Annotated in this window: 50 protein-coding genes and 1 riboswitch (2 of these 51 cut by a window edge); of the genes, 31 read left to right on the top strand and 19 right to left on the bottom strand. The window is 68.3% G+C overall.

Going from position 1 to position 57671, the window contains the following annotated elements:
- Both JS278_RS11125 and JS278_RS11120 read left to right on the top strand, forming a co-directional pair.
- Positions 1–568 carry the 3' portion of a CHAD domain-containing protein gene (locus JS278_RS11125; protein ID WP_114045250.1) on the top strand. It extends 230 nt beyond the left edge of the window, so only the last 568 of its 798 coding nucleotides appear in the window; its start codon lies off the left edge, out of view; it ends in the stop codon at positions 566–568.
- A 70-nt stretch (positions 569–638) separates the two neighbouring features.
- Positions 639–1028, top strand: coding sequence for a hypothetical protein (locus tag JS278_RS11120; RefSeq protein WP_114045249.1), 390 nt, complete (start codon positions 639–641; stop codon positions 1026–1028).
- Here the strand turns inward: JS278_RS11120 and JS278_RS11115 are convergent.
- Entirely contained in the window at positions 1021–1653 is a 633-nt protein-coding gene (locus JS278_RS11115; RefSeq protein ID WP_245935091.1) for an HAD-IA family hydrolase, read from the bottom strand. The two genes, JS278_RS11120 and JS278_RS11115, sit on opposite strands and share 8 nt — an antisense overlap.
- A 72-nt stretch (positions 1654–1725) precedes the next feature.
- Between JS278_RS11115 and JS278_RS11110 the strand changes: the two genes are divergently transcribed.
- From JS278_RS11110 to JS278_RS11080, 7 genes are all read left to right on the top strand, one after another.
- Positions 1726–2373 (top strand): aminoacyl-tRNA hydrolase, encoded by a 648-nt coding sequence (locus tag JS278_RS11110; protein WP_114046285.1) that lies wholly within the window; start codon positions 1726–1728, stop codon positions 2371–2373.
- 49 nt (positions 2374–2422) lie between these two features.
- Positions 2423–2941: a glycine cleavage system transcriptional repressor gene (locus tag JS278_RS11105; RefSeq protein WP_114045248.1), complete on the top strand. Its 519-nt coding sequence runs from the start codon at positions 2423–2425 to the stop codon at positions 2939–2941.
- Between the two features lie 51 nt (positions 2942–2992).
- Positions 2993–4192: a PQQ-dependent sugar dehydrogenase gene (locus JS278_RS11100; RefSeq protein WP_245935090.1), complete on the top strand. Its 1200-nt coding sequence runs from the start codon at positions 2993–2995 to the stop codon at positions 4190–4192.
- Between the two features lie 102 nt (positions 4193–4294).
- A complete protein-coding gene (locus tag JS278_RS11095) occupies positions 4295–5266 on the top strand; it encodes an aldo/keto reductase (RefSeq protein WP_114045246.1) in 972 nt (323 codons plus the stop codon).
- 102 nt (positions 5267–5368) lie between these two features.
- Positions 5369–5872, top strand: coding sequence for a thiol peroxidase (gene tpx, locus JS278_RS11090; protein WP_114045245.1), 504 nt, complete (start codon positions 5369–5371; stop codon positions 5870–5872).
- A 191-nt stretch (positions 5873–6063) separates the two neighbouring features.
- A complete protein-coding gene (locus JS278_RS11085; RefSeq protein ID WP_114046284.1) occupies positions 6064–7452 on the top strand; it encodes an amino acid permease in 1389 nt (462 codons plus the stop codon).
- 60 nt (positions 7453–7512) lie between these two features.
- A complete protein-coding gene (locus JS278_RS11080) occupies positions 7513–8763 on the top strand; it encodes an alpha-amylase family protein (protein ID WP_114046283.1) in 1251 nt (416 codons plus the stop codon).
- Positions 8764–8836: 73 nt separating this feature from the next.
- Here JS278_RS11080 and JS278_RS11075 read toward each other — a convergent pair whose 3' ends face one another.
- The gene (locus tag JS278_RS11075) at positions 8837–9967 is read right to left on the bottom strand and encodes a nucleotide sugar dehydrogenase (RefSeq protein WP_281269225.1); all 1131 of its coding nucleotides are present in this window, start codon (positions 9965–9967) and stop codon (positions 8837–8839) included.
- A gap of 145 nt (positions 9968–10112) precedes the next feature.
- Here JS278_RS11075 and JS278_RS11070 point away from each other — a divergent pair, with 145 nt between their 5' ends.
- The 4 genes from JS278_RS11070 (at position 10113) to meaB (ending at position 16742) form a co-directional block, all read left to right on the top strand.
- On the top strand, positions 10113–11078 hold the full coding sequence (locus JS278_RS11070; RefSeq protein WP_114045243.1) for an alpha/beta fold hydrolase: 966 nt from the start codon (positions 10113–10115) through the stop codon (positions 11076–11078).
- Positions 11079–11152: 74 nt separating this feature from the next.
- Positions 11153–11417: riboswitch (cobalamin riboswitch) on the top strand.
- Positions 11418–11498: 81 nt separating this feature from the next.
- Entirely contained in the window at positions 11499–13406 is a 1908-nt protein-coding gene (mutA, locus tag JS278_RS11065) for a methylmalonyl-CoA mutase small subunit (RefSeq protein WP_114045242.1), read from the top strand.
- Positions 13403–15589 (top strand): methylmalonyl-CoA mutase, encoded by a 2187-nt coding sequence (gene scpA / locus JS278_RS11060; RefSeq protein ID WP_114045241.1) that lies wholly within the window; start codon positions 13403–13405, stop codon positions 15587–15589. The genes mutA and scpA overlap by 4 nt, the downstream gene beginning before the upstream one ends.
- Before the next feature lie 124 nt (positions 15590–15713).
- Positions 15714–16742 (top strand): methylmalonyl Co-A mutase-associated GTPase MeaB, encoded by a 1029-nt coding sequence (meaB, locus tag JS278_RS11055; RefSeq protein ID WP_114045240.1) that lies wholly within the window; start codon positions 15714–15716, stop codon positions 16740–16742.
- 8 nt (positions 16743–16750) lie between these two features.
- Here meaB and JS278_RS11050 read toward each other — a convergent pair whose 3' ends face one another.
- The 15 genes from JS278_RS11050 to JS278_RS10980 form a co-directional block, all read right to left on the bottom strand.
- On the bottom strand, positions 16751–16969 hold the full coding sequence (locus JS278_RS11050; RefSeq protein WP_114045239.1) for an RNA-binding S4 domain-containing protein: 219 nt from the start codon (positions 16967–16969) through the stop codon (positions 16751–16753).
- A 73-nt stretch (positions 16970–17042) separates the two neighbouring features.
- Positions 17043–17249, bottom strand: a complete 207-nt coding sequence (locus JS278_RS11045) for a hypothetical protein (RefSeq protein WP_147243196.1) — start codon at positions 17247–17249, stop codon at positions 17043–17045.
- Positions 17250–17271: 22 nt separating this feature from the next.
- A complete protein-coding gene (locus JS278_RS15855; protein ID WP_147243195.1) occupies positions 17272–17739 on the bottom strand; it encodes a hypothetical protein in 468 nt (155 codons plus the stop codon).
- A gap of 285 nt (positions 17740–18024) precedes the next feature.
- On the bottom strand, positions 18025–18786 hold the full coding sequence (locus JS278_RS11035; protein ID WP_114046282.1) for an amino acid ABC transporter ATP-binding protein: 762 nt from the start codon (positions 18784–18786) through the stop codon (positions 18025–18027).
- 53 nt (positions 18787–18839) lie between these two features.
- Complete coding sequence (locus JS278_RS11030; RefSeq protein WP_232235918.1) at positions 18840–19517, bottom strand: amino acid ABC transporter permease; 678 nt, start codon at positions 19515–19517, stop codon at positions 18840–18842.
- Between the two features lie 269 nt (positions 19518–19786).
- On the bottom strand, positions 19787–20731 hold the full coding sequence (locus JS278_RS11025) for an ABC transporter substrate-binding protein (RefSeq protein ID WP_114045237.1): 945 nt from the start codon (positions 20729–20731) through the stop codon (positions 19787–19789).
- A gap of 61 nt (positions 20732–20792) precedes the next feature.
- Positions 20793–21725 (bottom strand): ABC transporter substrate-binding protein, encoded by a 933-nt coding sequence (locus tag JS278_RS11020; protein ID WP_114045236.1) that lies wholly within the window; start codon positions 21723–21725, stop codon positions 20793–20795.
- A gap of 75 nt (positions 21726–21800) precedes the next feature.
- Positions 21801–22739 (bottom strand): ABC transporter substrate-binding protein, encoded by a 939-nt coding sequence (locus JS278_RS11015; protein WP_114045235.1) that lies wholly within the window; start codon positions 22737–22739, stop codon positions 21801–21803.
- A 130-nt stretch (positions 22740–22869) separates the two neighbouring features.
- Entirely contained in the window at positions 22870–24273 is a 1404-nt protein-coding gene (locus tag JS278_RS11010; RefSeq protein ID WP_114045234.1) for a permease prefix domain 1-containing protein, read from the bottom strand.
- A gap of 16 nt (positions 24274–24289) precedes the next feature.
- Positions 24290–24649, bottom strand: coding sequence for a PadR family transcriptional regulator (locus JS278_RS11005; RefSeq protein WP_114045233.1), 360 nt, complete (start codon positions 24647–24649; stop codon positions 24290–24292).
- 73 nt (positions 24650–24722) lie between these two features.
- Positions 24723–25574, bottom strand: coding sequence for a metal ABC transporter permease (locus JS278_RS11000; protein WP_114046280.1), 852 nt, complete (start codon positions 25572–25574; stop codon positions 24723–24725).
- Positions 25570–26409, bottom strand: a complete 840-nt coding sequence (locus JS278_RS10995; RefSeq protein ID WP_114045232.1) for a metal ABC transporter ATP-binding protein — start codon at positions 26407–26409, stop codon at positions 25570–25572. Before JS278_RS10995 ends, JS278_RS11000 begins: the two co-directional genes overlap by 5 nt.
- Before the next feature lie 86 nt (positions 26410–26495).
- On the bottom strand, positions 26496–27416 hold the full coding sequence (locus JS278_RS10990) for a metal ABC transporter solute-binding protein, Zn/Mn family (protein ID WP_114045231.1): 921 nt from the start codon (positions 27414–27416) through the stop codon (positions 26496–26498).
- A gap of 129 nt (positions 27417–27545) precedes the next feature.
- Positions 27546–28103: a cysteine hydrolase family protein gene (locus JS278_RS10985; RefSeq protein ID WP_114045230.1), complete on the bottom strand. Its 558-nt coding sequence runs from the start codon at positions 28101–28103 to the stop codon at positions 27546–27548.
- Entirely contained in the window at positions 28096–29556 is a 1461-nt protein-coding gene (locus JS278_RS10980; protein WP_114045229.1) for a purine-cytosine permease family protein, read from the bottom strand. Before JS278_RS10980 ends, JS278_RS10985 begins: the two co-directional genes overlap by 8 nt.
- A gap of 207 nt (positions 29557–29763) precedes the next feature.
- On the opposite strand from JS278_RS10980, the gene JS278_RS10975 reads away from it, so the two are divergent.
- Positions 29764–33237: a bifunctional proline dehydrogenase/L-glutamate gamma-semialdehyde dehydrogenase gene (locus JS278_RS10975; RefSeq protein WP_114045228.1), complete on the top strand. Its 3474-nt coding sequence runs from the start codon at positions 29764–29766 to the stop codon at positions 33235–33237.
- Between the two features lie 28 nt (positions 33238–33265).
- On the opposite strand, the gene JS278_RS10970 is transcribed toward JS278_RS10975, so the two are convergent.
- Positions 33266–34333, bottom strand: a complete 1068-nt coding sequence (locus tag JS278_RS10970; protein WP_114045227.1) for an alcohol dehydrogenase catalytic domain-containing protein — start codon at positions 34331–34333, stop codon at positions 33266–33268.
- Between the two features lie 200 nt (positions 34334–34533).
- Here JS278_RS10970 and JS278_RS10965 point away from each other — a divergent pair, with 200 nt between their 5' ends.
- Positions 34534–36234 carry a dihydroxyacetone kinase family protein gene (locus tag JS278_RS10965; protein WP_114045226.1) on the top strand — a complete coding sequence of 567 codons (1701 nt, stop codon included), beginning with the start codon at positions 34534–34536 and terminating at the stop codon, positions 36232–36234.
- 42 nt (positions 36235–36276) lie between these two features.
- On the opposite strand, the gene JS278_RS10960 is transcribed toward JS278_RS10965, so the two are convergent.
- The gene (locus JS278_RS10960) at positions 36277–36780 is read right to left on the bottom strand and encodes a phosphoribosyltransferase (protein ID WP_114045225.1); all 504 of its coding nucleotides are present in this window, start codon (positions 36778–36780) and stop codon (positions 36277–36279) included.
- A gap of 118 nt (positions 36781–36898) precedes the next feature.
- Here JS278_RS10960 and JS278_RS10955 point away from each other — a divergent pair, with 118 nt between their 5' ends.
- The 16 genes from JS278_RS10955 to JS278_RS10880 all read left to right on the top strand — a co-directional run.
- Entirely contained in the window at positions 36899–37714 is an 816-nt protein-coding gene (locus tag JS278_RS10955; protein WP_114045224.1) for a DeoR/GlpR family DNA-binding transcription regulator, read from the top strand.
- 150 nt (positions 37715–37864) lie between these two features.
- Positions 37865–38356, top strand: coding sequence for an RpiB/LacA/LacB family sugar-phosphate isomerase (locus JS278_RS10950; protein ID WP_114045223.1), 492 nt, complete (start codon positions 37865–37867; stop codon positions 38354–38356).
- 237 nt (positions 38357–38593) lie between these two features.
- Positions 38594–39661 carry a DUF7973 family transport facilitator gene (locus JS278_RS10945; protein ID WP_114045222.1) on the top strand — a complete coding sequence of 356 codons (1068 nt, stop codon included), beginning with the start codon at positions 38594–38596 and terminating at the stop codon, positions 39659–39661.
- 38 nt (positions 39662–39699) lie between these two features.
- A complete protein-coding gene (locus tag JS278_RS10940) occupies positions 39700–40554 on the top strand; it encodes an HAD-IIA family hydrolase (RefSeq protein ID WP_114045221.1) in 855 nt (284 codons plus the stop codon).
- A gap of 53 nt (positions 40555–40607) precedes the next feature.
- A complete protein-coding gene (locus JS278_RS10935; RefSeq protein ID WP_114045220.1) occupies positions 40608–42170 on the top strand; it encodes an FGGY-family carbohydrate kinase in 1563 nt (520 codons plus the stop codon).
- An 81-nt stretch (positions 42171–42251) separates the two neighbouring features.
- Positions 42252–43613, top strand: coding sequence for a sn-glycerol-1-phosphate dehydrogenase (locus tag JS278_RS10930; RefSeq protein WP_114045219.1), 1362 nt, complete (start codon positions 42252–42254; stop codon positions 43611–43613).
- 116 nt (positions 43614–43729) lie between these two features.
- Complete coding sequence (locus tag JS278_RS10925) at positions 43730–45463, top strand: ribulokinase (protein WP_114045218.1); 1734 nt, start codon at positions 43730–43732, stop codon at positions 45461–45463.
- A 145-nt stretch (positions 45464–45608) separates the two neighbouring features.
- Positions 45609–47684 (top strand): transketolase, encoded by a 2076-nt coding sequence (gene tkt, locus JS278_RS10920; RefSeq protein ID WP_114045217.1) that lies wholly within the window; start codon positions 45609–45611, stop codon positions 47682–47684.
- A gap of 259 nt (positions 47685–47943) precedes the next feature.
- Positions 47944–49281, top strand: a complete 1338-nt coding sequence (locus tag JS278_RS10915; RefSeq protein WP_114045216.1) for a DUF222 domain-containing protein — start codon at positions 47944–47946, stop codon at positions 49279–49281.
- 109 nt (positions 49282–49390) lie between these two features.
- Positions 49391–50299, top strand: coding sequence for a hypothetical protein (locus JS278_RS10910; protein WP_147243193.1), 909 nt, complete (start codon positions 49391–49393; stop codon positions 50297–50299).
- Between the two features lie 76 nt (positions 50300–50375).
- Positions 50376–50849 (top strand): MarR family winged helix-turn-helix transcriptional regulator, encoded by a 474-nt coding sequence (locus tag JS278_RS10905; protein ID WP_220149960.1) that lies wholly within the window; start codon positions 50376–50378, stop codon positions 50847–50849.
- Positions 50846–52138 carry an MFS transporter gene (locus tag JS278_RS10900; RefSeq protein WP_114045214.1) on the top strand — a complete coding sequence of 431 codons (1293 nt, stop codon included), beginning with the start codon at positions 50846–50848 and terminating at the stop codon, positions 52136–52138. Before JS278_RS10905 ends, JS278_RS10900 begins: the two co-directional genes overlap by 4 nt.
- Before the next feature lie 77 nt (positions 52139–52215).
- Entirely contained in the window at positions 52216–53760 is a 1545-nt protein-coding gene (locus JS278_RS10895; RefSeq protein WP_114045213.1) for a Re/Si-specific NAD(P)(+) transhydrogenase subunit alpha, read from the top strand.
- 3 nt (positions 53761–53763) lie between these two features.
- Positions 53764–55197, top strand: coding sequence for an NAD(P)(+) transhydrogenase (Re/Si-specific) subunit beta (locus JS278_RS10890; RefSeq protein WP_114045212.1), 1434 nt, complete (start codon positions 53764–53766; stop codon positions 55195–55197).
- A 5-nt stretch (positions 55198–55202) separates the two neighbouring features.
- On the top strand, positions 55203–56468 hold the full coding sequence (locus JS278_RS10885) for a serine hydrolase (RefSeq protein ID WP_114045211.1): 1266 nt from the start codon (positions 55203–55205) through the stop codon (positions 56466–56468).
- 90 nt (positions 56469–56558) lie between these two features.
- Positions 56559–57671 carry the 5' portion of a VanW family protein gene (locus tag JS278_RS10880; protein ID WP_114045210.1) on the top strand. Its footprint extends 621 nt past the window's final position, so only the first 1113 of its 1734 coding nucleotides appear in the window; it begins with the start codon at positions 56559–56561; its stop codon lies off the right edge, out of view.

The raw sequence follows: 57671 nt of genomic DNA, 5'->3' as shown, positions 1-57671 counted from the left end.
CCGCGACGCCGAGGTGATCGCCGAGCAGCTGAGCATCCTTCCGGACTTCGGGCGACGACGGGAGATCCTGGCCCGGCTGGTCGATCAGATGCTCGCCTCTCGTCGTGCCGGCCGGCTCCTCGATGACCTTGACGGCTTCATCGGCTCCGCCTGGCGGGGTGCGGTCCGTCCGGGGGAGGACCTCCTGCTCGTCCGTCTCGACCGGGCCGAGCGCAGAGTCGCCGACGCCTGGCGGTCGGTGCTCGCCGGTCCCGACGACCTCGCCGCTGCCGAGCACCGGCTGCGTCGTCGCGCCAAGACGGCCCGGTACGCGCTGGAGGCCTTGGGCGGAACCGTTGACGAGTCCGGCGACCGCGTCGCCGGATATGCCGGGCTGGCCGCTCTGCTGGGCGTCATGCAGGACGCGGTGGTCATCCGGCACGCACTCGGGCCTGACGTCCCGGAGGCCGCAGAAGCCCTGCTGGCCGGTCAGGACGTCCGTGCTCGGCGGGCGCGCGAGGGCCTGCCCGCGGCGGTGCGGGACGCCCTGCCGGAAAGTCTGAACCGACAGTTCCGTGTGGCAGAATGAGGGTCGTTGCGCTGGCCGAGTTCAGGATGAGGTTGAGTAACCGGAAATGTCGCCGTTAGCCCCGAATGATGTGCTCTCCCGACTCGTCGGGCATCGCCTCCGCTCCCTCGAGGTCGCGCTGGGGGAACCCCTCCGCCTGTGCTTCGACCGGCCGGGGGCCCGGTCGCCCAGGCTGGTTCTGAGCTGCCGCTCGTGGCCGGACGTCGAACGGTCCGGTGGTACCTGGCGCGACGGCGATCTCGGCTTCACCGACGTCCTGCGCAGTCTGCTGGGGACCACCGTGCTGTCGACCGCCGAGCGGACCGAACTGGGGTTGCGCATCCAGTTCGCCCATGGGGCGTTGATCATCAACCCGCGCCGGGCCGATCCCAGCGCCGAGATCGCCCAGCTCTCGGGCTTCGCCGATGGCCGCTGGATGGCCTGGTGGCCCGGCGACTACGCCTTCGAGAATCTCATCTGATCCGGGCCAGGCCGATCAGCTCGCGCAGATCGGCGATGACCAGGCAGCCCTCCGGCAGCGCGTCGGGCGGCGTCGTGGCCCCGGGGTCCAGAAGGACACCCCTGGTCCCGGACGCCTGAGCGGCCAGGACGTCGATAGGTCTGTCGCCCACGCACAGGACCGCGTCGGGATCCAGCCCGTGGCGGTCCATCAGCAGCAGGTTCATCGCCGGATCGGGCTTGCGGGGCAGACCGTCGGGAGCACAGACCAGATCGTCGATCTCGATCCCCAGCGCGGTCACCAGTGCTTCGGCGCTGGTGCGGTCGCGGTGGGTCGCGACCAGATTCAGCCCGCCTGAGCCATGCACCGCGGCCAGCACCTCGCGCGCCCCATCCATCAGCGGGGCGGGATGCTCGCTCCAGCGCTGCTTGAGTTCGTCGTAGGCCCGTTGCAGTGCATCGGGGGACACCCGGTGGCGCTCGGAGAGGACGCCGATCGCATGGGCGATCGACTCCTGACGCAGCTCAGCCACCTCGTGAAGGCGGGCAGCCGTGACGCCCTCGCCCCACACGGCCCCGGCCAGAGTGCGATCGACCTCGGGATAGGTGTCGATGAGGGTGCCGCCCATGTCCCAGATGACGTTCATCAGGCTGATTCTAGAAGGGCGCGCGTATGCTCGGCGGCCGTGACTGCCGAACATGAGGTCGATCCCTGGGCCATGCAGCTGGTCGTGCTGCGCGACAGGCATCATCCCGCTCGCCAGATCGACGTCTGCGAGGCCGCGGCCAGGGCCGTCGTCGCCCTGCTCGACGATCCCCGCGCCGCCGAGGGCGGCCCGTGGTACGCGTCGGTCCGGCGCTGGAACGACAACCGGATCCGCAAGCTCGTCCGCCGCGCCGACGGCAAGCGCTGGGACGACGTCCAGCTGCTGGACGGAGTGACCATGACCCAGGACGCACCCGCACTCGACGGCTCCGTGGATTTCGGGCCCGCCGCGGTGCGCGCCTTCGTCCCCGCCCCGGTACGACCGCTGCCCAAGGCCCTCGACAAGCTGCAGGTCTCGGGAACCCACTTCCCCGACGTGGGCACCAGCTCCAGCGCCGGCGCGGTGGTCACCGTCGAGATCAACCCCGGCATCGAGATCACCACCGGCAAGGCCGCCGCCCAGTGCGGTCACGCGGCCCAGATCGCCCGCGAGAGGATGGACGACGGCACCTTACGGCGGTGGCGCGAGGACGGTTTCAGGGTCCACGTCCTCACTCCTGACCCCGAGCAGTGGCGGCGTGAGGGACGGCCGGTCTCGATCACCGACGCCGGATTCACCGAGCTGGACGGTCCCACCGAGACCACCCGAGCCTCCTGGTGATAACTCCCCCTGCACATCTGACAGCGTGCGGCTCGACTAGCATTCGGGCATGGCACAGCTACTCCTCACCGCAGTCGGAGCGGACCGGCCGGGGATCGTCTCCTCTGTCGCCGCCAAGGTCGCCGAGCACGGCGGGAACTGGTTGGAGAGCCGGATGGCTCTGCTGGCCGGTGCCTTCGCCGGCATCATCCTGGTAGATATACCGGAGGAGCGGGCCCCCGGGTTGCGCGAGAGCCTGCTGTCCCTGAAGGCCGAGGGCCTCGCCATCACCGTGACACCCACCGCGCCGGTGAAGTCCCACGACCAGACAGTGCTGTCTGTGCGGCTCATCGGCCACGATCATCCCGGTATCGTCAGCCAGGTCACCGGTGCCATGGCCCGCCTCGGGGTCACCATCGACGACCTCGACACCGAGCTGCGCGACGCCCCGATGGGCGACGGCGTGCTCTTCGAGGCCGAGGCGCGGGTACGCATCACCACCGCCACCACGCAGGACGATCTGCGCGAGGCCCTCGAATCGATCGCCGGTGAGCTGATGGTCGACATCGACCTGGTCGACGTCTCCTGACCTCGGTGCACGACATCGGGCCGGGTTGACTCCGCCCCGTAGCCTTGGCCCATGAGGACGCGACTCGTCACAGGAATCAGCGCCATGGTCGTCGCCTCGGCGATGATCTCGGCCTGCGGGAGCAACGCGGGCACGGGGCCTGAAGTCACCGCGTCGAGCACCCCGGCACCCGTGAGCACGACTCCTACCGCTGCCACGCCCACCGCAACGGCTCCTTCTGCGTCGGCCTCGACGCCCGGCGCGGCCACCGGATCGGTGACGGTCAGCAGAACCCTCGCCCAGGGTCTCAACGTGCCGTGGGGGCTGGCGCGTACAGGCTCGGGCGACCTCTTCGTCACGTCCAGAGACACCGGCCGGATCACCCTGATCAACCTCGCCAGTGGACGGACGACGGCCGTCGGCACCGTCGCCCAGGCGGTGAGCAATGCGAGCTCCGGAGGGGAGGCCGGGCTGCTCGGCATCGCACTGTCGCCGAAGTTCGCCACCGACCACCAGCTCTTCGTCTACTACTCGACCGCCTCAGACAACCGGATCTCACGCTTCACCTACACACCGACGGCCGCGGCGGGCAGTCGGCTGAGCGGCCAGAAGGTGATCCTGTCGGGGATCCCGCAGGCCGTCCATCACAACGGCGGACAGCTCGCCTTCGGACCCGACGGCATGCTCTACGCCAGCACCGGCGACGCCTCCGAGAGCTCACGGGCCCAGGACCGTTCCGACCTGGGCGGCAAGATCCTGCGAATGACGACCGACGGGAAGCCCGCGGCCGGCAATCCGTTCTCCGGGTCGCTGGTGTGGACCCTGGGCCACCGCAACGTCCAGGGCCTGGCCTGGGACGCCGGGGGGAGGATGTGGGCCTCCGAGTTCGGCGACAAGACCGCTGACGAACTCAATCTCATCGCCAAGGGCCGCAACTACGGCTGGCCGGACTCCGAGGGCAGGGGCTCGACGTCGGGCGCCACAGACCCGGTGGCCCAGTGGGGCACCGAGGAGGACTCGCCCAGTGGGATCGCCATCGCCGGTGGCACGGTGTGGATGGCGGCCCTCAAGGGCGAGAGGCTGTGGAGGATCCCGCTCAACGGGCAGAGGCTCGTCGCCCGGCCCGCCGACTTCCTCACCGAGAAGTACGGGCGGCTGCGCAGCGTGATGGCCCTCGGCGACCACACTCTGCTGGTGACCACCAGCAACACCGACGGGCGCCAGACCCCCGGTTCCGGGGACGACAGAATCCTGATGCTCACCGTGCGGTGACCCTTCCCTCGGAGGACGGGGGCGGAATTCATCAGGGCTGGCGCGGGTTATAGCGTGAATGTGAGGACATGAAGCCTCATCTTTCGACGTCAAGGAGCACCTATGGTTCACCTGTCCGGAACTGACCTCGATATCCGTCCGCTCGCCCTGGGCGGCAACACCTTCGGCTGGACCAGCGACGAGAAGGAGTCCTTCGCCGTCCTGGATGCCTTCACCGCAGCAGGTGGGAGCTTCATCGACACCGCTGACGGCTACTCCGCATGGGCGCCGGGCAACCACGGTGGGGAGTCCGAGACCGTCATCGGCCACTGGCTGAAGGCCGGCGGGAAGCGCGATGACGTCGTCATCGCCTCCAAGGTCGCCACCCACCCGCAGTTCAAAGGCCTGTCCCCGGCCAATATCGCCGCGGCCGCCGATGCCTCGCTGACCCGCCTGGGTACCGATCACATCGACCTCTACTACGCCCACTTCGACGACGACACCCAGAGCGTGGCCGACATGGCCGCCGCCTTCGACGCCCTGGTGAAGGCCGGCAAGATCCGCTACATCGGTCTGTCGAACTTCTCGGTCGCCCGTGAGCGGGAATGGTTCGAGGTCGCCGAGCAGCAGGGCCTGGCCCTGCCGGTCGCCCTCCAGCCGCAGTACAACCTGCTGCACCGCGGCGACGTCGAGGGCGGCGACGGATATGGCGCGCTGGCCGCCGAGAAGAACCTGTCGGTCTTCTCCTACTTCTCCCTGGCGTCCGGATTCCTCACCGGCAAGTACCGGACCGCCGAGAACCTCAAGGGCGCGGCGCGCGAGGGCATGATCGAGGCCTACCTGCCCGACGAGGCCGCCCAGGAGAGCGCCTTCGCCGTCGTGGGTGCCGAGCGCGAGATCGCCGCCGCCCACGCAGTGGAGGTGACCAGCGTGTCACTGGCCTGGCTGCTCGCCAGGGGAGTGACCGCCCCGATCGCCTCCGCCCGGGTGCCCGAGCAACTGCCGGCACTGCTGGCCTCCACCGAGCTCACCCTGACGGCCTCCGAGCTCGAGACCCTCGACACGGCCTCCCAGGGCTTCGTCCGGGCCGCCTGACACATCCCGAGCGCGGCGCGGCGGGGCCCTGCGGCCCCGCCGCGCTGTTCGTCTGCGGCGCAAGTTGTTGCCGAGCACGGTCGGCGCCACAAGAATTGCGGCATGGCCACAACGAATTTCAAGGGAAATCCCGTCCACACCGTCGGAGAGCTGCCCGCGGTCGGCTCCACCGTGCCCTCCATCACCCTCGCCGGAAACGACCTCGGTGACGTGACCAGCGACGCGCTGGCCGGCAGGAAAGTCATCTTCAACATCTTCCCGAGCGTCGACACCGGCGTGTGTGCGGCCAGCGTCCGCACCTTCAACCAGGAGGCCGCCGGGCTCGACGACACCACTGTGGTCTGCGTGTCGAAGGATCTGCCATTCGCACAGGGCCGCTTCTGCGGAGCCGAGGGGATCAGCAACGTGACGGTCGCCTCCGCCTTCCGCTCCAGCTTCGGCGAGGATTTCGGCGTCACCCAGGCCGATGGCCCGATGGCCGGACTGCTGGCCCGCGCCGTGGTCGTCACCGACGCCTCCGGCAAGGTCGTCTACACCGAGCTGGTTCCCGAGATCACCACCGAACCCGACTACGCATCGGCCCTGGAGGCCGCCGAGAAGGCCTGAGAGCCGGGACCGGGTGGCCTCTCGTAACGAGGGGGCGTTGAATAGGGCGCTGGGCCGTCGAGTGGCGGCGCGGAAGGAGCACGCACTTGTCAACGGACACCCAGGCCACCCATGCCGGCTCCTCGGCCGACGGCGGACAGACGCCCACCGAGGCCTCGCCGGGCCTCCGGCGGGGCCTCGAGGCCCGGCATATGAACATGATCGCCATCGGAGGGGCGATCGGCACCGGGCTCTTCGTGGCCTCGGGGGCCACGATCCACCAGGCCGGTCCCGGAGGCGCGCTGGTCGCCTACGGGCTGATCGGCGTCATGGTCTTCCTGCTGATGCAGAGCCTGGGGGAGATGAGCGCCTACATTCCGGTGCCGGGAGCCTTCGAGACCTACGCGACCCGCTTCGTCTCGCCATCGTTCGGATTCGCACTCGGCTGGAACTACTGGTTCAACTGGGCCATCACCGTGGCTGCGGAGCTGGCCGCCGCGGCCATAGTCGTGCAGTACTGGCTGCCCGGATCCCCGTCCTGGGTGTGGTCCCTGCTGTTCATCGTGCTGCTCTTCGGCCTCAACGTGCTCTCCGCGCGGGCCTACGGCGAGGGAGAGTTCTGGTTCGCGGCCATCAAGGTCGCCGCAGTGGTGATCTTCCTGGTGGTCGGCGTCCTGATGATCGTCGGGATCCTCGGAGGCCACTCCCCGGGGCCGTCCAACTGGACTCGCGGCGAGGCCCCCTTCGTCCATGGGGCCGGCGGAGTGCTCTCGGTCTTCCTCATCGCCGGCTTCTCCTTCCAGGGCACCGAACTGATCGGCGTGGCCGCGGGGGAGTCGAAGAATCCGGAGCGGACGATTCCCCGGGCAACCCGCCAGATCTTCTGGCGGATCCTCATCTTCTACATCGGCGCGATCGCGGTGATCGGCTTCCTGCTGCCCTACACCGATCCGAACCTGCTGGCCTCCGACGTCACCGACGTGGCCATCAGCCCCTTCACCCTCGTCCTCCGCAGGGCCGGGATCGCCGCCGCGGCCGCGCTCATGAACGCGGTGATCCTCACCTCGATCCTCTCGGCCGGCAACTCCGGGCTCTACGCCTCGACCCGGATGCTCTACGCGATGGCCAAGGAGCACAAGGCACCGGGCATCTTCGCCGTCGTCAACCGGCGCGGCGTGCCGATCTACTCGCTGATCGCCACCAGCCTGGTCGGGGCCGCCTGCTTCGCCACCAGCCTGTTCGGGCAGGGAAAGGCCTACACCTGGCTGGTGAATCTCTCCAGCCTGTGCGGATTCATCGCCTGGCTCGGCATCGCGGTGAGCCACTTCCAGTTCCGTCGGGCCTTCCGTGCCCAGGGCCACGAGTTGTCCGAGCTTCCGTTCCGCGCCCGATGGTTCCCGCTCGGCCCGATCGTGGCCTTCGCGATGTGCATCGTCGTGGTGCTCGGCCAGGGCTGGGGGGCCATCAGCAGCGGCGACGTCCAGGGCGCCGTGGTGGCCTATGTCGGCATCCCGGTCTTCCTGGCGATCTGGTTCGGCCACCGTCTGGTCACCGGAGCGCCCCGCGCCGACCTGCGCACCGCCGACCTGTCGCGTCACTGATCTGTCCCCCGGAACGTCGGCGGGCCCCGGCCGGGGTGGGTTCGTGACATGCTGGAAGACATGTCTTCCCGTCCTGACTGGGCCGAACACCTCATCGCCTGGCACACCTACCCGCTCGGACAACTCGGGGCGCCGATGACCCCTCAGGGCCTCGACGCGCCGGTCGAGCACCGGTTGCCGCGTCTGGAGCACTGGCTCGGGCACATCCAGGAGCTCGGCTGCTCCGGGCTGCTTCTCGGCCCGGTCCTGGCCTCGCGCAGCCACGGCTACGACACCCTCGACCACTACAGGGTGGATCCGAGGCTGGGTGACGGCGCCGATCTCGACAGCCTCGTCTCGGCGGCCCATTCGCACGGGCTCAAGGTACTGCTGGACGGTGTGTTCAACCACGTGTCCTGGCACCACCGTCTGGTGCAGGACGCGCTGGCCGCTGGCCCGGAGACTCCACAGGGCCGGATGATCCGCTGGCGCCAGGGCGCCGACGGACCCGAGCCCGACGTCTTCGAGGGCCACGGGGACCTCGTCGCACTCAACCATGACGAGCCCGAGGTCTCCCGGATGGTGACCGACGTCATGAACCACTGGTCTGCGCGCGGGATCGACGGGTGGCGCCTGGACGCCGCCTATGCCGTGCCGCCCGCCTTCTGGTCCACGGTGCTGCCCCGGGTGCGCTCCCAGCATCCTGGCACCTGGGTCTTCGGCGAGGTGATCCATGGCGACTACCCGGGAATCGTCGCGACCTCCGGGATGGACTCCGTGACGCAGTACGAGCTGTGGAAGGCCATCTGGTCGAGCATCGCCAGCAGGAACTTCTTCGAGCTCGACCACGCCCTGGAGAGGCACGACATGTTCGGCAGCGCCTTCCCCCCGATGACCTTCATCGGCAACCACGACGTCACCCGGATCGCCTCGCAGGTGGGCGAGGACGGAGCGGTGCTGGCCCTGGCGGTGCTCATGACCGTCGGGGGCGTGCCGTCGATCTACTACGGCGACGAGTACGGCTACCGCGGCGTGAAGGAGGACCGCGTCGGCGGCGACGACCAGATCCGGCCGGTGCTGCCGGACTCGCCGCAGGGCATGGAGCTCGGGGCGCAGATGCTGCGGACCCACCGGGAACTGATCGGGCTGCGGCGACGACATCCCTGGCTCATCGACGCCCGCACCGAGAAGGAGGCGCTCAGCAATGAGCGCTACGTCTACCGGACCGGGGTGCCCGGCGTCGAACCGCTCATCGCCGAGTTCGACCTCACCGACCGTCCCTGGGCGGTCATCCGCGAGGCCGGGGACGTGATCTGGGAGTACCACTCGTGACGCGGGCACGGACCTGACCCGCTCGGGGTGGAAGGGAGCGAAGCGACCGTGGAGGGGTCGTCTCCTCCTCTGGTTAATCAGCCCCGAAGAGGTCTCTGGTGTAGACCTTGTCGGCGACGTCGGCGAGTTCGGGGGACATCCGGTTGGTGATGATCAGATCGCACTCGGTCTTGAATGACTCCAGGTCTCCGGTGACCCGCGACCGGAAGAACTCGTCGCCGTCATAGGTGGGCTCGTAGACGATCACCTCGATGCCCTTGGCCTTGATCCGTTTCATCACCCCCTGGATGGAGGAGGAGCGGTAGTTGTCGGAGCCGGCCTTCATCACCAGCCGGTACACGCCCACCCGGGTCGGGTTGCGGGCCACGATATCGGCGGCCACCCAGTCCTTGCGGACCCGGTTGGAGTCCACGATCGCCCCGATCAGGGTCTGGGGCACATCGGAGTAGTTGGCCAGCAGCTGACGGGTGTCCTTGGGCAGGCAGTAGCCGCCGTAGCCGAAGGACGGATTGTTGTAGTGGGTCCCGATCCTCGGATCCAGACACACCCCGTCGATGATCTGGCGGGTGTCCAGGCCCCGGCGGGCCGAGTAGGTGTCCAACTCGTTGAAGAAGGAGACCCGCATCGCCAGATAGGTGTTGGCGAACAGTTTGATGGCCTCGGCCTCGGTGGATCCGGTCAGCAGCACCTCCACGTCATCGTCCAGGGCCCCGGCCACCAGCAGGTCGGCGAAGGCGCGGGCGCGGGGGCCCCGGCCTCCCACCACGATGCGGGAGGGGTGGAGGTTGTCGGCCAGGGCGCGTCCCTCGCGCAGGAACTCGGGGGAGAAGACGACCTCCAGGCCGGGGTGGGCCTGGCGCACCGAGTCGGTGAATCCGACCGGCACGGTGGATTTGATGACCACCAGGGCATCGGGTGCCCAGGCGAGCACCTGGTCGATCACGGTGGTGACCGAGGAGGTGTCGAAGTAGTTCTGGTCGGGGTCGTAGTTGGTGGGGGTGGCGATCACCACGTGGTCGGCGCCGCGCATCGCCTCGGCGGGGTCGGTGACCGCCGTCAGGGCCAGGTCGTGGCCGGTCAGGTACTCCTGGATGAGGGGGTCGACCACGGTGGTGCGGTGATCGTTGACCAGCCCGACCCGCTCGGCGTCGACGTCGAGGGCCACCACCTCGTGGTCCTGGGCCAACAGCGTGGCCATCGCCATGCCGACATACCCCAGACCCACCACGGTGATCCTCATGGACAATCCCCTCTGTCGACGCCCGCCCCGGCGCGAACCCGCGCGGGGACGCCGGTCAGTCTACGGTTCGGTCTCTAGACTGGCCGCGGGGACGCGAGAAGGAGTGTCGATGGACTGCATCACCCTGGTCGCCGAGGACGGCGCCGATCTGGATGTGCTCGTCTGGGAGCCGGCGGGCGCCCCGAGGGGAATCGTCCAGATCGTGCCCGGGATGTGCGAGTACGCGGCCCGCTATGACGGGTTCGCGGGAGCGCTGGTCGAGCACGGATGGTTCGTCATCGCCGCTGAGCACCGCGGCCAGGGCCCCAGGGCGGCCGCCGAAGGGAGGCTCGGGCAGCTGCCGGACCGTGGCTACCACCAGCTGCTCGACGACATGTCGACGGCCTACGACCATGTGCGAGGCGAGCTGCCAGGTGTCCCCTGGGTGCTCGTGGGACATTCGATGGGGTCGTTCCTGGCCCGGACCATGGCCGCGCGGCGCGGTCGCGAGATGGCGGCCCTGGTGCTGCTGGGCACCGGTGGTTCACTGGGACCGGTGGGCGGGGCGGGAGCCGCGGTCGCCGACGTCGAGACGGTATTGCTGGGGGAGGACCACCCCAGTGCTCTGATGAACAGGCTGGCGTTCGGGCCCTTCAACGCCGCCTTCATGCCGGCCCGCACCGAATTCGACTGGCTCTCGCGCGACACCCGGGCCGTTGACGACTACGTCGCCGACCCGCTGTGCGGGTATGTGTGCAGCACCGGCTTCTACCGAGAGCTGCTGCGGGTGATGAGGGTCGCCAACAGCGTCGAGGTGATGCGGGCCATCCCGCCGCGTCTGCCGGTCGGCATCTTCTCAGGCGCCGCCGATCCGGTGGGAGGAGCAGGGCGAGGGGTCCGCCAGGTCGCCCGCAGGATGCGTGCCAACGGCGTCCGCAGCGTCGATCTGGTCCTCTATCCGGGTGCCCGCCACGAGATCCTCCACGAGGTGAACCGGCGTCAGGTCGAGTCCGAGATCATCGCCTGGATCGACAGCGCGGTGCAGAGCGCGGTACAGGGCGCCCGGGCCACCGATGCGGGCGCCGGTGCGAGCTGACGGGCCCGGGTCCGTGCACGGTTGTGCACTCGGATGATCATGTCGGCCCCGGCCTCACCGGCCGGAATGGCTGCCGTTAGGATGGGCTCGTTGGTGTCGGAGTTGCACCCGCAGCTCCGACCGCAAGAGGGAAGCCGGTGAGAATCCGGCGCTGCCCCGCAGCGGTGAATGGGAACGACATCACCATCGCCGCCGGTGTCACGGCCCGTCCGGGACGCCGACGGAGATCACAGCACTGGGTCCAGGCCCGGGAAGCGGTGACGTAGGACCTGCCTACCGGAGACCCCGGTGGGTGGGACGCCCATGAGTCCGAATACCTGCCGACGCGTCTTCGCACCGCCGCGTGCGATGCGGTGCCTGGGCCTCGAGGGGAGGCCTTCGGCACATATCCATCCACAGCGGAGCAGGAGTCTGCAGAGTATGACTGATCCCGAAAACCTCGAGGAATCGGCAGTGGCCGAAGCTCCCGAGGCGCTCACCCTGGCCGGTGTCTTCCCGGCCCCCACGCATGAGCAGTGGGAGAAGGAGGTGGCCAAGGTCTTCAACCGGGGGCGTCCCGAGGGCAAGCAGCTCACCTTCGAGCAGTCCCTCAAGCGCATGGAGCCGACCACCGTCGACGGCGTCCGGTTCGAGCCCATGTACACCCGGGACGACGCTCCCGAGAAGCTCGGCGCACCCGGCGTGGCCCCCTTCACCCGCGGCACCACCATCAGGACCGGTGCGGCCGACGCATGGGACGTGCGGGCCCTCCACGAGGATCCCGACACCGACGTCACCCGGAAGGCCATCGTCGCCGACCTGGAGCGCGGCGTCACCTCGATCTGGCTGCGCGTCGGAGCCGACGCGATCAGGCCCGCCGACATCGCCGGCGACCTCAAGGACGTGCTGCTGAACCTGGCCAAGGTCGAGGTCTCCAGCCGCGACGACCAGGAGGCCGCCGCCAATGCCCTCCTCGATGTCTACGCCTCCTCCGACCTGAAACCCGAGGAGCTGTCCTTCAACCTGGGCATCGACCCGATCGGGCTCGCGGCCCTGAACGGCGGCGACGCCGACCTCTCCGGTCTGGCCGGCTGGATCGAGAAGATCAGGAAGTACAAGAACGCGCGGGCCTTCGTGGCCGACGGCACGATCTATCACAACGCCGGTGCCGGGGACGTCGCCGAGCTGGCCTGGTCGATCGCCACCGCGGTCGAGTACGTGCGCGCCCTGGTCGAGCAGGGGGTCTCCGCCGAGGAGGCCTTCGACGCCATCAACTTCCGGGTCACCGCCACCCACGACCAGTTCCTCACCATCGCTCGGCTGCGCGCCCTGCGGACCGTGTGGAACCGGATCGGCGAGGTCTTCGAGGTGCCCGAGGACAGGCGCGGCGCCCGCCAGCAGGCGGTCACCAGCCGGCGCGAGCTGACCCGAGACGACCCCTACGTCAACATCCTGCGCGGCACCATCTCGACCTTCAGCGCGGCCGTCGGCGGCGCCGAGGCCATCACCACGCTGCCCTTCGACGCGGCCATCGGGCTGCCGAAGAACCAGTTCACCCGCAGGATCGCCCGCAACACCGGCATCGTGCTGGCCGAGGAGTGCAACATCGGACGGGCCAACGACCCGGCCGGCGGCTCCTTCTACGTCGAGTCGCTCACCAAGACCCTCGCCGACGCCGCCTGGAGCAAGTTCCAGGAGATCGAGGCCGCCGGTGGATTCGCGAAGGTCCTGGCCGACGGGAAGGTCGCCGAGGAGCTGGCGACCCTCAACACCGAGCGCGCCAAGCGCCTGGCGACCCGCAAGCAGCCCATCACCTCAGTCTCCGAGTTCCCGATGATCGGGGCGCGGACGCTGGAGGCCAAACCCTTCCCGCCCGCCCCCGAGCGCAAGGGACTGGCCTGGCACCGCGACTCCGAGGTCTTCGAGGGCCTCGTCGATCGCTCCGCCAAGGCCGCCGACAAGCCGAAGGTGTTCCTGGTCTGTCTGGGCACCCGGCGCGATTTCGGTGCCCGTGAAGGCTTCTCGGCTCCCATGTGGCATATCGCCGGCATCGAGACCCCCGAGGTCGAGGGCGGGTCCGTCGACGAGATCGTCGCCGCCTTCGAGGCCTCCGGGACCACGGTCGTCGACCTCTGCTCGAACAAGAAGGTCTACGCCGAGCAGGGCCTCGAGGTCGCCAGGGCTCTCAAGGAGGCCGGCGCCAAGAAGGTCTACCTGTCAGGCGCCTACAAGGAATTCGGTGATGAAGCCGCCGAGGCCGAGAAGGTCTTCGACGGTCGTGTCGCCATGGGGATGGACGTCGTCGCGACCCTCTCCGACACTCTGGACACGTTGGGAGTTGCCAAGTGAGCACCTTGCCCCGTTTCGATTCGATCAACCTGGGAGACGAGCAGGCGCCCGCCGATGCCCAGGAGCGCTTCGCCGCGCTGGCCGCCCAGGCCGGCGAGCAGGAGCCGTGGATGACCCCGGAGCAGATTCCGGTCGGTCACCTGTACAGCGAGGACGTCTACCAGGACATGGACTGGCTGGACACCTACGCGGGTATCCCGCCGTTCGTGCACGGCCCGTACGCCACCATGTACGCCTTCCGCCCCTGGACGATCCGCCAGTACGCCGGATTCTCCACGGCCAAGGAGTCGAACGCCTTCTACCGCGCCAACCTGGCCGCCGGCCAGAAGGGTCTGTCGGTGGCCTTCGACCTGCCGACCCACCGCGGCTACGACTCTGACAATCCGCGCGTCGGGGGCGACGTCGGCATGGCCGGCGTGGCCGTGGACTCCATCAAGGACATGCGCGAGCTGTTCGCGGGCATCCCGCTGGACCAGATGAGCGTGTCGATGACCATGAACGGCGCCGTGCTGCCGATCCTGGCCCTCTACGTGGTGACCGCCGAGGAGCAGGGCGTCAGGCCCGAGCAGCTCGCCGGGACGATCCAGAACGACATCCTCAAGGAGTTCATGGTTCGTAACACCTACATCTACCCGCCGCAGCCCTCGATGCGGATCATCGCCGACATCTTCGCCTACACCAGCGCGAACATGCCGAAGTGGAACTCCATCTCGATCTCCGGCTATCACATGCAGGAGGCCGGGGCCACCGCCGACATCGAGATGGCCTACACGCTGGCCGACGGCGTCGACTACATCCGCGCCGGCGAGAACGTCGGGCTGAAGGTCGACCAGTTCGCTCCGCGACTGTCCTTCTTCTGGGCCATCGGGACGAACTTCTTCATGGAGGTCGCCAAGATGCGCGCGGCCCGCATGCTGTGGGCCAAGCTGGTGCACCAGTTCGGGCCGAAGAACCCGAAGTCGATGAGCCTGCGGACGCACTCGCAGACCTCCGGCTGGTCGCTGACCGCCCAGGACGTCTACAACAACGTGGTGCGCACCTGCGTGGAGGCGATGGCCGCCACCCAGGGCCACACCCAGTCGCTGCACACCAACTCGCTGGACGAGGCCATCGCCCTGCCGACCGACTTCTCGGCCCGCATCGCCCGGTCCACCCAGCAGTTCCTGCAGCAGGAGTCGGGCACCACCCGTGTCATCGACCCGTGGAGCGGTTCGGCCTACGTCGAGAAGCTCACCCTGGAGCTGGCCCGCAAGGCATGGGCCCACATCCAGGAGGTGGAGGCCGCCGGAGGCATGGCCAAGGCCATCGAGAAGGGCATCCCCAAGATGCGCATCGAGGAGGCCGCGGCCCGTACCCAGGCCCGTCTGGACTCCGGCCGTCAGGCCCTCATCGGCGTCAACAAGTACCAGCTCGACGAGGACGAGCCCCTCGAGGTCCGCAAGGTCGACAACTCCCAGGTGCTGGCCGAGCAGAAGGCCAAGCTGGAGGCGCTGCGCGGCGAGCGCGACAACGCCGCCACCCAGAAGGCCCTGGAGAACCTCACCTGGGCCGCGGGCAACCCGGACCCGAGCGATCCCGACCGCAACCTGCTGAAGATGTGCATCGACGCCGGGCGCGCCGGAGCCACCCTCGGCGAGATGAGCGACGCGATGGAGAAGGTTTTCGGGCGCTACACCGCCCAGATCCATACAATCTCCGGTGTGTACAGCAAGGCGGCAGGATCCTCGGAGGCCACCGAGAAGGTCCAGGGGATGGTCAAGGAGTTCGAGGAGAAGGAGGGGCGTCGTCCCCGCATTCTCATCGCCAAGATGGGTCAGGACGGCCACGACCGCGGTCAGAAGGTCGTCGCGACGGCCTACGCCGACCTCGGCATGGACGTCGACGTCGGTCCGCTGTTCCAGACCCCTGAGGAGACCGCTCGGCAGGCGGTCGAGGGTGACGTCCACGTCGTCGGCGTCTCCTCGCTGGCGGCCGGCCACCTCACCCTGGTGCCCGAGCTGCGCAAGGAGCTGGAGAAGCTGGGTCGCTCCGACATCATGATCGTCGTCGGCGGCGTCATCCCGACCGGCGATTTCCAGGAGCTGCGCGATGACGGCGCCGTGGCGATCTACCCGCCCGGCACCAACATTCCGGAGGCCGCTGTCGATCTGATGACCAAGCTGCTCGAGCACGTCGAGGACTGATCCGGTCCACGGCACTCAACCGGTAGTGCAGAAGGCGGCCGGCCCCGGGGATTTCCCGGGGCCGGCCGTCGGCCGTGTCCGGGGCGATACGGTGGAGTCCCACACCCAGGAGGCATGCACAGCAATGAAGATCGACGTCCCCGAGCTCGTTGAGAACGTTCTGGCCGGAAGCCGGATGCACATCGCCCGGGCGCTGACCCTGGTGGAGTCCAGCAAGCCGGCTCACCGGGAACTGGCCCGTGATCTGCTGCGCCGGCTGGCCCCGCACACCGGCAACGCCATCCGGGTCGGGATCTCCGGGGTGCCGGGGGCCGGGAAATCGACCTTCATCAATGCGATGGGCTCCAAGCTGATCGACGAGTACCACTACAAGATCGCGGTGCTGGCGGTCGACCCGTCGTCCTCGCGCACCGGCGGTTCCATCCTGGGAGACCGCACCCGGATGGGCGATCTGGCCAACCGAGAGGAGGCCTTCGTGCGCCCCTCCCCGTCGGGCGGTCACCTGGGCGGGGTGGCCCGGGCCACCCGCGAGGCCATGATCATCATGGAGGCCGCCGGATACGGTGTCATCATCATCGAGACCGTCGGCGTGGGGCAGTCGGAGGTGGCCGTGGCGGGGATGGTCGACACCTTCCTGATGCTTTCGGTCACCGGTACCGGCGACCAGCTGCAGGGGATCAAGAAGGGCATCCTGGAGATCGCCGACGTCGTGGCGGTCAACAAGGCCGACGGGGACAATGCCGGCAACGCGCGGGTCGCCGCCCGCGACCTGTCCATCGCGATGAAGCTGGTCTCCTCGGACTCCGAGAAGCGCCGGGTGCCGGTGCTCACCTGCTCGGCCTACACCGGTACGGGGCTCGACGACGTCTGGAAGGCCGTCCTGGACCACCGCGCCTACCTGGAGAAGGACGGCTCGCTGGTGCGCCGCCGGGTCTCCCAGCAGCGAGAGTGGCTGTGGAACATGGTGGAGAACGAGGTGCTGGAGTCGCTGAAGACCGATGCTCGCGTCCAGCAGGCCGCCGAGAGGATCGAGGCGGGGCTGGGCACCGAGGCCACCAATGCGCTGGACGGCGCCTCGAAGATCCTGCAGATCTTCGCCGAGCGGGTTCCCGAACTGCCGTGGGCCCGCGGCGAGATGAAGGCTCGTAGCTGACCAGCTGGTCACCAGGGGACGTCGATCTCACCGGAGAGGTCGACGGTCTCGGTGACCTGCTGGTCACCGGAGCGCACGGTAACGACGTCGCCAGGATGCAGCTGACGGCCTCGCCTGGTCTCCTTCTCGCCGTTGACCGACACCGCCCCCTCGGCGATGAGTTCGCGGGCCATACCGCCGGTCTCGGCCAGGTTGGCGAATTTGAGGAACTGGCCCAGCCGGATCATGTCATCACGCACCACGGCCCCAGTCTCTCACCTGGCGGGGAGGGGCCGGGGCCGCGGTGCTGTGCGACGAGAGTCAGGGCCGTCTTCTCAGGCCGTACCTCGCCAGGTCGATCACCGGCCATATGACCAGTCCGACGACCAGTCCGGCGACCATCGGAGCGACCAGCGATAGATGAAAGTCGCCAAGCAACCACATCAGACCGCAGAGCAGCACCGCGTAGATCAGCCAATTGCGAATCCAGACCTTGTACCGCTTCTTCAACAAGACAGTGATACTCATGATGCCTCCGTGCAGTGAATCACTAGATCACCTTGTAAGTGACCTGTGTCGAGTACGAGGTGTGGTGGTTGGCGCTGTCAGTGATAGTGATCCGCACGCGCTTCCCGTGGCTTCCGGCGTAGATCACGTCGTTGCGCACCGTCGCATTGACCGTGAGAGCGGCCGCCAGCGCCGCGAACGGAGCTTTGAGTCCGACGGCTGCGAGAAACACAGTGACTTTCGAAGAAGACAGGGTCTTCATGTTATTGGCGAGCTGTTTCGTCTGTGCGACTGTGAGGGTCCATGATCCGAGTGTGACTCTTCGCTCTCCAGCGGCGGCCACCGTGGGCCCAACCTTCTCGACGATCGGCTTCTGCTCCGAATAAGCCACGATCCGGAATGTCCCCTGCCTGGCACGTTCAATGGGCGTAGCTCCCGCAAGGGGGGATGCAATGCCCATCATCGCCAGCGCCAGGCTGCCCGAAATAAATACTCTTCTTGGGTAGTCCATTGTCAACCTTCTTCAACACGGTGAGAGTTCGATCGAGCGCGTCAGCTTCTACATCCCCCTTCGCCCGGTGACCGCTCGCACTTCGCCGAGGGCGCCCCTGCCCTCGGCACTCGATCAGTTGTCGACGGAGCTCACGCTGAGACTATCCGTTGAACCTGACGCACGTGTCGAAAGAGGTAAGAAAGTATTGATCACGGGGCTGATGCTCAAGGAGATTCCCTACATACACCACGGCCCCAGTCTCTCACCTTGCGGGGAGGGGCCGGGGCCGCGGTGCTGGAGGGGTCAGAGCACTGAGTCGAGGAAGTCCTTGAGGCGCGGGGAGCTGGGGTGGTCGATCACCTCGGCCGGGGGGCCGGACTCCACCACGATGCCGTCGTCCATGAAGACGACCTGATCGGCCACCTCCTTGGCGAAGCCGAGCTCATGGGTGACGACGATCATCGTCATGCCGGAGCGGGCCAGATCCTTGATGACGTTGAGCACCTCGCCGACCAGCTCGGGATCCAGGGCCGAGGTGGGCTCGTCGAAGAGCATCAGCTCGGGGTCCATCGCCATCGCGCGGGCGATGGCCACCCGCTGCTGCTGGCCTCCCGACAGCTCCGAGGGGTAGTGGGTGGCCCGGTCGGCCATCCCGACCCGTTCCAGCAGCTCCATCGCGCGGGCCTTGGCCTGGGGCACCGGCACGCCGGCGACGTGGATCGGCGCCTCCATGACGTTGGCCTGAGCGGTCATGTGGGGGAAGAGGTTGAACCGCTGGAAGACCATCCCCACCCGGGCCCGCTGGGCTGCGATCTGCTTCTCGGTGAGGCGGGCCAGCCGGCCGTCGGGCAGGGTCTGCTCGGCGAAGCCGACCCGTTCCCCACCGACCCGGATCTGGCCGGCCTCGAAGGTCTCCAGCTGGTTGACGCAGCGCAGCAGGGTGGACTTTCCCGAGCCGGACGGGCCCAGCAGTACGCAGACCTCGCCGCTGGTGATCTGCAGGTCGATGCCCTTGAGGATGTGCAGCGCGCCGAACTCCTTGTGGAGGCCGGAGATCTGGACCATCGGGGTGCCCAGCGCAGGGCGTCCGGGCTCGGGGATGGTGGATGTCGTGGAACTCACTGCTCGACCTCCAGTGACGGATCGATATGAGAGGTGCCGGCCGCATTGATGGCCGCCTGCCGCTTGGAGCGCTTGGAGCCGCTGTTGGTGAACCCGCGTCCGTAGTAGCGCTCGAGGTAGTGCTGGCCCACCATCAGGATGCTCGTCATCACCAGGTACCAGAAGGCCGCGACGATGAGCAGCGGGATCGGCGCGTAGATGCGATTGGCGATGGCATTGGTGGCGAACTGCAGGTCCAGGGTGAAGGGCACCGCAAGCACCAGGGAGGTGGTCTTCAGCATGCCGATGGTCTCATTGCCCAGCGGCGGGATGATGACCCGCATGGCCTGGGGGATGATGATCCTGCGCAGGATCAGGGAGGGCTTCATGCCCAGCGCCTTGGCGGCCTCCGACTGGCCGGAGTCGACTGACTCCAGCCCGGAGCGGATGATCTCGGCCAGGTAGGCGCCCTCATTGAGCCCCAGGCCGATGACCGCCGCGACCCCGGCGGTGAAGAGCTTCGAGGTGTCGAAGTCGACGAACTGGGGCCCGAAGGGGACGCCCAGACCGATCACCGGGTACAGCACCGAGACCAGGCCCCAGAACACCAGCTGGGTGTAGACGGGGATCCCGCGGAAGACGAAGATGTAGGCCCAGGAGACGCCACGCAGGACCGGGTTGGACGCCGTGCGCATGATGGCCATGACGAGGGCCAGGATGGTGCCCAGGATCATGGCGCCCACCGTCAGCAGCAGTGTGTAGCCGATGCCCTGGATCACCTTGACGTCGCGCAGGTACATCCACACGATGTTCCACTGGAAGTTCTTGTTGGTGACCAGGCCGTGGACGAGCATCGCCGCCAGCACCGCCACCACGACGGCGGCGATGAGGGTGCCGGGGTGGAAGACCTCCCTGGCCCTGATGCGCCCAGGTATCTGGGAGTGGGGTTCGTGCGCCATCGCGATCACTTGCCCGGATTGATCTGCGCGGTCTTGATCATCGTTCCCTCGGCTCCCCATGCGCTCATGATCTTCTTCATCGTGCCGTCATCGATGAGCTTCTGCAGGGCGGCCTGGACGGCCTTGGCCATCTGCGGATCATCCTTGGGCAGCACGACGCCCTTCTCATCGGTGTTGGTCTTGCCACCGAGCTGTTCGAGCGCTCCGCCCGACTGCATGGCAGCGTAGTTCACGATGATCGAGTCGGCGTACATGAGGTCCGCCTTTCCGCCGATCACCGCCTGACTGGCCGCCGTCATCTGGTCGTAGGAGAGGATCTTGACCTCGGCCTTGCCGTCGGCGGCGCAGGTGTCGGCGCTCTTCTTGGCGTCGTCGGCCTGGGCGGTGCCCGTCTGGACGGCGATCGTCGTGCCGCAGACGTCCTTGGCGTCCACCTTCTTGGGGTTGCCCTTGGCCACACCGTAGGTCCAGCCGTCGGCCATGTAGGTCACCATGTTCACCTGCTTGAGCCGCTCGGGGGTCACCGTGAACCCGGAGATGCCCATGTCGAACTTGGTGCCGACGGCCGGGATGATCTGCGCGAAGGCCGAGGACTGGTTGGTGGTCTTCAAGCCCATCACCTGGCCGATCGCGGTGGCGATGTCCATGTCGAAGCCGACCAGGGTCTTGCCGTCGACGCCGATGAACTCAGCCGGGGCGTAGGTGCCCTCGGCGCCATTGGTGAGGGTGCCCTTCTTGGCGATGTCGGCGGGCACCATGGCGGCGATCTTCGGGTCCTTGGCGACCGACGTCAGGTCGACGCTGGGCTGGGCGCTCGCCTTGGCCGAACCGGACCCGGATGATCCCGCACCCGCCTCGACCTCGGAGGCATTGGTACAGCCGGCCGCCGCCAGACTGATCGCCAGGGCGCTCACGGCTGCGGTGAGAGCGGCTGAGAAACGGGTCTTCATAGGTGGATCCTTGATCTTTCGTGCGGGCCGGCCGGCGGGCCCCGGTCGGCGGAGCGGAGGTCTACTCGACGGACGGGTTGATCTCCGACTTGGCAATCATGCCGTCCTGGTTGCCCCAGGTGGTGAGAATCTTCTTCATGGTGCCGTCGTCGATGAGCTTCTGGGTGGCGGCCTGAACGGCCTTCGACAACCCCTTGTCGTCCTTGGCGGTGGCGACGCCGAAGGGCTCGGCGTCGGTGACGTCGCCGATCGGCTCGAGCTTGCCGCCGGTCTGCTTGATCGAGTAGTTGATGATCATCGAGTCGGCGTAGGAGATGTCGGCCTTGCCGCCGGCGACATTGGTGGTGGCGTCGGTCTGGGCCTTGTACGAGAGCACGTCGACGGCCTTCTTGCCGTCGGCCACGCACTTCTTCGACTGCGCATTGGCGTCCTCCTCCTCGGAGGTGCCGGTCTCCACGGCCACCTTGAATCCGCACAATGAGTCGGCGGGCACCTTCTTGGGATTGCCCTTCTGGACGGCCTTGGCCATCCCGGCCGTGAAGTATGAGGTGAGGTTGACCTGCTTCTCCCGCTCCGAGGTGATGGTGAAGGAGGAGATCGACATGTCGTACTTGGTGCCGACGGCAGGGATGAGGCTGTCGAAGGTGGCGTTGACGAACTTCACCTTGACTCCCATCAGCTTGGCCATCGCCTCGGCGTAGTCGACGTCATAGCCGACGACGGTCGTCCCGTCGGCAGCCACGTACTCGGCCGGGGCGTAGGAGGCGTCGGAGCCGATCGTGAGGGTGCCCTTGCTCTTCAGATCCTGCGGCACCAGCGCGGCGATCGAGTCGTCAGTCTTCAGTGAGCTGATGAGCGCGTCGTTGGAGGCGGCCGAGGCCGATCCCGAGGCGCCGGACGAGAAGGACTGGGAGGCGTCGGTGCAGCCGGACAGGGCCAAGGCCGAGGCCAGCGAGATCGCCGCGAGGGTGCGGGTTGTGCTCCGTAGGTTCATGGGAATGCTCCTGATGCGTGCGCCTGTGACGTGATGTCGGGCGACAGTCTGGTCCCTCAGTGTTACCTGCTTGTATCACTTGACGGACGGATTGATCTCGGAGGTGGGGATCATGCCGTCCTCATTGCCCCAGTTGGCCAGCAGCTTCTTCATGGTGCCGTCGTCGATGAGCTTCTGGGTGGCGGCCTGGACGGCCTTCGACAGCCCGTCGTCGTTCTGGGCGGTCACCACGCCGAAGAGGGCGGCGTCGGTCATCCCGCCCAGGGCCTCGAGCTTGTCGTGGGACTGCTGGATGGCGTAGCTGATGATCATCGAGTCGGCGAAGGCGACGTCCGCCTTGCCGCCGGCGACATTGGTGGCGGCGTCGGCCTGCGACTTGTAGGAGACGACGTCGATGGCCTTCTTGCCAGCGGCGGTGCACTTCTTCGACTTGTCCTGGGCCGCGGTCTCCTGGGCGGTGCCCGTCTGGACGGCGACCTTGAAGCCGCACAGCGAGTCCTTGGTGACCTTCTTGGGATTGCCCTTCTGGACGGCCATCCCGAAACCGGCCTTGAAGTAGCTCACCATGGTCACCTGCTTCTCGCGCTCGGCGGTGACGGTGAAGGAGGAGGCCGACAGGTCGTACTTGCTGCCGATGGCCGGAATGAGGGAGGGGAAGTCCGAGTTCGCGGTGGTGAGCTTGAGGCCCATGAGCTTGGCGACGGCGCTGAGGTAGTCGACGTCGTAGCCGATCACGGTGGAGCCGTCGGTGTCGACGAACTCGGCGGGAGCGTAGTTGGCGGCAGCGCCGTTGCGCAGCGTCCCGGACTTGGCGATCGAATCGGGCACCATCGCCGCGATCTTGTCGTCCTTCTTGACCGAGTCGATGATCGCCTTGTTCGCGTCGGTCCCGGAGGCCGCCGAGGCGGAGCCGCCAGCCGCGCCGCCCTCCTCCTGGGAGGCATTGGTGCAGCCGGTCAGGGCCAGGGCGGCGAGAACCAGGCAGGAGGGGATGGTGCGCGTGAGCTTGTTCATGGGGCTTCCTCGTGACGGGGCGCCGAACTGCGCCGCTCGTCACATAATTATGCATCACGACTAATACATGCAAGTCGGCGGGGTCGTCGTGACCGAACCGCGATGTCGCCGTAGCGTCTGCCCGGGGTGCTCAGGCCCAGCCGAACAGGGGCGGGAACCCCAGCGCGATGAGGAGGGCCCAGACGCCGAAGACCGGCAGTGCCAGGCACTGCCAGCGAGCCAGGCCGGAGGCTCCCGCCGGGCGCGGCGCGCGGCCCAGGAGGATCTGGCAGTAGTGCCATGCCGAGCCGGCCAGGTGGGTCAGTAGCAGGACGTTGCAGCCGAGCCCGGCGAGCTTGTTGGCGGAGGCCCCCCACTCGCCGAGCCGTCCGGCCATCGCCCAGAGCATGACGAGATCGACGCAGATCGCAGCTGCGATGAGTATCAGCTGCATCCAGTCCAGAACGTGGCGACGCTCGGCGTCCCGGGCCGAGACGGTGAACAGGACGATCGCCGCCACGGCGATGAGAGCGGCGTCGAAGACGATGAGGACATCCCGGTCGACGGTCACCGGATCTCCGGCCACGACCACCACGACGAGGAACGCGATCAGGGCGGCGCTCATGAGAGGGGTGAAGACGGCGGTGAGGACGGGCGCCATGTTCTCGATCACGGACTTCTTGTGCTGGACGAGCCAGGCGCACACCGGTACGGCCCCGCCGGCTCCCAGTGGCAGGACCCATCCGGGTATCTGGCTGACGGCCGTCTCCGGGAGGCCGGCGGCGTAGAAGATCCCGACGATCAGCGCCGTCAATACGCCTCCGCACAGGGCGATCAGCACGTAGTAGACGGCCGCCTCGCCGAGGAAGCGCACCCAGTCCATCCAGGCGCTCAGGTCGGTCCAGCGTGCGCCGAGGTAGGCGATCCCGGTGGCGATGCCCAGGCTGACCGGGAGGTGGAGCGCGGTGAGCCAGAAGGTCTGACTGTCGGGGCGGGCGGGGAAGAGGGCGACCGGCACGGCTGCCACGGCGAGGACCCCGGCCATAGTGACGAGGCCGCCCACGCCGCCGAGTCGGTCGACGCGGTGCGGGAGCTCGATCTCGTCGCGCCAGTGGCCGATGAGGAAGTATCCGATGAGGAGGGGAAGGATGAGCAGCCCGATGGCCCGGGGGTAGAACTCACCGCTGGCCGCCTCGCCCAGGAAGGTGTAGGGCAGGCGGACGGCCAGCCCGCAGCCCGTGGCGAGGATGAGAGTCAGAAGGAGGCCGTTGGACTGTCGGCGGGCGGGGGAGGGCGGTACGAGTTGGCGCCAGAGCCGGTCGGAGTGGACCCGCGCGTACTCCCGGGACACCGCGTCTTGGCCGCCGAGACGCTTGACGGCGATGAGGAAGGCCTCGTCCGGGGTGAGCCCGACGGTGCGCAGGTCGTTGATCTCCGACTCGAGATGGTCGGTGAGTTCGTCGACGTCGTCGTCGCTGAGGCCGGGGCGTGCTGCCATCATCCGGCGCCACTGGGTGATCTGGCCGCTGATGTCGTCGGCCTTCGGGGCGGGCATTGGCACGGGGACCTCCTCAGGCTTCCGGGAGCACGGGGCGCGGGGTCTGCCCCGGGACGAGCAGGCCGTCGAGGGTCTCGGTGATGAGGTGCCACTGACGGACCCGGCCCTCGAGCGCGACGCTGCCCTCGGTGGTGATGGCGTAGTACTTCCTGCGGCGTCCTTCCGGCGAGGAGCCCCAACGCGAGGTGATCAGTCCCTGCTGTTCGAGGCGGTGGAGCAGGGGATAGAGCATGCCCTCGCTCCACTCGATCTGGCCGCCGGAGGCGTCGCCGATGCGGCGCAGCAGGGAGTAACCGTAGTCCTGGCCGCTGCTCAGGACGCCGAGAATGAGGGGTGTGGCCGAGGCGGCCACGAGATCCTTCGGAAACTGCATCACGCACCTCGCACTGCTAGGTATCAGACGTTCTGAAGCCTAGCACTGCAAGGTAATGGATCAGTCGGCTGGTTCAGGCGCGACGGTTCCAGTCCCGGCGACGTCGCAGGGCGCCGATCGGCAGGCAGACGAGGTAGATGAGGAAGCTGATCGTCGTGACGTAGGGGCTCACCGGCAGGCCCGGTCCCAGGGAGAGCATGATGCCTCCGACCGCCGCGACCACGGCGAAGACGATCGACAGGGCGCACAGGGCGCTTGGCCGGGCGGTGACTCGTGCCGCGGCCGCCGTCGGAGTGACGAGCAGGCTCAGCACCAGCAGGGCGCCGACAAGCTGGATCGCCATCGCGGTGGTGAGCCCGAGCAGCACCATGAAGAGGATTGAGAGGGTGCGCATCGGGACTCCGCGGGCCCTGGCCACCTCGGGATCGGCGGAGGCGAAGAAGAGCGGTCGCCACACCGCCGCCAGGGCCAGGGTCACGACCGCGGCCACCACGCAGAGGGTGGTGAGCTGGGTGGTGTCCACGGCGACGATCTGGCCGGTGAGCAGGCCGAACTTGTTGGAGGAGCGGCCTTTGTAGAGGCTGAGGAAGAGCACGCCGATACCCATGCCGAAGGGCAGCATGATGCCGATGCTGGCATTGCGGTCCTTGGCGCGCACGCCCAGCACGCCGAGGATGACGGCCGCGATCAGGGAGCCGGCGACTGCTCCGGTGGTGACGCCGACCCCCAGGAAGAGGGCCACCGAGGCGCCGGCGAAGGACAGCTCGGAGGTGCCGTGGACGGCGAAGGCCAGGTCTCTGGCGTGGATCATCGGCCCGATGAGCCCGGCGAGCACCCCGAGAACCGCCCCGGCGAGAATCGAACCGGTCACGAGCGGCAGCAGCTCGGCGAAGTCGGTGAAGTTGATGATGGTGCCGAGATCAATCACGGTGGGTGGCCTCGTGTTCTCCGTGTTCGTGGGGGCCGTGCTCCTCGTCGGCGAGCACGATGATGCGGCCGTTGTGCCTGAAGACCTCGACCGGGGAGCCGTAGAGCTCGGTGAGGGTCGCCGATCTCATCACGGCGTCGGGGGTGCCGACGACCACCCGGCCGCCCGCCACATAGGCGACCCGATCGATATAGGGCAGCACCGGATTGATCTCGTGAGTGACGAAGAGGACGCCCAGGTCGTGGTCGCGCCGGGCCCGGTCGATGAGCCTGGTGACGGCGTCCTGATGGCGCAGGTCGAGGCTGAGCAGGGGCTCGTCGCACAGCAGCAGGGCCGGATCGGTGACCAGAGCCTGGGCGATGCGCAGCCGTTGCTGCTCGCCGCCCGACAGCTCGGAGAGCGGGGCGTCGGCGTAGGCCGTGGCCCCGACCTCCTCGATCACCTCGGCGACCCGCCGGGAGCAGGATCTCGAGGGAAGCCTGGGGCCCCACCGGTGACCGTCGATCCCCATCGTCACCAGGTCTCGCCCGCGGATCGGGGCCAGTGAGTCCATGGAGCGCTGCTGAGGCACATAGCCGATGGATGACGATCCCTTGGTGACCGGACGGCCGGCCACCTCGGCGTGCCCCGTCGACAACGGGATCTGGCCGAGCAGGACGCGCAGCATGGTGGTCTTCCCGGCGCCGTTGGGGCCCAGTACTGCCACGAACTCGCCGGGTTCGACGCGCAGGTCGACGTCGTGCCACAGGATGCGGTCGCCGAAGGCCACCGTCGCGCCTGTCAGTTCGGCGGCGTCAGGTTGTCGGGATTGTGGGGAAACGGTCACAGGCATCTCCGGGGAGCGGTACTGAGGGGTACGACGCGTCCCGATAATAGCGGGAATGATTCCCATTTGATGATGAGGGGGTTGCGTACCGGTCAGACCGACAGAGCCTTGGAGACGCCGGTGATGGTGGCGTTGATGAACGCGGGGTAGGAGTCGATCCCCTCCGGGAAGGTCTCGGTGACCCCGACGCTCGGCACCGACGCCTTCCTCGCCGCGCTCTGGAGGGCCTTCGTCACGGAGTCGGAGGTCTGCCCGTTGACGATCAACAGCCCCGCCTTCTTCGTGGTCAGGAGCTTGGAGGTCTGGTTGACCACCTTCACCGAGGGGCCCGACTCGGTCTCGGACTGCTCGACGAAGGCCTCGGGGGTGGCGTCCTTCAGGCCCATGTCGGCCAGCAGGTAGTCGGCCACCGACTCGGTGGCGACGAAGCTCACGCCGGGATTGGCCCGGCCGACCTTTCTGGCATCCGTCAGGGTCTTGTCCATGGTGGCGCCGAAGGCCTTCGCGTTCTTTCGGTAGTCGGTGGCGTGGTCGGGGTCGGCCTTCGCCAGGTCGGTTGCGATCCTGTCGGCCACCTTGCGGGCGGTGGAGATCGAGTAGAAGACGTGCTCGTTGAAGTCGGCGCCGGTCTTCAGCCCGGAGGTCTTGACGGCGTCGACCAGGGTGCTGTCGGACTGCCCGGCCAGGGTGGTGGCCCAGTCGTCGTATCCTCCGCCATTGACGACGGTCACCGCGGCTTTCCTGAAGGCCAGCTTGTCCCTGGCTGTGGCCTCGTAGTCGTGCGGGTCCTGCTCGGGGCTGGAGATCACCGAGGTGACGTCGGCGTGGCTGCCGGCCACCTCCTTGGCGACTGATCCCCAGACGTTGGTGGACGCCACGACGGAGACCCGGCCGTCCGCCGACCCGGATGGCGAGTCCTGCGAGGAGCAGGCGGCCAGCGGGATGAGGCAGGCCGCGGCGGCGCCTGCGGCGAGCAGGCGGCGAGAGGTCCTGGGCAGTGAACCACGTGACATGGGAAGTCCTAACCAGTTGCTGTAATTGATAACCATTATCAACTAAGCACACCGACGGGGCAACTCTCCCGGGAGCAGGCCCCCACAGTGGACGCACAGGGAAAGGGGTGGAGGCCGGGCGGGAGAGCGTCAGGACAGGATCTGGTCGATGGTGCGCACCCGGATCTGGGGCGAGTAGAGGTCCATCACCTGGCAGGCGGCCGCGTGATTGCCCGGGTCCGAGCCGGCGCAGGCATCGGCGACGACGTCGACCCAGGCCCCCTGGTCGGCGGCCGCCAGGGCTGTGGAGATGACGCAGCAGTCGGTGGCCACTCCGGCCAGTACCAGATGCGGATGGCGCCCGACGATCCCCGCCATGGCGTCGCCCCACTTTCCGAAGGTCGTGACGTCGAGGGTCGGGCGGCGCAGCCAGCCGGCGGCGGCGTCGATCAGGTCGAAGTACGGGTCGGTGCCCGGCCGGTCGGCGAAGGGCCAGCGCTCGAAGTAGTCGGCCCAGGAGCCCGGATGGCCGGCGCCGGGCACCCACCGGGTCACCAGCACCTGGTCGCCGAAGGCTGCCGCCAGGCGGTCGACGGGCCCGACGATGGTCCCGAATCCGGGAGCGCACCACGGGGATGCGGGATCGGCGAAGATCCGCTGCGGGTCGATGATCACCAGCCACGGGCGGTCGGGCCGGGGTTCAGGCATCGAGAGCCTCCTGAGCCCGGACCCGAGACCTCCTGGCCACCAGGGTCACCAGGAAGCCGAGGACCAGCGCCACGATGACACCGATATTGGCCGACGCCCAGTCCCCCTGGCGACCGCCCAGGTCCAGAGGCCCGAGGAGGTAACCCTGCCAGTCGTTCCAGGACACCCCCTCGTACTGGTTGATCACCAGGCCCCAGCCGACCGCCGTGGCGACGACCAGGGTGACCATGGAGATCGGGTCCACCGCCCCGTAGCGCCCATCGGAGCGGAACAGGTCGGCGTCGTCGTAGGGCTTGTGGCGCAGTGAGATGTCGGCCATCATGATTCCGGCCCAGGCCGCCAACGGGACCCCCAGGGTCACCAGGAAGGACTGGAACGGGGAGATGAAATTCGGGGAGAAGAAGACCACGTAGATGGTGCCGATGGTCAGAATCGTGCCGTCGATGAGGGAGGCGGCCGGCCGGGGAATGCGGATCCCCAGGCTCAGCAGGGTCAGCCCCGAGGAGTAGATGCCGTTGATGGCGCCGGACAGCAGGGACAGGATCGCCACCAGCAGGAAGGGCACCAGGAACCAGGTGGGCAGGATCGAGGCCAGCGCGCCGACCGGATCGGTCTGGACGCCGTCGGACAGGGTCTTGGAGGATCCCGCCAGCAGCAGGCCCGCGGTAATGAGGAAGACCGGCCCCAGGGACCCGCCGAAGGTGTTCCAGAAGACGATCGAGCGCCCGGAGGCCTCGCGGCTCTGGTAGCGCGACCAGTCGGCGGCGATGTTCACCCAGCCCAGGCCCATGCCGGTCATCACCATCGTCAGGGCGCCGATCACCGACTGCCAGGGCCCGGAGCCGATCGCCATCACGGCGTCCCACCTGATGGCGGGCAGGGCCATCGCGAGATAGATGATCGTGACGATGCCGGTGATCCAGGTGAGGACCGTCTGCATCTTCATGATGATGTGATAGCCGGCCACCGCTCCGGCGACGATGAGCAGGGCCACGACCACCGCGGCGATGATCTTGACCGCCGTCCCCGAACTCCAGCCGAGCCTGGCGAAGATCGTGGCCGTGGCCAGCACCGCGGTGATGGCCAGCGAGGTCTCCCAGCCGATCGAGGTGATCCAGGAGACGATGCCGGGAAGCTTGTTGCCCTGAACCCCGAAGGCCGCCCGGGAGGCCACCATGGTGGGGGCCGAACCGCGCTTTCCGGCGATCGCGATCGCCCCGCAGAAGGCGAAGGAGACGACGACTCCGATCAGCGTGGCGACGGTGGCCTGCCAGAAGGAGATCCCGAAGCCGAGCACGAAGGCCCCGTAGGACATGCCGAAGACCGAGATGTTGGAGGCGAACCAGGGCAGGAAGAGATTTCGCGGTCTCGCGGTCCGTTCGGACTCCGCGATGATCTCGATGCCGGTGGTCTCGACTCCCGCCGCGGCGGCCCGCGATGACGGCTCGGACATGTGCGCGCTCCCATCCGCCGGCCGCAGGGCCCGGCTCCGATGACGATGCGGCTCATTGTGTCAGTACGGGCGGCGTCAGCACAGGTCTTGTCCGTACAGGTCCGCGTCGGTGGAGCGCCCTGCGCATTCGAACGGTCCTGAGTCGGCTCTCGAACAGATCGGTGACCCGAGGCTCCACGCAGCGGAGATGGCCGCTATCGTCGCGTCATGGGATCTGAGGGTGACGCACAGACATGGACCTCTCCCGACCCCGCCCCGGCCGATCTGGCCGACGAGGCCGTCGCGCAGGTGCACAGGTGGTTGGAGAAGACGCCCGAGGAGGGCCGGGCCAGACGATTCGACCGGGGGCGGGCGGCCGCGCGGCTGCTGTCGCAGGTGCTGAGCGACCCCAGCGGCCTGCCCTTCACGGTCGGCTTCATCGACGAGGTGATGCGCCCCGAGGATCCGGTGACGGCGGCCCGCAGCCTCACCCGGCTCTCGCGCACCGACTGCTCCTTCCTGCCCGCACCGCTTCGCCTGGGAGTCAGGGCGGCCGGACGGCTCGCCCCCGTCGCACCGGGCCTGGTGGTAAGGGCCGCCCGGATGGTGCTGCGCCAGCTGGTGGGCCACCTGGTGATCGACTCGCGACCCTGGGCGCTGGGCCGGTCGCTGCGAAAGCTGCGCGCCGAGGGAGTCAGACTCAACCTCAACCTGCTCGGCGAGGCGGTGCTCGGGGACCGCGAGGCGGCAGGACGACTCGCCGGGATCGAGAGGCTGCTGGCCCGCGGCGACGTCGACTACGTCTCGGTCAAGATCTCCTCGGTGGTCAATCAGCTCGACCTGTGGGCCCATGATCAGACCGTGGCGAGGGTCGCAGACCGGCTCGAGCCGCTGTTCCAGCTGGCGGCGGACGCGGGAGGCGGGAAGTTCATCAACCTGGACATGGAGGAGTACCACGATCTCGACCTGACCGTCGACGTCTTCACCGCGCTGCTCGACCGCCCCGAGTTCCTCCACCTGGAGGCCGGGATCGTCATCCAGGCCTACCTTCCCGACGCCCTGGCCGCCGTGCAGAGGCTCACCCGATGGGCCGACCGGCGGGCCGAGGCCGGGGGAGCGGGCATCAAGATCCGGCTGGTCAAGGGAGCCAACCTGCCCATGGAGCGGGTCGACGCCGAGCGCCACGGCTGGGCCCGGGCCCCCTGGGGATCGAAGGTCGCCACCGATGCCAACTACAAGCGCGTCCTGGACTGGGCGCTGACCTCCGAGCGCACCCGCTCGGTGCGCTACGGGGTGGCCGGGCACAATCTCTTCGACGTCGCCCTGGCCCGTGCTCTGGCCGATGCCCGCGGCGTGGCCGACCGCGTCGAGTTCGAGATGCTGGTGGGCATGGCCCCCGACCAGGTGGAGAAGATCAAGAAGGATGTCGGCGGGGTGCTGCTCTACACGCCGGTGGTCCATCCCGACCACTTCGACGTGGCCATCTCCTACCTGGTGCGCCGGCTGGAGGAGAACGCCGCCGAGGAGAACTTCATGTCGGCGGTCTTCGACATCGGCACCGATGAGTCTCTCTTCGCCCGGGAGGAGGAGCGGTTCCGCGCCGCCGTGGCGGCGGCGACCCGCACGGTGCCCGGGCCCAACCGCCACCAGGACCTCGACCGGGTGCCCTCGGGGGACGGCTTCACCTGGAGCACCGACTCCGATCCCGCCCTGCCCGCCAACCGGGCGTGGGCCCGCGAAGTGGCCGCTGCCATGCCGGGCTGCCGGCTGGGAGCCACCACCCTGGGCACTCACCGGGTGGGTACCGTCGACCAGGCCGATGCCGCGGTCGCCGCCTCGCTGGCGGCAGCCCCCCGCTGGGAGGCCGTGGGAGCGGCCCGCCGGGCCGAGCTGCTGCGCGAGGTGGCCGCCGAGCTGGCGCGCCGTCGCGGCGATCTGCTGGCGGTTGCCGGCCACGAGACCGGCAAGGTGATCGCAGAGGGGGATGTCGAGGTCTCCGAGGCCATCGATTTCGCCGACTGGTACGCCGAGCAGGCCGAGCTCCTGGAACAGGTCGACGGTGCGAGGTACGTGCCGGCGAGGGTGAGCGTCGTCGCCCCGCCCTGGAACTTCCCGCTGGCCATCACCACCGGATCGGCGCTGGCTCCGCTGGCCTCAGGTTCGCCGGTGATCCTCAAGCCCGCTCCGCAGGCCCGCCACTGCGCGGCGGTGATCGCCGAGTGCATCTGGGCGGCGGGAGTGCCCCGGGACGTCTTCCAGCTGGTCGACACCGGGGAGGAGGAGGCGGGGCGCCGCCTCATCAGCCACCCCGACGTCGACCGAGTGATCCTCACCGGCGCCCATGACACCGCGAAACTGTTCAGATCCTGGCGCCAGGACCTTCCGCTGCTGGCCGAGACCAGCGGCAAGAACGCCATCATCGTCACCGAGAACGGCGACTACGACCTGGCGGCCGCCGACATCGTCGCCTCGGCCTTCGGCCACGCCGGCCAGAAGTGCTCGGCGGCCTCCCTGGTGATCCTCGTCGGCCAGGCCTACCGCTCGAAGCGGCTGAGGACCCAGATCCTCGACGCCGCGTCGTCGCTGCGGGTGGGCGGACCCGAGGACCTCTCCACCCAGCTGGGGCCGGTCATCGAGCCGGCGTCCGGAAAGCTGCAGGACGGGCTGACCCGGCTCGATCCCGGACAGAACTGGGCCCTGGAGCCCCACCGTCTGGACCGGGAGGGACGGTTCTGGAGCCCCGGTGTCCGCGCCGGTGTGAGGCCGGGGGACCGCTACCACCTCACCGAGTACTTCGGGCCGATCACCGGAATCATGTACGCCCCCGATCTGGCCACCGCCGTCCAGTACCAGAACGGCACCGCCTACGGGCTGACCGCCGGTCTGCACTCGCTGGATCCCGGTGAGATCTCCTGGTGGTGCGATCACGTCGATGCCGGGAACCTCTACGTCAACCGGGGCATCACCGGAGCCATCGTGGGGCGCCAGCCCTTCGGCGGCTGGAAGAAATCGGCCGTCGGCCCGGGGGCCAAGGCCGGCGGCCCGAACTACCTCGCGGTACTCGGCGCCTGGCGTCCCGCCCCACTGCGGACCCGGACCCCGGAGGTCAGGATCGGCGACCGCGTCGAGCGCTTCATCGCCCATGTCGCGACCGGACTGGGCAACGGCTCCGACCGGCTCCGCGATGCCGCGGCCCGCGATGCGCGGGCCTGGGAGGAGGAGTTCGGGATCAGCAGGGACATCGGCGGACTGGAGCTGGAGCGCAACGAATTGCGCTACCGCCCGGCCGCGAGCCTGATCCGGATCTGTCCCGACGCCGACCCGGTGGACGCGGCCAGGGTGTGCGCCGCCGGGATCCTCGCCGCCGGGGACCACCTGTCGGTCAGCGTGGACCCCGGGGCCGGGCATCTTCTGGTCGGCGCGCTCACCTCACTCGGTGTGCCCTGCGATGTCGTGTCCCAGCCAGACTGGCTGGTGTCGATGCGGGCGCCGGGCGCTCCCCGGCGGGTCCGCCTGGTCGGTGGTGACCCCGCCGAGGTCGCCCGTGCCGTGGCGGGGGACCCGGACATGGCGGTGTGGGCCTGGCCGGTGACCGCGGCGCCCAGGGTCGAACTGCTGCCCTTCCTGCGTGAGCAGTCGATCTCGCTGACCGCCCACCGGTTCGGCAGCCCGAGTGCCGGGATCCGGGCGGTGGAGCTCTGAGGAGCGGTCCTCGGCGCGCGGTCCCTGCTCAGCGGGTGGGGTCGATGGCGATCTTGACGCCCACGTGATTCTTCACGGCGTCGATCGCCGACTCCCACTCCGACAGGCCGAAGGTGTGGGTGACGATCGGCCTCTCGTCGATGACGCCGCGCGAGAGCAGGCGCACGGCGTCGTGGACGTCGGCCCGGCGGGCGTTGGAGCCGCCGGAGACGGTGACCTCGCCGTAGTGGACCGTGTTCGGATCGACCTCGGCGGTGGCATCCTTCGGGAACCCGGCGAACCAGCTCACCCGACCCCCAGGGGCGGCCAGGGAGAGTGAGGTCTGGGCCAGGAAGGGCAGCCCGATGGCCACCACGACGACGTCGGCCCCCCAGCCCTCGGTCCGCTCGGCGAGCACCGCCTCGAGCTGGTCGGGGGCGGTGGTGACGGCGCCGAGCTCGGCACCCGATGCCCGCCTTGACTCGTTGTTCTCCGACAGGATCACCTGGGCGGCGCCGCTGGCCAGGTTGAGCTGGGTGTGCAGCAGGCCGATCGGGCCCCCGCCGATCACCACGACGGTCTCACCGGGATTGACTCCGCCGTGACGGCGGTGCCCGTTGAGGACGCAGGACATCGGCTCGGCGATCGCCAGACGGTTCGCCGGGATCTCGGCCGGCACCGGGATGACGTTGCCTCGGGCCACCGCCCGGGCCGGCACCAGCAGGTACGGCGCCAGGCCGCCGTCGATCGCGTAGCCGACCAGCTCCATCGAGGTGCACAGGTGCTCCCGCCCCGCCAGGCAGGCCCGGCAGGTGCCGCAGGAGACCACGATCGAGACGGTGGCCTGCTGGCCCACCCGCAGGTTCGCGCCGGTGGGCAGGTCGGTGACGCCCTCGCCGATCGCGGCGATCCGCCCGGCCACCTCATGACCGAGGGTGGCCCCGTAGCGCACCCCGCTGGTCTTCTGCCCGGAGATGAGGCGCAGGTCGGTACCGCAGATGGTGGTCGCCTCGACGGCCAGCAGCACCTCGCCGGGGCCCGGCTCGGGGACCGGCTTGTCGGTGAGAGCGACGTCCCCGGGGCCGCGCAGCGTGAGGGCCGGCATTGTTGAGGTCATGCGGTGATCCTTCCTCGTCAGCATCGTCGATGCTCCGTGTGAGGTCCAGACGGGACCCACTTGTCCAACCGAACTTCTCATGATTTGATGTGAAAATGTTAGCGTCCGACGTTAAGATTCACCAGGGTTGGTGATCGGGAACCTGGACGCTGCGCGGAGTTTTCACACAGCGGAGATTTCACACACAGGAGTGGACGCAGATGACCCGAGTGCTCAACGACCCCGATGATTTCCCGGCTCAGGCGGTGGCAGGGCTGGCCAGCGCCTTCCCGAACCACCTGAAACCCGTCTTCGGCGGCGTGGCCCGCGCCACCGCCACCCCTCAGGGAAAGGTCGCACTGGTGGTGGGCGGGGGCTCCGGCCACTACCCGGCCTTCGCCGGCTGGGTCGGTCAGGGATTCGCCGACGGGGCTGTCTGCGGCAACATCTTCTCCTCCCCGTCGGGCGCCCAGGCCTATTCGGTCTGCAAGGCCGCCGACCGCGGCGCCGGCGTCCTCATCGGCTTCGGCAACTACGCCGGGGACGTGCTGCAGTTCGGCCAGGCGGCCGAGCGGCTCAAGGCGGAGGGGATCGAGGCACGCTGCCTCCTGGTCACCGACGACATCGCCTCCGCCGGTCCCGACGAGCTTCCCAAGCGGCGCGGCATCGCCGGCGACCTGCCCACCTTCAAGGTGACCGGTGCGGCCTGCGAGGCCGGGATGAGCATCGACGAGGTCGAGCAGATCTTCAACCGGGTCAATCACCGCACCCGCTCCTTCGGCGTCGCCTTCCAGGGATGCACCCTGCCGGGCGCCGACGAGCCCTTGTTCAAGGTGACCGAGGGCCGGATGGGCGTGGGCATGGGCATCCACGGGGAGCCGGGCATCCACGACGCCGATCTGGGCACCGCCGACGACCTCGCGGGGCTGCTCGTCGACGGGCTGCTCGCCGATCGCCCCGAGGACGCCGGTACCCGGGTGGTGCCGATCGTCAACGGCCTGGGGGACACCAAGTACGAGGAGCTCTTCGTCATCTGGAACGACATCCGCCGACTCCTGGCGGAGGCCGGCCTGGAGATCGTCGACCCGCAGGTCGGCGAGTTCGTCACCAGCCTCGACATGGCGGGCCTGTCGCTGACCCTGGTGTGGCTCGACGACGTCATCGAACCACTGTGGCTCGCCCCCTGCGACACCCCGGCCTACCGCCGCGGAGCCGTCGGCGCCGTCGAGCTGGACACCACAGAACTCTCCCAGCAGGCCGAGGCGGTCACCGTGGAGGATCCGGGCGGCCCGGCCTCCCAGGATGTCGCCTCCACCGTCGTCGAGGCGCTGGACCTCATCCACGACGTCCTTCTCGAGCGCCAGGACGAGCTCGGACGCCTGGACTCGATCGCCGGTGACGGCGACCACGGGATCGGGATGTCGCGCGGGTCCACCGCCGGCGTCGAGGCCGCCAGGGCCGTCGCCGCCAAGGGCGCCGGTGCGCTCACCACCCTGGCCGCTGCCGGGGCGGCATGGTCCGAGCAGGCCGGTGGCACCTCCGGGGCCCTGTGGGGGGCGGCGCTGACCGCCTTCGGCAGCGTGCTCGGCGATCAGGAGGGATGTCGTCCCGGCCTCGTCGTGGAGGCCGCCGCCGCGTCGCTGGACGCGGTCAAGCGGCTGGGCGGGGCCCAGCGCGGCGACAAGACGATGATCGACGCCATGGAGCCCTTCGTCGAGACCCTGCGGGGATCGGCCGCCGACCTGCCCACGGCCTGGGGGGCCGCAGTGCTGGCCGCCGAGGCCGGCGCCCGCTCCACGGCCGACATCGTGGCGAGACTGGGGCGCTCCCGACCGCTCGGTGAGAAGTCGCTGGGGACCCCCGACCCCGGCGCCATCTCCTTCGTGGACGTGGTGCGGGCCGTCGGCAGCGTCATCGGCTGATACGGCGGGGCAGGGGAGACGGGGGTGTGCTCAGCGATGCTGTCAGTTCGCGGTGACCGGAGGCTTGGCGCTCCAGGGGAAGACGATCCAGCTGTCGACCGTCTTCCACTGGTAGTCGGGCTTCACGACGGTTCGCGGCTTGGTGTAGAGCACCGCCGAGCGCACCTCGGCGCCGAATCCGCGCAGCAGCTTGAGCACGAGGGCCAGGGTGCGGCCGGAGTCCGCCACGTCGTCGACCACCAGGATCCTGCGGCCCTTGATGTACTCGGTGTCGAGCATCGGGGCCAGCAGTACCGGATCGGCCAGGGTCTCGTTGACGTCGGTGTAGAACTCGACGTTGATGGCGTCGGTCAGCTTGACTCCCAGGGAGTAGGTGAGCGCGCCACCGGGGATCATTCCTCCCCGGGCGATCGCGATGAGGACCTCCGGATGGAATCCGGAGTCCGCGATCTGCTGGGCGAGCTCCTCCTGAGCTGTTCCGAACTGCTCCCAGGTGAGGACCTCTTTTTCTGCGAGGTCCGAGGAATCGGCGTGATAAGCGGTCATGGGCACACCTTACCGAGCCTCGTCGGGCGGTCGTCCCGCCGGAGGAGGCGGGTCGACCGGTCCGGTCCCGATGGGGTAGTCCGGGAGTGTCGCAGTGTCAGATTCAGGAGGCAGACTCATGGTTACGAGTAGCGCCGATTCCGCGTCGTCGCGCCACGGCCAGGACGGCCCGAGGAGCCGGCAACTCACCATCGCCGAGTCGGTGATCCGCAACGGCTCGGCCAGCGTCGAGGATCTGGTCGCGCTGACCGGGGTCTCGGCGATGACCGTCTACCGGGACCTGGCGGCCCTGGAGGACAGTGGCGTGCTCACCCGGCATCGCGGCCAGGTGGTCGCGGTGGCCAGCGGACTGCACGAGGCCGACGCCGAGTTCCGTCTGGAGCAGAGCTCGGCGGAGAAGCAGCTGGTCGCCGCCGAGGCGGGCAAGCTCATCAGCCCCGGATCCTCGATCATGCTGGACGACTCCACATCGGGGGTGTGGCTGCTGCGATCGCTGCCCGACCTGTCCTCGGTGACGGTGGTCACCAACTCGCTGCTGGTGGCCGACGAGGTGGCCCCCTGCCGTGGAGCCAAGCTGCTGGTGAGCGGGGGCGAGTACCAGGCCTGGGCGCACTCCCTGATGGGTGCCGCCGCGGTGCGCACCATCCGTTCGATGCACGCTGACTTCTGCTTCGTGTCAGCTTCCGGCATCTTCGAACTCGGGTGCTACCACCCCTATCAGGAGGTGGTCGAGGTCAAACGCGCGATGATCGAGTCCGCCGAGGTGAGGGTGCTGCTGCTGGATCACACCAAGTTCAACCGGCGTGCGCTGTTCAAATTCGCCGAACTGCAGGAGTTCGACCATGTGGTGGTCGACGATCAGTCCTCCCCGGCGATGCTGGATCACCTTCGCGACACCGGGGTTCAGGTCACGGTGGCGGGGACGCGGGGATGATCGGGGCGGACGTCACACACGACCGAGCAAATCATCACACTGATGATGGTGATTCTGTCATCAACTGTGTTAGTTTTAGACACGGCAAGAGGGCGAGTGTCCCTGACGGGCACATCTCCCATCCCGATCGCAAGGAAGCTCGGAGGAGACATGGGATTCAGAATCGTGGTTGCCGGCGATCCGGCCGGAGTGGGCTACAAGGAGGCCATCAAGGCTGATCTGGAGGCCGATCCGAGGGTGGACGAGGTGATCGACGTCGGCATCACGCCCGGCGAGGACACCGCCTACCCGCATGTCGGTTTCGCAGGGGCCAAGACCATCGCCGAGGGCAGGGCCGATCGCGGCATCTTCATCTGCGGCACGGGAATGGGAATGGCCATCTCGGCCAACAAAGTGCCGGGTATCCGGGCCTGCACCGCCCATGACAGCTTCTCGGTGGAGCGCCTCGTCATGTCGAACGACGCGCACGTGCTGTGCCTGGGCGAGCGCGTCATCGGACGTGAGCTGGCCAGGCGCCTCGCCAAGGAGTTCCTCAACTACACCTTCGACCCGTCCTCTCACTCGAAGGGCAACGTCGACCTCATCGAGAAGCTCGAGGCCGAGTCGGCGGGTACCGGAGAGGAAGCGGCCACGGGCTGCTGACCCCTCACGGGGGGAGACGGCGCCGCTCACCGCGCCGTTCTCGCACCCGATTCCAGGACCGGGACCCGGCTCAGGCCGGGACCTGGCCTCGCGACCTCCCGAACCGGGTGCGACGCGAGGCAATCCCGAGCCCGTCCCCATTCCAGGGTCGGGCCCGGGAGCACCCCGCCTCGGCGCAGCGCCGATGGCATCACATACGCAAGCGGGCACCAGCCCGCCCGACCACAAGGAACACTGATGTTCACAGCTTCGCTGGGAGTCTTCCTGTTCGGACTCCTCGCCGCGATCGCCGGAGGCGCCGTCGGCGCCGCTATCGGCGGTAACTATGCATTCGTCATGACCGGTTTCATGGTTCTGGCCTCCTGGGGCATGTTCGCCGCCACCGGGAACTCCTTCGGACTCGACTACCTGGCCTTCGGACCCTTCTTCGGGCCTCATGTGGCCTTCGCCGGTGGTGTGGCCGGCTCGATCTACGCCACCTACAAGAGCTACATGACCGACGGCAAGGACGTGAACACGCCGCTGGCCGGCCTGGGCAAGCCCGACGTTCTGCTGATCGGCTCCCTGTTCGGCGTGTTCGGCTATGTCGTCCAGATCGGCATCTCGAACATCCCCTGGTTCGGCGCACACACCGACTCGGTGGCCCTGACCGTCCTCATCTCCGGTCTGACCGCCCGCTGGGTCTTCGGCGGGCTGAAGAAGCAGCTGTTCACCGGATCGCTGCACAACCCGGAACTCTTCCATGAGGACGCCACCTCCTTCCCCGCCAAGATCAAGCCCGGCCCCAACGGTCGCTGGCTCGAGTGGCAGGAGAAGCCTGGCCAGCTGCTGGCGATCGGTTCGCTCTTCGGCATCTTCGCCGGCTTCGTGTCACTCATGCTGGCCTCCGAGGTCGGTGCCCACTTCACCAAGATGGGCCTCGCGAACGACCTGGCCGCGAGCAAGGGGAACAGCTTCGCCTTCGGCATCTCGGCCGTCATCATCCTGTTCCTCATCACGAACCGGAATATGCCGGTGCAGCACCATGTGACGATCACCGCTGGGCTGGGAGCCATCCAGTTCTACCCGATCGTGATGGGCGCCTCCTTCGCATGGACATCGGTCGCCACCTGGAACTCGCACGCCTGGCTGATGGCTTTCGTGGCCCTGCTGATCGCGGGTGTCTTCGGCATCATGGCCGCCGCCTTCGCCGAGTTGGCCGCCCGCCTCTGGTACAACCGCGGCACCAGCCACATCGACCCGCCGGCCGCCGCCATCTGGATCTCGAACACCATCGTGGTCTCCCTGGCCGCGCTGCTGTCCTGACCCGAATCCGTGATTCCCCCGCTGACCTGGAGAACTCAATGAATGACATCGTGAAGGCGCCCACCGATTTCCAGCAGGCCTATGTCTTCGACATGGACGGCACCATCTACCTCGGTGACCACCTGCTGCCGGGGGCCAAGCGACTGATTGAGGAACTGCGTCGGCGGGGGATCCCGGTGCGCTTCCTGTCGAACAACCCGACCAAGGATCCGCAGCAGTACGTCGAGAAGCTGGAGAAACTGGGCCTGCCCACCGATATCTCCGACATCTCGAACACCGTGGTGACGACGACCAACTGGATCAAGGAGAATCATCCCGACGCCAAGGTCTTCGCCATCGCGGAGGAGCCCCTCAAGAACAGCCTCCGTCAGGCCGGTATCGCCCTGTCGGAGGACCCCGAGGAGATCGACATCGTCGTCTCCTCCTATGACCGCGGTTTCGACTACCGCAAACTTCAGATCGCCTTCGACGCGATCTGGTTCCACAAGCGGGCCTTCCTGGTCCAGACCAATCCGGATCGTTTCTGCCCCTTCCCCGGCGGCCGTGGCGAGCCCGACTGCGCGGCGATGACCGCCGCCATCGAGGCCTGCACCGGCACCACCTGCCAGGTGAACTTCGGCAAGCCCTCACCGGTCATGCTGACGGCGGCGCTCGCCGGGCTGGACGTCGACGTCGCACACTGCGTGATGGTCGGCGACCGGCTGGCGACCGATATCCAGATGGCTCTGGACACCGGCATGGGGTCGGCCTGCGTGCTCACGGGCGAGGCCACCGCCGACGACATCAGCTCCCTGGATGACGCCCACCGGCCCACCTGGGTGCTCGACCGCATCGACAGGCTCATCCCCGCATCGGCGTGGGCCGAGCTCGGATGGACCGAGAACGACGACTGACCCCTGCTCTTCGGCCCCGATCCTCAGAACCCCTCAAAGGAGAGACACCAACAATGATTGACAACGGACCCTACGTCCTCGGAATCGACTACGGCACGGAGTCGTGCCGCGTGGCCATCTTCGACCTCCAGGGCCGGCCGCTGACCTTCGCAGCGACCCCCTACAAGACGGCCTTCCCGCACCCGGGCTGGGCCGAGCAGGATCCCGACGAGTGGTGGAAGGCCCTCCAGGCCTCCTCGCACCGGGCCATCGCCAACGCCGGGATCTCGCCGGCCGCCATCGCCGGCATCTCCTACGACGCCACCACCTTCACGATGGTGACCCTGGACGCCAAGGGCGAGTCGATCCGCCCGGCCATCATGTGGATGGACAACCGTGCGACCAAGCAGGCCGCCCGCGCCGAGCAGTCCGACTCGGTCGCCCGCCTCATGAACAACGGCGGCAAGGGCGCGGCCCCCGCGGAGAACTTCCCCTTCAAGGCCGCCTGGCTGCGTGAGAACGAGCCGGAGAACTACGCCCGCGCCGCCCACATCGTCGACGCCGCCGACTGGCTGACCTACAAACTCACCGGCGAGTGGACCGCCAACATCAACACCCACTCGATCCGCTCCTACTACAACCGCGCCCAGGGCGGCTGGCCCGCCGACTTCTACGAGACCGTGGGGGCCGGCGACCTGTTCGAGAAGGTTCCCGACCGTGTCGTCAACCTCGGCGAGCAGGTCGGGACCCTCGGCTCCATCCCGGCCCAGCTGCTCGGGCTGCGGCCCGGCATCCCCGTCGCGCAGGGACCGGGCGACGCATGGGCCGGCCAGATCGGCCTCGGCGTGCTGAGCCCCGGCAAGTTCGCCCTCATCACCGGCTCCTCCCATGTGCTCTCGGGCCAGAGCGACACCGAGATCCACGGAGAGGGCTTCTGGGGCTCCTACACCGACGCGGTGGTCCCCGGGCAGTTCACCGTCGAGGGATCGGGTGTCTCCACCGGCTCGGTGCTCAAGTGGTTCAAGGACAACTTCGCCTCCGACGTCGTCGCGGCTGCCGAGAAGGTCGGGCTCAACCCCTACGACGTGCTCAACGAGCAGTCCCGCAACATCCCGATCGGATCCGACGGGCTGATCGTCAACGAGTACTTCCAGGGCAACCGCACCCCCTACACCGACTCCAAGGCGCGCGGCATCATGTGGGGACTGTCGTTGGCCCACACGCCGGCGCACGTCTACCACGCCATCCAGGAGGCCGTCTGCTTCGGCATCGGGCACTCGGTCAAGGCCTTCGAGACGGCCGGCGTCAACGTGGAGAAGATGGTCGCCTGCGGCGGATCCACCAAGAGCCGCGACTGGATGCAGATGCACTCCGACGTCACCGGTGTGCCGATCGCGCTCACCGAGGTGGGCGACGCGGTCGTCCTGGGCACCTGCATGATCGCCGCCGTCGGCGCGGGTCTGTACAAGGATCTCCCGGAGGCCGGTGCGAATATGGTGCATGAGATCGATCTGATCGAGCCCGACCAGGAGGCTCACGAGCAGTACCAGTTCTACCTCGACAAGTACATGCGGTCGTTCCCGCTGATGCAGGAGCTGATCCACGAGGTCGTCGACCACGAGGCCGCCAAGCACTGACCCCGTCACGATTCCCGGGGCCCGTCCCAGGACGGGCCCCGGGAACCCACGTACATTCTTCGCTTCAACGAGAGGAAAGAAATGTCCGAACTCATCGAGAAGGCCCTGGCCGACTCCGACGACACCGACGTCGTGGTCATGGGACACGGCGTCCTGGATCAGACCGGGGAGGTGTTCAAGAAACTGTTCGGCGATGCCAAGGGCATCGTGATCGCCGACGGCAACACCTGGGAGGTGGCCGGCGATGCTGTGGTCGCATCCCTCGAGGCGGCCGGCGTCGAGCTCGTCGATCCGATGCTGTTTCCCGCGCACCCGACCGTGTACGCCGACTACGACAACGTCGAGAAGATCCGCGACCATCTGGCTCCGCTCGACGGCGTGATCGCCTGCTCGATCGGCTCGGGCACCCTCAACGACCTCACCAAGCGCGCCTCCGACGAGCTGGGCCGTCGCTACATGAACGTCTGCACCGCCGCCTCGATGGACGGCTACGCCGCCTTCGGCTCCTCCATCACCGAGAACGGCTTCAAGCACACCATGAGCTGCCGGGCCCCGCAGGCCCTGATCGCCGACCTGCCGACGATGGCCGCAGCGCCCCAGCGCTGCACCGCCACCGGCTTGGGCGACCTCATCGAGAAGGTGCCGGCCGGTGCGGACTGGATCATCGCCGACGAGCTGGGCATCGAGGCCATCGACCAGGAGGTCTGGGACCTGGTCCAGGGCCCGCTGCCCAAGGCCATCTCCGATCCCGAGGGGCTGGCCACCGGCAAGCCCGAGGCCCTGGAAGGCCTGGTCGAGGGCCTGGTGATGTCCGGTCTGTCGATGCAGAAGTACCGCATCAGCTCGCGTCCGGCCTCCGGTGCCGGCCACCAGTTCTCCCACACCTGGGAGATGGAGAAGCTGGGCATGGACCGCGAGCCGCCGCTGACCCACGGCATGAAGGTCGGCATGGGCACCATCGCGGTGCTGGCCCTGTGGGAGAAGATCCTCGAGATCGACTTCAGCCGGCTCGACATCGACGCGGCGGTGGCCAAGTGGCCGTCGGCCGAGGAGATGGAGGCGAAGGTCCGACGCAACTTCACCGGTGACATGCTGGAGCCCGCCGTCAAGCAGACGATGGACAAGTACATCACCGCCGAGCAGTTGCGCGAGCGCCTCGAGCTGGTGCGCCAGAAGTGGCCCTCGATCCAGAAGCGGTGCGCCGAGCAGGTGATGCCCGCCGCGCAGGTCGAGGAGATCCTCAAGCAGGTCGGCGGCGTCTACCACCCGAGCCAGATCGGGGTCACCGAGCAGCGCTTCCACGAGACCTACATCCGCTGCCAGATGATCCGCTCCCGTTACACCCTGCTGGACTTCCTGCTGGAGACAGGTGTTCTCCAGGATGAGGTCGACAAGCTGTTCGTCGGCGACGGGTTCTGGGCCAAGCGTCCCTGGACCGACTGATCCCGAGATGAACGGGATGCCGTGGGGAAGGGGCGCGGCCCCTTCCCCACGGCGTCCGGTTCAGATCAGTGGGAGAATCAACCCGCATCCCCTTACGACGAAGTAGGTAGAACCAGATGTCAGACAAGTATGTGATCGGCCTCGACTACGGCACTCTTTCCGGACGCGCCCTGGTGGTGCGCGTCAGCGACGGCGCTGAGATGGGGACCGACGTCTACGAGTATCCGCATGCGGTGATGGATCGCACACTCACCGCGGCGGACAATCAGAAGCTTCCACCCGACTTCGCGCTCCAGTCCCCGGCCGACTACATCGAGACCCTGGAGCACATCATCCCCGGCGCCCTCAAGGACGCCGCGATCGACCCCTCGGACGTCATCGGCATCGGCCTGGACGTCACCTCGGCGACGGTCATCGCCTGCAGGTCCGACGGCACGCCGCTGTGCCTCCTGGAGGACTACGCCGATGAGCCGCACGCCTGGGTGAAGCTGTGGAAGCACCACGGCGCCCAGGACCAGGCCGACCGGATCGTCAAGCTGGCCCAGGCCCGACGCGAGCCCTGGCTGGCCCGCTACGGCGGCATCCTCTCCTCGGAGATGCTGATGCCGAAGGTGCTGGAGACCCTGGAATGGGCGCCGCGCGTCTACGAGGCCACCGACGTCTTCTGCGACGCCCTGGACTGGCTCACCTGGCAGCTCACCGGCGAGCTGACCTTCGCCGCCGGCGACTCCGGCTACAAGCGGATGTACCAGGACGGCCAGTACCCGTCACGTGAGTTCCTGCGCAACCTCAACCCCGAGTTCGAGGACGTCTTCGAGACGAAGATGGACGCCCCGGTGCTGCCCCTGGGTGGACGGGTGGGTGGCCTCACCGCCGACTTCGCTGCCCGTCTCGGGCTGCCCGAGGGCATCGCCGTGGCGTCGGGCAATATCGACGCGCACGTCACCGCGGCCGCCATCCAGGCCGTCGAGAACGGTCAGATGACCGCGATCCTGGGCACCTCCGCCTGCTACATCGTGCCGGGCCCGGAGCTCAAGGAGGTCCCCGGCATGTTCGGGGTGGTCGACGGCGGCATCGTCGACGGCTCCTGGGGGTTCGAGGCGGGGCAGACCGCCGTCGGCGACATCTTCGCCTGGTTCATCGACAACTGCGTGCCGAAGTCGTACGCCGACGAGGCCGAGCGCCGCGCCATCAGCCTGCACGAGCTGCTGACCGAGAAGTGCCAGGACCAGGAGGTCGGGGCGCACGGTCTGATCGGGCTGGACTGGCACAACGGCAACCGTTCGGTGCTGGCCGACGCCAACCTGTCGGGCCTGCTCATCGGGCAGGCGCTCACCACCACCCCGGAGGACCAGTACCGGGCGCTGCTGGAATCCACCGCCTTCGGCGCGCGCACCATCATCGAGTCCTTCCGCAATGCGGGCGTGGCGATCAACGAGCTCATCGTGGCCGGTGGCCTGACGAAGAACACCTTCCTCATGCAGCTGCTCTGCGATATCTGCCGGGTGCCGCTGTCCGTGGGCCTCACCCAGCAGCCCGGAGCCCGTGGGTCCGCGGTCTTCGGCGCCGTGGCAGCCGGCGTCTACCCCGACGTCAAGGCGGCCTCGGCGGCGATGGGAGCCAAGGAGGAGGGCGTCTACCAGGTCGACGAGGAGCGTGCCAGGCTCTACGACCCACTGTTCGCCGAGTACACGACCCTGCACGACTACTTCGGCCGCGGCGCCAACCCGGTGATGCACCGACTCAAGGAGCTGCGTCGCGAGGCCCACATCCGGGCCGAGAGGAAGGCCGGCCCGCTGTTGCGTCGCCAGGGCGACCATTCGGAGGACGCCTGGATCCCCGAGACGTGAGAACCCGCCCCTGGGCCCGCCTGTCGGTAGGGACCGGCGGGCCCCGGGGAACCCGACCACGACTGTATTTGTAGGCTCATCCTTGAGCATCGCGCCCTCGATGGGCTCGAGAGACGGCCCGTATCTGCCCCCGACCGGGGTATCAATGAGAGGACACACAGTGGCTGAACTGGAATGGAACGAGACCGACGTCAGGGCCGTTGACACGGCACGGGTGCTGGCCGCGGACGCCGTGGAGAAGGTGGGCAACGGCCACCCCGGGACTGCGATCTCGCTGGCTCCTCTGGCCTACCTGCTGTACCAGAAGGAGATGAAGATCGACCCGGCCGACGAGCACTGGCTGGGCCGCGACCGCTTCGTGATGTCGGCGGGACACTCCTCGCTGACCCAGTACACCGAGCTCTTCCTGGCCGGGCTGGGGCTTGAGATCGAGGATCTCGAGTCCCTGCGCACCTGGGGCTCGCTGACCCCCGGACACCCCGAGTACGGCCACACGCGGTTCGTCGAGACCACCACCGGCCCGCTGGGCGCCGGCATCTCGAATGCCGTCGGCATGGCCATGGCCGCCCGCAAGGAGCGCGGTCTGCTGGATCCCGATGCTCCCGCCGGCACCAGCCCCTTCGATCACTACGTCTACTCGATCGCCGGCGACGGCTGCCTGCAGGAGGGGATCTCCTCGGAGGCCTCCTCGCTGGCTGGCACCCAGGAGCTGGGCAACCTCATCCTGTTCTACGACGACAACCGCATCACCATCGAGGGCGACACCAACATCGCCTTCACCGAGGATGTCTGCGCCCGCTACGAGGCCTACGGCTGGCACGTCCAGACGGTCGACTTCACCCAGGGCGGCACCGAGTACAAGGAGGACGTCCAGGCCCTGGCCGACGCCGTCGAGGCGGCCAAGGCCGTCACCGACAAGCCCTCCTTCATCAAGGTCACCACCGTCATCGGCTGGCCGCTGCCCAACAAGCAGGGTTCTGAGTCGGTGCACGGCTCCAAGCTGGGTGGCGAGGAGATCTCGGCGCTGAAGAAGGTCCTCGGCTTCGAGGACACCCCCTTCGCCATCGATGACGCCGTGGTCAAGGCCACCCGCGCCGCGGCCGCCGAGCGCGGCAAGGCGAATCGTGCCGCCTGGGACAAGTCCTTCGCGGCCTGGCAGGAGGCCAACCCGGAGGGCGCCGCGCTGCTCGACCGGATTCGCGCCCGCAAGCTGCCCGAGAGCCTGGAGCTGCCGACCTTCGAGCCTGGCAAGATGAGCACCCGCAAGGCCTCGGGTGCGGTGCTGAGCGCGCTGGGCCCGCAGCTGCCGGAGCTGTGGGGCGGTTCGGCCGACCTGGCAGGGTCCAACAACACCACCATGAAGGGGGCCGATTCCTTCCTGCCGGCCGATCGCGTCGTCGAGGAGTACCCGGGAGGCCCCTACGGCCGCACGATGCACTTCGGCATCCGCGAGCACGCGATGGGCGGCATCGTCAACGGCATCACCCTGTCGGGGCTGACCCGTCCCTACGGAGGCACTTTCTTCGTGTTCTCCGACTACATGCGCCCGTCGGTGCGTCTGGCCGCCCTCATGAAGATTCCCAGCATCTTCGTGTGGACCCACGACTCCGTGGGCGTCGGCGAGGACGGCCCCACCCACCAGCCGATCGAGCATCTGGCGGCCTGCCGGGCCATCCCGGGGCTGGACGTCGTGCGTCCCGCCGACGCCAACGAGACCGCGGTCGCATGGCGCACCGTTCTGGAGCACACCGACCGTCCGGCCGGCCTCGTGCTGTCGCGCCAGGATCTGCCGACCGTCGACCGCAGCGTCCACGCCTCGGCCGAGGGAGTCGCCAAGGGCGCCTACGTGCTGGCGGAGGCCAGTGCCGATCCGAAGCTGATCCTCATCGCCACCGGCTCCGAGGTGGGGGTCGCCCTGGAGGCGCAGAAGCAGCTGGAGAAGGCCGGAACCCCGACCCGCGTGGTCTCGATGCCGTGCCAGGAGTGGTTCGACGCCCAGGACGATGAGTACAGGGAGTCGGTGCTGCCCTCGGCCGTCACCGCCCGCGTCTCCGTCGAGGCCGGCATCTCCATGGGCTGGTCGAAGTACGTCGGTTTCGCCGGCGACTCGGTCTCCATCGAGCACTTCGGCGCCTCGGCCGCCGGGGCCAGGTGCTTCGAGGAGTTCGGCATCACCCCCGAGCACGTCGTCGAGGTGGCGGGCAGGGTCCTCGCCAGGTGACTCCGACCGGCCGATGAGGCCGGCCTGATCGAGCCGTCAGGGGCCCGGCCGGAGCGATCCGGCCGGGCCCGACGCCGTCGGTTGTCGGGCGCACCTTTTCGCTCCGGTCGTCTGACGGCAACCTCGTCCGGGTCTCTCCGGTGGATTGAGCTGTCCTGATCCCCGTAGCCAGGACTCCTCAGTAAAACAATGTCCACATGCTGAGATCCAGCGCGGCCTGTCACCAGGAACTGTCAGACCTGCCTGGTTGGCTTGGATCATGGAGGCGGTGACGCGGTTCAGGGCGGCGAGTGACCGGCTGGTCGAGGCCGATACCGCGGTGCGTCGTGCCGAGGCGGATCGCCTGGTGGCGGTGGCGGAGATGATCGACACCTACCCCGCACCCACACCGATCGTAAGTTCTCTGGCTGCCGAGCGGGTGGTCTCGGCGGGGGCCGCCGGTGCAGGGGTGGTGGGGGAGTTCGTGGCCCTGGAGGTCGGCGCGCTGCTGGGTCTGGGTGAGCCGGCTGCCTGGAGCCTGGTCCATGACGTCGCGAACCTGCGTTCCCGCCACCCCCGCCTGTGGGCGGCGGTCGACGGGTTGCGGGTGGAGGCGTGGCAGGCCCGCAAAGTCGCCCTTGCAGCCGAGGAGCTGTCCGCCGAGGCGGCCCGGTGGGTCGACGCCAGGCTCGCCGACCTGTGGGGTAGCGTCCCGTGGCCGAGGATCCGACGGCGCCTGGCCGGACTGATCGTCCGCGCGGACGCCGACCTGGCGCGACGGCGGGCCGAGATCGTCCGGCGTGACCGGTTCCTGTCGATCCGGCATCTGGGGGATGGCACCTCGGCCATCGGGGGACTCATCGACACCGGTGCTGCGCTGCAGCTGGAGGCCGTCATCGCCCGGGCCACGAGTCGGATGAGGAAGGCCGGGGCCACCGAGCCGCTGCCGGTCCTGGCGGCCCGGGCTCTGGAAGAGCTCGCCACGCCAACAACCACTGACGACAACGCCACCGGTTCCCCGCAACTGCCCTTGGCCGATGTGGTGGTCCACATCGCCGCCGAAGCCCTCGACACAACGGGTGGCGACGGTGCGCATGTGGCCCGGGTGGCCGCCCGGGGCGGGGACGTCGGCCCGGTGCTGGTCGACCAGTTGGCCCATCTGTTGGGCCACCATCGCATCCGGGTACTGCCCGTGGTGGACCTGGCCGGTGATCCTTCGGTGGACGCTTACGAGATCCCCGACCGGCTCCGCCGCCAGGTGCTGATCCGGGAGGACTGCTCGGTCTTCCCGTACTCCACGGCCAGGTCGCGGTCGGCGGATCTGGATCACACCGTGGCCTACCGGCGATCCACGCCGGGTTCCCCGGCCCCGCCCGGCCAGACCCGGATCTCCAACCTGGGTCCGCTGGCCCGGCGGGAGCACCGGGCCAAGACCGCGGGCATCTGGAAAGTCGGACAGCCCGAACCGGGTGTCTACGAGTGGACCAACCGCACCGGACGACGCTGGCGCGTGGCCCGGGGACACACCACCAGGCTGCCCGACAAGCCCGGGAACGCTGCTCCGGAGCGCTGCGCGGAGCGGATCGACCTCATCTACACCTCCTCAGTCACCTTCTGAACCGGGATCCGGCCGATGAAGGTCGAGACGCGGTTCAGGAGAGGACCGTCGAGCCCGCCGGGTCCTAGAGTGGCGATACTGACCATTTCGTTTCTCGGAGGAATTCCTCATGTCCCAGCAGCCACCCCCCTGGGGGCCGCAGCAGTACCCCCAGCAAGGACCGGCGGGCGAGACCCCCGCGGGAGTGCCCGCCCCGCCTCCCCAGAGTCAGGCTCCCCAGAATCAGGGATGGCAGCAGTACCCCGGTCAGCAGCCCTATGGCCAGTCCCCGGCGCCGCAACTGCCTCCGCAGGCCCCGGCGGTCCAGCCCCCCGTGCCCCAGGTCGGTGTCCCGGGATCCGCCCCGGCCGCGCCCGTCGGAAGTCCGGCCTCCTGGCTCAGGCGCTACCCCCGCCTGCTCATGCTGTGCGGAACCGTCCTGAGCCTGTTCATGATGGTCGCCCCCTGGGGCCGTTCCACCTACAGCCTCAGCTCCTCCCAAGTCACCACGAGTGCCCACGGACTGGCGTGGATCGCCTCGACGACGGGCGCCCAGTCGGCAGTCAGCGCCGGGGCCTGGAATTCCCGGGTCGTCCTCACTCTCATCGTCCTCGTCGCCCTGGTCGCCGTGGGATCGATCGGCCTGGCGCTGGACCGGCTGCTGCCCTCCTGGTGGGATCTCAGCTGTCTGGTCGCCTCGGGGCTTCTGGGCGTCCTCATGCTCTGGGGAGTCATCCAGACTGTTCGATTCACCAGCAGGCAGAACGACTACGACAGCATCGAGGCCAGCACCGCCGCCGGCGTCTGGTTGTTCCTGGTGACGGTGCTCGTGACAGTCGGAGGGGCCGTGTGGCAGTTCATCCTGGACCGCAGGGCGGCCGCACCCACCGGCCCCGCGCAGCTGTGGGCCGGGGCTCCCGGCTATCAGCAGGGCCCGGTTCCCCAGCAGCCCGGCTACCAGCAGGGCCCTGCCCCTCAGCAGTGGAACCAGCCGGGGGCGCCGCAGCAGGGTTGGAACGGCAATCAGTGGGGACAGTGATCCGCTGAGCGAAATCCTGGAGATCGCCAAGATGCTGAACTAAGGTAATTGCCGTAGGTAATTACTGGAGGTTCGTGTGTCGATCGGTGAGGACGGGTCCGCGTCGGAGCCCGGAACGAAGCAGGGGAGAAGCGGCCCTGATCGGACCGAACTGGCCAATGATCTGCGTCTGGCCTGTCAGATCATCGCCCGTCGGGTGCGCTTCGAGTCTCCCTCGAAGGTGCCTCCCCACCAGATCAGCGTGCTGTTCAAGATCCGCCGCGAGCCCAGAACACCCGGCGCGCTGGCCGATGAGGAGCGGATCTCCGCCCCGGCGATGACCCGCACCGTCAACGCGATGGCCGAGGCAGGGCTCGTCCGCCGGATCAAACACCCCGACGACTCCCGTTCGGTCCTGGTGGTCCTCACCGACGAAGGCAGGCGGGCCATTGACGAGGTCCTCGACAGCCGCGACACCTGGATGGCCCGCCACCTCGACGGTCTGGGCGAGGAGGAGTTGGATCTGCTCGAGCGCGCCACCGCGGTGCTGACCAGGATCGGTCAGCAGTGAGCACCGGCGTCAGGGGCCAGCTCGGGCGCACCTTCGCGTCCTTCACGGTGCGCAACTACAGTTATTTCTTCGTCGGCGCGCTGGTCTCCAATATCGGACTGTGGATGGGTCGCACCGCCCAGGACTGGATGGTTCTCACCCAGCTCACCGACCATTCGTCCAGTGCGCTCGGCTACGTCACCGCACTGCAGTTCCTGCCCATCGTGCTCTTCGGGCCGACGATGGGGGCCGTGGCGGACCGGTGGTCGAAGCGGACGCTGCTCTACTGGACGCAGACCCTGCTGGCCCTCAACGCGCTGGCCCTGTTCATCCTCGACGCCACCGGCGTCATCACCTTGTGGCAGGTGATGGTGATCGCCTTCATCCAGGGCGCCATCAGCGCCCTGGACAACCCGGTACGCCAGTCCTTCGTGCCCGAGATGGTGCCGATGAGGCTCGTTCCCAATGCGATCGGGCTCAATTCCGCACAGTTCAACAGTGCCCGGCTGCTGGGTCCCGGAGTCGGGGGCCTGCTCATCGCCGCGGTCGGGGTGCCCGCCTGTCTGCTCATCAATGCCCTGAGCTTCGCCGCGGTGGTGATCTCCCTGGCCCTGATGGACCGCAGGCTCCTGACGCCGGCACCGACTCGTCGCGGCAAAGGGGCGGTCCGAGAGGGTGTGCGATATGTCAGCCACCGCCCGGACATTCTGGTGCCGATGGTGATCGTCTTCATGCTGGGCACGTTCGGGATGAATTTCCAGATCACCAACGCCCTGATGGCCACCAAGGTCTTCAACAAGGGGCCGGGCGAGTACGGCCTGCTCGGATCCGTCATGGCGGTCGGGACACTGGTCGCCGCCCTGCTGGCGGCCCGTCGGGCCCACCCCAGGCTGCGCACCCTGCTCATCCCGCTGGCCGGTTTCGCGGTCTTCACGACGCTGCTGGGGCTGGCCCCCGGTTACGGCCTGTACGCGGTGACCCTGGTGCCGGTCGGGCTGTGCGCACTGACCGTCATGACGGCCGCGAACGCCACCGTGCAACTGGCCTCGGATCCCGATGTGAGGGGCCGGGTGATGGCCCTGTACATGGCGATCTTCCAGGGCGGCACTCCCATCGGGGCGCCCATCATCGGCTGGATCGGCGACACCTGGGGGCCGCGATGGACTCTGCTCATCGGAGCCATCGCCACCGGGGCGACGGTGATCGGGGTGCTCCTGTTCATCCGCTTCCACGACCGGATGAGAATGACGATCGAGTCCGGCTGGCCACCCCGGATGGGGCTCCTTCCGATGAATCCGCAGAACCGCTGACCCTTCCCACGGTCAGGTGGACGTCGCAGGGACCCCCGGTGAAACCTCTCGACGTCGAACTATTAGGATCTTGAGCCATGATGATAGGAATCCCGCGGGAGTCAGCGGCGGGCGAGAATCGGGTCGCGGCGACGCCATCGACCGTTCCGCGCCTCCTCAAGCTCGGGTACGAGGTCGTTGTCGAACAGGGGGCGGGTGCCGGGGCGTCGTTCCCCGATCAGGCATACCAGGACGCCGGTGCGCAGCTGGGTGACGCCGCCCGGGCATGGGGCGCCGATCTGGTGCTGGCGGTGAATCCTCCCAGCGACGGTGAGATCGCCGCGATGCGTCCCGGGGCGGCGCTGGTGACCTTCCTGGCCCCCCGGCAGGACGAGAACCTCACCCGCAAGCTCGCCTCGGCCGGAGTGACCGGAATGTCTATGGACATGGTGCCGCGGATCTCGCGCGCCCAGTCGATGGACGCGCTCTCCTCGATGGCCAACATCTCGGGATATCGGGCCGTCGTCGAGGCCGCCTTCGCCTACGGGCGCACATTCGGCGGTCAGGTGACCGCGGCCGGCAAGGTGCCCCCGGCGAAGGTCTTCGTGATCGGCACCGGCGTGGCCGGACTGGCCGCGCTGGGTGCGGCCAACTCGATGGGCGCGGAGGTCTTCGCCACCGACGTCCGCCCCGAGACCGCCGAGCAGGTCGAGTCCATGGGCGCCCGGTTCCTCCACGTGCGCACCAGTGACGCCGACCAGGGCGTCTCCTCCGACGGCTACGCCAAGGAGACCAGCGACGACTACAACACCCGGGCCGCCGAGCTGTACATGGAGCAGGCGAGGACCTGCGATGTCGTCATCACCACCGCGGCGATTCCCGGCCGCCCCTCCCCGAAGCTCATCACCGCTGAGATGGTGGCCGCGATGCGCCCGGGCAGCGTCATCGTGGACCTGGCCGCCCTGGGCGGGGGCAACTGCGTGCTGACCCACCCCGGCGAGAAGTACGTGACCGATGGCGGTGTGACGATCATCGGCTACACAGACCTGCCCTCCAGGCTGCCCGGCCAGTCCTCCCAGCTCTACGGCACGAACCTGGTGAACCTGGTCACCCTGGCCACCCCCGCCAAGGACGGGCAGCTCGTCATCGACTTCGAGGACGAGGTGATCCGCCAGGCGACCGTCTCCCGCGACGGGGAGGTCACCTTCCCGCCGCCGCCCGTCCAGGTGGCCGCAGCGCCCGCTCCGGTGAAGAAGGCCGCGGCCGAACCGGTCCTCGCGGCCAAGAAGGAGCCGCGCCCGTGGCCCCAGACCTTCGCGATGATCGGCGTGCTGGCCGTCGCCCTCATCGCCCTGCTGACCTTCGCCCCCTCCTCGTTCCTGGGGCTCTTCGGCACCTTCGCCGTGGCCGTCGTGGTCGGCTACTACGTCGTCTGGAACGTGTCCCACGCGCTGCACACCCCGCTCATGAGCGTCACCAACGCCGTGTCGGGCATCATCATGGTCGGCGCCATCACCCAGCTGGGAAGCGGCTCGCTGGTGATACAGATCATTGCGGCGATCACGGTGCTGATCGCCTCCATCAACGTGTTCGGCGGGTTCACCGTGACCCAGCGGATGCTCAAGATGTTCAGGAAGGCCTGAGACATGTTTGCTGTGATGCTGGTGTCAGGGAGGCTCACGAACTTCGTCGACGCCTCCTACATCGTCGCCGGACTGCTCTTCATCTTCGCGCTGGCCGGTCTGGCCAAGTTCGAGACCTCCAAGCGCGGCAACGCGTTCGGGATCCTCGGCATGGTCATCGCCGTGATCGCCTCGATCGTGTGGCTGGTGAAGCTTCCCGACTACCGCCCGATCTCGCTGGTGCTGCTCTTCGTCCCGATGCTCATCGGCGCCGGGATCGGGGTGTGGAAGGCCCTCAAGGTCGAGATGACCGGGATGCCCGAGCTCATCGCCCAGCTGCACTCCTTCGTCGGCCTGGCAGCGGTGCTGATCGGCTTCAACGCCTTCATGGAGGACGGTTCCGGCGCATCGACCTTCCAGCTCTCCGAGATCTGGATCGGCGTGTTCATCGGTGCGCTCACCTTCACCGGATCGATCGTCGCCTGGGCGAAGCTGTCGGGCAAGATGGCCTCGGCTCCGCTGGCGATCCCCGGCCGGAACTGGATCAACCTGGGCCTGGTCGTCGCGATCATCGCCTGCGGCATCTGGTTCTCCGCCGCATCGGGCCCGATCGCCTGGCTGCCCCTAGCGATCCTCACCGGGCTGTCCCTGTTCCTCGGCTTCCATCTGGTGGCCGCGATCGGCGGGGCGGACATGCCGGTGGTCATCTCGATGCTGAACTCCTACTCCGGATGGGCGGCCGCCTTCTCCGGATTCAGCCTGCACATCAGCGTGCTCACCATTACCGGTGCCCTGGTCGGGTTCTCGGGCGCGATCCTGTCCTTCATCATGTGCAGGGCCATGAACCGCTCCTTCGTCTCGGTGATCCTCGGCGGATTCGGCGACGCCCCGATGATCCAGGGCGAGGGGCCCCAGGGGGAGATTCACGAGATCAAGGCCGAGGAGCTGGCCGGCAAGCTGGCCGACGCATCCTCGGTGATCATCGCCCCCGGCTACGGAATGGCGGTGGCTCAGGCGCAGTACCCGGTGGCCGAACTGGCCAAGCGGCTCACGGCCGCCGGGGTCACCGTGCGGTTCGCGATCCACCCGGTGGCGGGACGGCTGCCCGGGCACATGAATGTGCTCCTGGCCGAGGCCCATGTGCCCTATGACATCGTCATGGAGATGGACGAGATCAATGACGACTTCTCCGAGACCGACGTCGTGCTGGTGATCGGCGCCAATGACACCGTCAACCCCTCGGCGATGGATCCTGGCACCCCGATCTCGGGGATGCCGGTGCTCCACGTATGGGAGGGCCGTGAGGTGGTCGTGTTCAAGCGCTCCCTCAAGCCCGGTTACGCCGGTGTGGAGAACCCGCTGTTCTTCAACGACAACACCGAGATGCTCTTCGGCGACGCCAAGGCCTCCGTCGACGCCATCAATGCCGCCCTACCGGTGCCCGTCGAGGCCGCATAGGCGCCATGAGCGACTGGTCGGCCCTCGACCGGTACCTCGACGACCAGGCCGCCGAACGCACCTCGGCGAGCTTGGTCGTGGTGCGTTCGACCGGTACCGTCCACCGTCACGTGTGCGGAGACTCGCTGCGCTACACCACCGTGCCGGGGCGGCCGCACGCCGTCGAGCTGCCCGTGGAGCGACGTGTGCCAGCGACCGCGGCGACTCTCTACGACCTGGCCTCCAACACGAAGATGTGGGCCACGAATCTGGCACTGATGATTCTGGTGGACGCCGGCCGTCTAGACCTTGAACGGCCCGTCCACACAGTCGAAGGCTGGTCCGGATTCACAGCCGGCGGCCTGGAGAAGGTGCGGATCGTCGATCTGCTGAGGCATGACGCCGGACTGACGGCCGATCCGCGATACTTCGACCCCCGGGCCCACGACCCTGGCGCAGGACTGTACTGCTCCGGCACTCCGCAGCATCCGGTGCCCCGTTCCAGGATCATCGATGTCATCTGCCGCACGCCGCCGCAGCGGCCCCCCGGCACCGGCTACCTCTACTCCGATCTGGACTACATGATCCTGGGCCTGGTGGTCGAGCAGTTGACCGGCCGCCGTCTGGACGACTTCCTGGAGAGCGGCCCCTACCACCGCCTGGGGCTGCGTCGCACCGTCTTCAACCCGCTGGACAAGGGACTGGACGTGGAGGAGATGGCCGCCACCGAGCCCGAGGGCAACTCCCGGGGAGGCTCGGTCGACTACGGCCGGGCCCCCGACGGATCGCCGGCGCCCATCCGGCGGTACACCCTGCGAGGCCAGGTCCACGACGAGAAGGCCTGGTACTGCATGGGCGGGGTCTCGGGACATGCCGGCCTGTTCACAGACGCCGATGAGCTCGCCGTGCTGCTGCGACTCGGGCTGGGCGAGGGGGTGCTGGACGGGGAGCAGATCATCCGCCCGGCGACCTGGCGCCGGTTCGCGGCCCCGCAGGGATCCGACCCGGCCGCCCGGCGGGCCTCCAGCCACGGGCTGGGATGGCGGGTGGCGCCTGCGGAGGGGCCGCCCTATCCGCCATTCGGCCCCTCCCCGACCCCCGGCAGCATCGGACACACCGGATGGACCGGCACCCTCACGCTGGTCGACCGGGACAAGGACCTGGCGATCGGGCTGATGACCGGGGCCAGGCATCGGCTCGGCACCGAGGTGGGTGCGGACCGCCCGGTCGGCTACCGGGATGTCGTGGACCTGGTGTACCGGGCGCTGGGGGAGCGAGGGTCCGTGATGTGAACGGCGGGCCCGGTGTCGCATAGACTCCTCCAAGGCTCCGTGGGTCGGTGCCGAATTCTTCGATGCTGCGACCAGGGAGGGCATGGCGACGTGGGCACCAGCGACGACGGCACGATCAGGAGACCTCACAAGCACCGACGCAGGAATGCCGCAGTCATCGGAGGCGGTGTCCTCGTGGTGCTGATCGGCGGCTACCTCGTGGGCCACTTCATGACCGCCGACGTACTGCCGTCCAACACCACGATCCAGGGCGTCTCCGTCGGTGGACTCCATACCGACGATGCCCGGGCGAAGGTGAACGCCGCTCTCAGCAAGGAACTCTCAGCACCCGTGAGCCTGGCGGACGGGGCGACCAGCGTCGAGATCAAGCCGTCGGCGGCGGGACTCGCCGTCGACTGGGACGCGACCATGTCCCAGGTGGATCCCGGCAACTCCTGGGATCCCAGAGTGATCTGGAACACGCTGCGTGGTGGAGATGCCGTGTCCCTGGTGAGCACGGTCGACGAGAAGGCTCTCACCAGCGCCGTCAAGGCCACGGCACCGCGTTTCTCCGTGGCCCCCAAGGACGCCACGGTCGCACTCGTCGGCACCCGCGTCGTGACCACCAGGGCCGTGCAGGGGCGCACCCTGCAGGCCGAGGGGACCAGCGAGACGATCCAGGAGTACTGGCCTCTCAAGAAGCGCGGCAGCGTGCCCGCATCGGTCACCCGCAGGGCCCCCGCAGTCACTGATTCCGAGGTCTCCCAGGTCGTCTCGAAGACCCTGAGGCCCGCCCTGTCCGGACCGGTCACCGTCGACACCGGGAGCACGAAATTCTCCGTCAGCGCCGCACAGATCGCCACCGCCACCACGATCACCAGCACGAAGGGGACCGTCACCGCGAAGACCGACATGGCCAGGCTGTACAAGGCCACTGAGGCGACCCGCGCCCGATTGGGGCTGGCCTCGGGACGCGACGCCAGGATCGTCATCTCCGGCAACAGCCCGACCATCCGGCCCTCCACCGATGGCCGGGGCATCAGCCAGCCGAACTTCACCAAGGCCGTGGCGCCCGCTCTGATGAAGCTCGGCACCCAGCGGATCGGCAAGGCGCCGATCACCGCTGTCCCCGCGAAGTTCACGACCGCCGACGCCCAGAAGATGGGGGTCAAGAAGGTCATCGGCGAGTTCACCACCTACTTCCCCTACGCCGAGTACCGCAAC

The sequence above is a fragment of the Acidipropionibacterium virtanenii genome, from assembly GCF_003325455.1.
In the GTDB taxonomy this organism is placed as follows: domain Bacteria; phylum Actinomycetota; class Actinomycetes; order Propionibacteriales; family Propionibacteriaceae; genus Acidipropionibacterium; species Acidipropionibacterium virtanenii.
The sequence above is the reverse complement of the archived record's forward strand: the minus strand, read 5'-3'. Positions and strand labels throughout refer to the sequence as shown.

What these genes read in the sequence shown, in the direction of transcription:
- JS278_RS15855 (WP_147243195.1), bottom strand. Translation starts at nt 17,739, where the DNA reads ATGGACTACCCAAGAAGAGTATTTATTTCGGGCAGCCTGGCGCTGGCG.
- JS278_RS10895 (WP_114045213.1), top strand. Translation starts at nt 52,216, where the DNA reads ATGATGATAGGAATCCCGCGGGAGTCAGCGGCGGGCGAGAATCGGGTC.
- JS278_RS11035 (WP_114046282.1), bottom strand. Translation starts at nt 18,786, where the DNA reads ATGGTCCAGATCTCCGGCCTCCACAAGGAGTTCGGCGCGCTGCACATC.
- JS278_RS10985 (WP_114045230.1), bottom strand. Translation starts at nt 28,103, where the DNA reads ATGCCTGAACCCCGGCCCGACCGCCCGTGGCTGGTGATCATCGACCCG.
- JS278_RS11080 (WP_114046283.1), top strand. Translation starts at nt 7,513, where the DNA reads ATGTCTTCCCGTCCTGACTGGGCCGAACACCTCATCGCCTGGCACACC.
- tkt (WP_114045217.1), top strand. Translation starts at nt 45,609, where the DNA reads ATGAGAGGACACACAGTGGCTGAACTGGAATGGAACGAGACCGACGTC.
- JS278_RS11095 (WP_114045246.1), top strand. Translation starts at nt 4,295, where the DNA reads ATGGTTCACCTGTCCGGAACTGACCTCGATATCCGTCCGCTCGCCCTG.
- JS278_RS11005 (WP_114045233.1), bottom strand. Translation starts at nt 24,649, where the DNA reads ATGCAGTTTCCGAAGGATCTCGTGGCCGCCTCGGCCACACCCCTCATT.
- meaB (WP_114045240.1), top strand. Translation starts at nt 15,714, where the DNA reads ATGAAGATCGACGTCCCCGAGCTCGTTGAGAACGTTCTGGCCGGAAGC.
- JS278_RS10930 (WP_114045219.1), top strand. Translation starts at nt 42,252, where the DNA reads ATGTCCGAACTCATCGAGAAGGCCCTGGCCGACTCCGACGACACCGAC.
- JS278_RS11105 (WP_114045248.1), top strand. Translation starts at nt 2,423, where the DNA reads ATGGCACAGCTACTCCTCACCGCAGTCGGAGCGGACCGGCCGGGGATC.
- JS278_RS11075 (WP_281269225.1), bottom strand. Translation starts at nt 9,967, where the DNA reads ATGGCGATGGCCACGCTGTTGGCCCAGGACCACGAGGTGGTGGCCCTC.
- JS278_RS10995 (WP_114045232.1), bottom strand. Translation starts at nt 26,409, where the DNA reads ATGCCTGTGACCGTTTCCCCACAATCCCGACAACCTGACGCCGCCGAA.
- tpx (WP_114045245.1), top strand. Translation starts at nt 5,369, where the DNA reads ATGGCCACAACGAATTTCAAGGGAAATCCCGTCCACACCGTCGGAGAG.
- JS278_RS11030 (WP_232235918.1), bottom strand. Translation starts at nt 19,517, where the DNA reads ATGCGCACGGCGTCCAACCCGGTCCTGCGTGGCGTCTCCTGGGCCTAC.
- JS278_RS10960 (WP_114045225.1), bottom strand. Translation starts at nt 36,780, where the DNA reads ATGACCGCTTATCACGCCGATTCCTCGGACCTCGCAGAAAAAGAGGTC.
- JS278_RS10910 (WP_147243193.1), top strand. Translation starts at nt 49,391, where the DNA reads ATGTCCCAGCAGCCACCCCCCTGGGGGCCGCAGCAGTACCCCCAGCAA.
- JS278_RS11015 (WP_114045235.1), bottom strand. Translation starts at nt 22,739, where the DNA reads ATGAACAAGCTCACGCGCACCATCCCCTCCTGCCTGGTTCTCGCCGCC.
- JS278_RS11100 (WP_245935090.1), top strand. Translation starts at nt 2,993, where the DNA reads ATGAGGACGCGACTCGTCACAGGAATCAGCGCCATGGTCGTCGCCTCG.
- JS278_RS11025 (WP_114045237.1), bottom strand. Translation starts at nt 20,731, where the DNA reads ATGAAGACCCGTTTCTCAGCCGCTCTCACCGCAGCCGTGAGCGCCCTG.
- JS278_RS11085 (WP_114046284.1), top strand. Translation starts at nt 6,064, where the DNA reads ATGAACATGATCGCCATCGGAGGGGCGATCGGCACCGGGCTCTTCGTG.
- JS278_RS10925 (WP_114045218.1), top strand. Translation starts at nt 43,730, where the DNA reads ATGTCAGACAAGTATGTGATCGGCCTCGACTACGGCACTCTTTCCGGA.
- mutA (WP_114045242.1), top strand. Translation starts at nt 11,499, where the DNA reads ATGACTGATCCCGAAAACCTCGAGGAATCGGCAGTGGCCGAAGCTCCC.
- JS278_RS10945 (WP_114045222.1), top strand. Translation starts at nt 38,594, where the DNA reads ATGTTCACAGCTTCGCTGGGAGTCTTCCTGTTCGGACTCCTCGCCGCG.
- JS278_RS10955 (WP_114045224.1), top strand. Translation starts at nt 36,899, where the DNA reads ATGGTTACGAGTAGCGCCGATTCCGCGTCGTCGCGCCACGGCCAGGAC.
- JS278_RS11070 (WP_114045243.1), top strand. Translation starts at nt 10,113, where the DNA reads ATGGACTGCATCACCCTGGTCGCCGAGGACGGCGCCGATCTGGATGTG.
- JS278_RS10915 (WP_114045216.1), top strand. Translation starts at nt 47,944, where the DNA reads ATGGAGGCGGTGACGCGGTTCAGGGCGGCGAGTGACCGGCTGGTCGAG.
- JS278_RS10890 (WP_114045212.1), top strand. Translation starts at nt 53,764, where the DNA reads ATGTTTGCTGTGATGCTGGTGTCAGGGAGGCTCACGAACTTCGTCGAC.
- JS278_RS10970 (WP_114045227.1), bottom strand. Translation starts at nt 34,333, where the DNA reads ATGACCTCAACAATGCCGGCCCTCACGCTGCGCGGCCCCGGGGACGTC.
- JS278_RS11115 (WP_245935091.1), bottom strand. Translation starts at nt 1,653, where the DNA reads ATGAACGTCATCTGGGACATGGGCGGCACCCTCATCGACACCTATCCC.
- JS278_RS10975 (WP_114045228.1), top strand. Translation starts at nt 29,764, where the DNA reads ATGGGATCTGAGGGTGACGCACAGACATGGACCTCTCCCGACCCCGCC.
- JS278_RS11020 (WP_114045236.1), bottom strand. Translation starts at nt 21,725, where the DNA reads ATGAACCTACGGAGCACAACCCGCACCCTCGCGGCGATCTCGCTGGCC.
- JS278_RS11050 (WP_114045239.1), bottom strand. Translation starts at nt 16,969, where the DNA reads ATGATCCGGCTGGGCCAGTTCCTCAAATTCGCCAACCTGGCCGAGACC.
- JS278_RS11045 (WP_147243196.1), bottom strand. Translation starts at nt 17,249, where the DNA reads ATGAGTATCACTGTCTTGTTGAAGAAGCGGTACAAGGTCTGGATTCGC.
- JS278_RS10950 (WP_114045223.1), top strand. Translation starts at nt 37,865, where the DNA reads ATGGGATTCAGAATCGTGGTTGCCGGCGATCCGGCCGGAGTGGGCTAC.
- JS278_RS11110 (WP_114046285.1), top strand. Translation starts at nt 1,726, where the DNA reads ATGCAGCTGGTCGTGCTGCGCGACAGGCATCATCCCGCTCGCCAGATC.
- JS278_RS10885 (WP_114045211.1), top strand. Translation starts at nt 55,203, where the DNA reads ATGAGCGACTGGTCGGCCCTCGACCGGTACCTCGACGACCAGGCCGCC.
- JS278_RS10935 (WP_114045220.1), top strand. Translation starts at nt 40,608, where the DNA reads ATGATTGACAACGGACCCTACGTCCTCGGAATCGACTACGGCACGGAG.
- JS278_RS10940 (WP_114045221.1), top strand. Translation starts at nt 39,700, where the DNA reads ATGAATGACATCGTGAAGGCGCCCACCGATTTCCAGCAGGCCTATGTC.
- JS278_RS11010 (WP_114045234.1), bottom strand. Translation starts at nt 24,273, where the DNA reads ATGCCCGCCCCGAAGGCCGACGACATCAGCGGCCAGATCACCCAGTGG.
- JS278_RS10990 (WP_114045231.1), bottom strand. Translation starts at nt 27,416, where the DNA reads ATGTCACGTGGTTCACTGCCCAGGACCTCTCGCCGCCTGCTCGCCGCA.
- JS278_RS10965 (WP_114045226.1), top strand. Translation starts at nt 34,534, where the DNA reads ATGACCCGAGTGCTCAACGACCCCGATGATTTCCCGGCTCAGGCGGTG.
- JS278_RS10980 (WP_114045229.1), bottom strand. Translation starts at nt 29,556, where the DNA reads ATGTCCGAGCCGTCATCGCGGGCCGCCGCGGCGGGAGTCGAGACCACC.